We start from the raw sequence: 57,671 nt of genomic DNA, 5'->3' as shown, positions 1-57,671 counted from the left end.
TCGTCCTTCATGTATGCGATCACGATCGATCAGCCGGGTGGTCCGGAAGTCATGCGATGGGCGGAGCAGCCCGATCCTGAACTGCTACCCGGCCACGTTCTCATCGATGTGGCGGCTACCGCCGTCAACCGCGCAGATCTCACCCAACGCCAGGGCTTCTACCCGCCGCCGCCCGGTGCCAGCGACATTCTCGGCCTCGAATGTTCCGGCATCGTCGCCGAGGTCGGCGACGGCGTCTCGGAGTGGTCCGTCGGCGACCACGTGTGCGCTCTGCTCGCCGGTGGCGGTTACGCAGAACGTGTGGCCGTCCCCGCGACCCAGCTACTCCCGGTGCCGAAGGGCGTCGATCTGCTCGTCGCCGCTTCCCTGCCCGAGGTTGCCTGCACGGTGTGGTCGAACGTGGTGATGCGGGCAGGGTTGTCGCGCGGTGACGTTCTGCTGGTGCACGGCGGTGGCGGCGGCATCGGCACACATGCCATCCAGGTGGGTGTCGCGTTGGGCGCGCGGGTGGCAGTCACGGCGGGATCCGAGGCAAAACTGGAACGCTGCCGGGAGCTGGGTGCCGACATCCTCGTCAACTACCGCGAAGCCGACTTCGCCGAAGAAGTAAAGAAGGCGACGGACGGACACGGCGCCGATGTGATTCTCGACAACATGGGCGGCTCGTACCTCGGCCGCAACATCGACGCGCTGGCGTCGGACGGACGGCTCGTCATCATCGGCTTCCAGGGCGGACGCAAAGGCGAGCTCGATCTCACCCGACTGTTCGCGAAGCGCGGCAACATCACTGCCACCGGTCTACGCGGCCGTCCGGAGAACGGGCGCGAGAGCAAGGCGGAGATTGTCGCCGACGTCCGGAACCGCCTGTGGCCACTGATCACCGAGGGCGCGATACAACCCGTGGTGTCGGCCGAACTGCCGATCACCGAGGCGCCGCGCGGCCACGAGCTGCTCGACTCCCCGGAGACCGTCGGCAAAGTGATTCTCACCATTCCGCGACACTGACGCCCTCGCGCCGCCTCCCGCTGACCGAGTACCCCATCGGGTCAGCGGCGGGGCGGACCGGGACGGTGCAAGGGCAGGGCGTACGTCAGCCCAGCGAAGCGAGTTCGCCGACGAGCTGATCGATCTCGTACCGCGTGGTGTACGGGGCGAGGCCGATGGTGACCGCGCCGCCTTCGTCGTTGACGCCGAGGGCGTCGAGGAGACGGGAGCCACCGTGGACGCCGCTGACTGTGGCGATGCGTTTGTCGGCCAGGTGGGACGCCACCTTGTCGGCGGAGACTCCGGCGACGGTGAAGCTGAGGGTGGGCACCCGGCTGGGTGACCGGCCGATGACCATGATCTGCGGGAGTCTCTTGAGCGACGACATGAGGTGGTCGAAGAGGGTGTCCTGGTAGTTCTGCAACGAGCTGATGGACGTCTCGAGCTTTTCCCGGCGTGATCCGGTGGCGGATTCGTCGAGTCCGGCGAGAAAGTCGATCGAGGTGGTGAGCCCGGCGAGCAGGGCGAACTGGTGCCCCCCGACCTCGAGTCGTTCGACGCCGCGCGCATAGGGGTTGAGCGAGACCGCGGGGATGCGGTCGAGGAGGGTGGGGTCGCGGAAGACGAGTGCGCCGACCTGCGGTCCACCCCAGGAGGTGGCTCCGACAGCGACGACGTCGGCTCCGAGTTCGTTGATGTCGACGTGGGCGTAGGGCGCGGCGCCGATGGCATCGACGACCATCAGGCCGCCCACCTCGTGGACGCGATCTGCGGCGACTCGGACGTCGGGCGCGGAGCCGACGATCGGGGATGCCGCGGTGAGGGCGACGAGGCGGGTGGTGGTGGTGATGAGGTCCTGGAACTGCCAGCTCGGGAGTTCGCAGGTCTCGATCTCGACCTCGGCCCAGCGGACCTGGGCGCCGTAGCGGCCGGCCACGCGGAGCCAGGGCGCCACGTTCGCTTCTTCGTCGAGACGGGAGAGAACCAGCCCGGTTCCGAGTCCGAGTCGTGTACTCAACGACTCGGCCAGCCAGGCGAGCAGGACGGCGCGGTCGGGTCCGAGGACCACCCCGGCAGGATCACCACCGACCAGGTCGGCGACGGCGGCGCGGGCGGCGTCGAGCACTGCAGCGCTCCGCCGGCTGGACACGTGACGGCCGGTCGACGAGGAGGCGGACGCCCGGAACGCCGTCGAAACGGTGCGCGACACCGCGTCGGGGATCTGCATGCCGGCCTGAGGATCGAGATGGATCCAACCGTCGCCGAGTGACGGGATCAGTCCCCGTACGCGGGCAACGTCGTAAGCCATGCCCGACACTCTAAGACCCTGAGTCAATACGGTCGAAGCCAGCCGCCTCTTGTTGTGGTGTGCAACAAGCCCTGAATGTGGAGAAATCGAACGCACGCGCGCATGCCCGAGCGCGAACAGACAAGATGGAGTCATGACGAACTCGGAGAATGAACACGTCCTCGTGATCGGCCCCGACGGTCAGCCTGTGGCCGTACCCGTCGAAGAGGCCGCGAAGCGATCCGCCGACGCCGAAGCCGGCGCCGAGGACAATGCGAAACCGGAGTCGGTGGCCGACATGGTCGAGCAGCCCGCCAAGGTCATGCGGATCGGGACGATGATCAAGCAGCTCCTCGAGGAGGTGCGGGCGGCACCTCTCGACGACGCCAGCCGCACCCGGCTCAAAGACATCCACAAGTCGTCGATCAGCGAGCTCGAGCAGGGGCTCGCCCCCGAGTTGCGGGACGAGCTCGAGCGCCTCACGTTGCCCTTCACCGACGACACCGTCCCGTCGGACGCGGAGCTCCGCATCGCGCAGGCCCAGCTGGTCGGCTGGCTGGAAGGCTTGTTCCACGGAATCCAGACCGCGCTCTTCGCCCAGCAGATGGCGGCACGCTCGCAGCTGGAGATGATGCGTCAGGGCGCCCTCCCGCCGGGCATCAGCATCGGCAACCCGCACCAGCCGCAGAACCACGGCGAGGGGCACCAATCGAGCGGTACCGGCCAGTACCTGTAGCAACGGGCGGCGCAGCGTGGAAGTCGACTCCCGGTAGGCTCGGTGCCCGTGTCAGCATCCGCTATCGAATCCGAGGCCGCAGGCGTTCCGCACCCGGTGTCCGACTCGCAGACCTTCCGTCGTGCGTTCAAGGACCTCCGGGACGGCTTCGCTCAGCGAGAGCTGTGGCTGAGCCTCGGCTGGCAGGACATCAAGCAGCGGTACCGCCGGTCGGTGATCGGCCCGTTCTGGATCACGATCGCCACCGGCGTGCAGGCTGCGGCCATCGGAATCCTGTACGCCGCGCTCCTGGACATCCCGCTGCCGGAGTTCCTTCCGTACGTCACGGTGGGACTGATCGTCTGGAACCTGATCAGTGCCAGCATCCTCGAGGGCTCCGAGGTCTTCATCGCCAACGAGGGCCTGATCAAGCAGTTGCCGTCGGCACTGAGCGTGCACGTGTATCGGCTGGTGTGGCGACAGTTGCTGCTGTTCGCCCACAACCTGTTGATCTACGTGATCATGCTCGTGGCATTCGGCGTGTGGCGCGACTTGACGTGGACTTCGCTGGCCGCGATCCCTGCCCTGGGGCTGATCGTTCTCAACGCGGCGTGGGTGTCGATCATGTTCGGCATCTTCTCCACCCGTTACCGGGACATCGCGCCGATTCTCTCCAGCCTGACGCTGCTGCTGTTCGTGCTGACCCCGATCATGTGGACCACCCAGAGCCTCGAGGCGCAGGGTGGTCAGGCCGCCGAGCGGGTCAAGCTCGCCGAACTGAACCCGTTGTTCCACTATCTCGACATCGTCCGGGCGCCGATGATCGGACAGGACCAGCAGGCGTACCACTGGTACATCGTGCTGGCCATCACCGTTGTCGGGTGGGCTGCCGCCATCCTCGCGCTTCGCAAGTACCGGGCCCGCGTGCCCTACTGGGTTTAGGGGTCTCGAGCAATGACAACGGTTGAGCGAAGCGAGGGGCAATGACAACGGTTGAGCGAAGCGAGCGGCAATGACGGAGCACGTGAGTATCGAGACGCGGGATGCCTGTGTCGACTTCCCCATTTTCGACGCCAAGTCGCGGTCGCTGAAGAAGGCCTTCCTCGGCAAGGCCGGCGGCTCCATCGGCCGGAACAGTTCCGACGTGGTGGTGGTCGAGGCCCTGCGCGACATCACGTTGTCGCTGAAGGAGGGTGACCGGATCGGGCTGGTCGGCCACAACGGCGCCGGAAAGTCGACGCTGTTGCGACTGCTGTCGGGCATCTACGAGCCCACCAGGGGCAGCGCGAGCATCCGCGGCCGCGTGGCGCCGGTCTTCGACCTCGGTGTCGGCATGGACCCCGAGATCTCCGGCTACGAGAACATCATCATCCGCGGACTGTTCCTCGGTCAGACCCGTAAGCAGATGCTCGCGAAGATGGATGAGATCGCCGAGTTCACGGAGCTGGGCGAGTACCTGTCGATGCCGCTGCGCACCTACTCCACCGGGATGCGCGTGCGTGTCGCGATGGGCGTGGTGACCAGCATCGACCCCGAGATCCTTCTCCTCGACGAGGGCATCGGCGCCGTCGACGCGGAGTTCATGAAGAAGGCCCGGGTCCGGTTGCAGGCGCTCGTCGAACGGTCCGGGATTCTGGTGTTCGCCAGCCATTCCAACGAGTTCCTCGCCCAGCTCTGCGACACCGCGATGTGGATCGATCACGGCCGGATTCGCCAGCAGGGTGGCATCGAGGACGTCGTCCGGGCGTACGAGGGGTATGACGCAGCCGACCACGTCCGGCACGTGATCTACGAGCTCGAACGGGAGAAGGCCGGCTTGACTGCTCCCTCGCGTTCGTACGCACGGGACGCTGGTAGCGCTGGACCGAACGAAGGTCCCGTTCGTACAGGGACAGGTGCGGGCACGAGCACAGGCACGGGCACAGGCACAGGCACGGAGGCGGAGTCCGCGTGAGCGCTCCCGTCGAGCGGATCATCGGCGTCGTCGTCACGCACAAGCGCCGGGAACTGCTCGCGCAGTCGCTGAAGGTGCTGGCGTCGCAGACGCGGCCGCTCGATCATCTGGTGGTCGTCGACAATGCCGCCGAGGACGAGGTGCGGACCCTCGTCGAGTCTGCGGGTATTCCGACCAGCTACCTGGGGTCGCGGCACAACCTCGGTGGTGCGGGAGGCTTCGCACTCGGCATTCTCTATGCGTTGTCGCTGGGCGCCGACTGGGTATGGCTGGCCGACGACGACGGCCGCCCCGAGGGCGACGAGGTGCTCGAGACCCTGCTCGACTGCGCGAACCGGCACGGGCTGGCCGAAGTGTCGCCCGTCGTCTGCGACATCGACGACCCCGACCGCCTGGCGTTTCCGCTGCGCCGTGGGGTGGAATGGCGGCGGCTTCGTTCGGAACTACACAAGGACGGTGACGACTCCGCCGATCTGCTGCCGGGCATCGCCTCCCTGTTCAACGGCGCACTGTTCCGTGCGTCCACGATCGACGCGGTCGGGGTTCCGGATCTGCGCCTGTTCGTACGCGGCGACGAGGTGGAGGTCCATCGCCGGCTGGTGCGGTCCGGGCTGCCCTTCGGAACGTGCCTGCAGACGGCGTACGTACACCCGAACGGCGCTGAGGAGTTCAAACCGATCCTCGGCGGCCGGATGCATACGCAGTACCCGGACAACGAGGTCAAGCGCTACTTCACCTACCGCAACCGGGGATACCTGCTGTCGCAGCCGGGAATGCGGAAGCTGCTTCCCCAGGAATGGGTGCGGTTCGGGTGGTACTTCCTCGTCACGCGGCGCGACGTGCAGGGACTGCGTGAATGGATGCGACTGCGGAAGCTGGGACGCCGGGAGCGCTTCGAGCGGCCGTAAAATCGGTTGCCCGACGTTCTGTCGGGTGCGATCCTGATTCCCGAACGGTCCGGAAAGTGTCGCGAAGGAGTGAGTGTCCGATGATTGTCTCGTCGGTCGACGCCGCGTGCGTCCACACTCCCCCTTCCTTCGCCTGACCGAACCCTGATCGTGGTCCGGTCGGCACTTCACCGACCCGAGGATTCCACCCATCATGTTCAACCCTGGACAACTCCTGGCTTACGGCTGGAACGACACCCTTCCCTTCGACGACCACACGACCGAGGGTTCCGAGCCCGGGCGCGTGATCCGCGTCGACCGCGGACGTTGCGACGTCGCAACGTCTTCGGACATCATTCGTGCCGAGAACGGCGAGCATGCGCTCTGCACCGGCGACTGGGTCACTGTCCGTGCGAGCGGTGATACGACCGTTGTCGCCGACCTGCTCCCGCGGCGCAGCGCCATAGTCCGGTCCGCCGCCTCCGGCAGATCCGACGGCCACGTGCTCGCCGCGAACGTCGACACGGTGGTCATCGCCTCCGCTCTCGACACCGACCTCGATCTCGGCCGCATCGAACGACTGCTGGCACTGGCTTGGGAGAGCGGCGCGAGGCCGGTGGTCGCTCTCACCAAAGCCGATGCTGCCGAGAATGTTTCCACCGCAGTCACCGCCGTGACTGCAGTCTCGCCCGGTTCGGTGGTGATGGCAGTGAGCGCCGAGACCGGCGACGGCGTCGCTGCTCTCACCGCATTGATCGACGGCACCATCGCTCTGATCGGACCGTCCGGTGCGGGCAAGTCGACGCTCGCCAACGCGTTGCTCGGCGCGGATCTGCTCGCCACGGGCCGTGTTCGCGAGGGCGATCACAAAGGTAGGCACACCACCTCGCACCGAGAACTGCTGCCGCTTCCCCAGGGTGGCGCCCTGATCGATACGCCGGGCCTGCGCGGTGTCGGCATGTGGGACGCGGCGGACGGCATCGACAAGGCGTTCCCCGAGATCGACGACTGGGCCGCGCAGTGCCGGTTCCGGGATTGCTCCCACGATACGGAGCCGGGTTGTGCCGTGCTGGCCGCGGTCGAGCGCGGTGATCTTCCCGAACGACGACTTGCAAGCTACCGCAAGTTGATTCGCGAGAACGGCTGGATCGCGTCACGGGCCGATGCCCGGCTACGCGCCGAGCGGGAACGGGAGTGGAAGATCATCGCCCGCGGGCATCGCCGGATGTATCGAACCCGCGGTCACTGACACCTGCCCAACGCGCATCCCGGTTCGGCCCTGAGCCGGGATGCGACCTGGCAGCATGGATACATGTTCGAGGGATTTCGGCGAAAGGCCAGACTCAAGCTTCAGCGCGCCGTGTATGAGGTGGTGGCCGAATCGGATCGGCGTTCTCGCGAGTTGCACGAGAACCAGCACGATCAGACGCTGGCCGAGCTGTCCGCCACCAATCAGGAACTCTCGCGCGTCCTGTCGGAACTGTCGGATGCTCGAATGGAGGTATCCGACGTTCAGCAAAGACTCGGCGAACTCGAACAGCAGGCCCGTCGCGACATCACGCAGGCCCTCGATGTCGGAGCCACCAACCAATCGGCGGCGTTCGTGCTCGAGCACATGCCGAAAGCTCCCGTGTTCTGGAATCCCCACGACACGCTGCGGTACGGACTGTCCCAGGTGCAGATTCCCGGAATGGCGCTCGAGTTCGGTGTCGCGTCGGGAACCACCCTGCGGATCATCGCCGAACAGCTCAAGGATGCACAGCACGAGGTTTTCGGCTTCGACGTGTTCTCGGGGCTACCGCAGACCTGGCGAACCGGTTTCCCGGCGGGCGAGTTCGCCCAGGAGAAGATGCCCCAGGTACGCGGCGCCCAGCTGGTCCCGGGACTCTTCGAGGACACGCTCGCCGACTTCCTCGACACACATCCGGACCCTGTATCTTTCGTGCACCTCGACGCCGACCTGTATTCGTCGACCAAGACGGTGCTGGACCGGATCGGCCTCCGGCTTGTCGCCGGAACGGTGATCGTCTTCGATGAATTCTTCAACTATCCGGGTTGGCAGGAACACGAATACCGGGCGTGGAAGGAATTCGTCGACCGCACGGAAATCGGTTTCGAGTACCTCGGTTACACGGCCAACCACGAGCAGGTGGTCGTGCGCATCACCGAACCGATATCACGATGACGCTTGGTTCATCTCGTAGAGCCGGGTCCAGTTTTCACGGCTGGTGAGGGTGGGCATCTCGGCACGGAACGCCTCCGCGACGGTCGGCGCCTCCGCCCGGAATCGTTTCATCACTCCGGCGAGGCGGCCACCCATCTCGGCAGCGAGCTCCCTGTCGTATTTGCGTTCGCGCACACCGGCTTGCGACGCGTCCGTGACATACACGTGGTCGAACCGTCCGACATGCCACCACCGCGCGTCCTCGTAGGAGATCGCGACGGGCCCGCGCTCGAGGCGTCCGCGAAGGTGGGCGGCGGCTCGTTTCGCGAGCACCAGATCGTCCCAGCCCGCCTTCGGAGGCGGATCGGCGCGACGGAACCGGACGCCCGCCGGGAGCTCGGACACCGGCCTGGTGATGGTCTCCGGGAACCGGGTGCGCTCCTTGTTGATCATGGCGAGAGCTGCCTGCCCACCATCTGCGAGGGCATTCGGGCCTTCGAGGAAGCCCTCGATCGCCCGCAGCTGCGTGTGCGCGAGACCGTATTGCAAGCTCACGATCGAATGACTGATTTCCCGGCTGAGCTGCTTGGCCAGGGATGTCGGCGCGAAACCGGGGTCGAGGGCAGCGGTGATCAGCCCATTGCGGGTACTGAAGTAGTGCGCGAAGCCGTCGACATCCTTCCAATAGAAATCGGCGTGCCAGACCCCGGTCGACGGCAGGGTGATCGTCGGGATGCCCGCCCGGCCGGCCCGCAAGCTGTATTCGACGTCGTCCCACTGGAAGAAGACGGGCAGCGGCATCCCGATTTGCCGGACCACTTCGGCCGGGATGAGGCACGACCACCAGCCGTTGTACTCGGCATCGATGCGTCGCTCGGGCAGTTTCTTCAGAACGTTGCTGTTGCGGACTCCATATTTGTCGGTCGGTAGCCCGCGCCGCAGCGTCGTGAGATCGGCGCGTTCCCCGGACGCCAACAGGTAGTTCGGGTTGTACAAGAACAGCATCTGGGCGCCGATCAGCGCCGGGTCGGTGGTCATGTTCGCGAAGGCGCTCAGTCGCAGCACGCTCTCCGGCTCACACAGAACGTCGTCGTCCATCAGAAGGACATCGGCATGCGGACCCGCGGCGGACGCCTCGTAGAGTCCCCGACTGAACCCGCCCGCGCCGCCGAGATTGGCCTGGCGAAGGTAGTGCAGCCGGTCGCCGAACTTCGGGGCGACCTGCTGGAACAGTTCGCGGGTCTCCACCGGATCGGTGCCCTGGTCGACGACGTACACCGCGTCGAGGGAAGAGAGCACCCGCTCGTCGGACGCGAGAGCGGCGACGGTGTTGGCGCAGTCGTCGGCCCGGTTGAAGGTACAGATCGCGATGGCCACCGGCCGGACGGTCTCGGGCGAGGCCACCGTCCATTCGATGTCGGCAACGGTGACGCCGCCCTCGAGCGCATCGAACTGCAGCCACAAGGCGCCGCCGTCGGCGAACTTGTCGAGTTTCGCGGTGAGGGTGACCGTGCCGGAGCCGGTAATCACCTCGGCGGCAATGATGCGTCGGTGCCCGCCGATGTCGGAGGCCAGGAGCTGCGCCCGGCAGTGGTCTGCGGCGTCGATCCGCGCTGTGGCCGTGACCTCGGCCGCAGTGGTCCATCGCTGCCAGTAGCTCGCCGGGAACCGGCCGAAGAAGGTGTTGGTATGGACTGTGGCGCCGGCGTGCAGATGCAGTGCAAATCGGGTGCGGGTAGACCCGCCGCGCTTGACCACTGCGTACAGATCGTCGTTGACGATCGGTGAGGTGCCCGTGAACGGTCCTCGCTGCGCGACGAGTCGATCGGACACCGCCCGGTGCTCGGTCAGCTCGACGTCGGAAACGGAGGCGTTCGCTGTATCCACCCGGGCAGGGTATCGCGATCGAGACCTTCGCCGCGGCTCAGCCCACCTTTCCGGCTGGGGTGGTGCGCGCGGTCGTGCCGGTCAGAGCGCCGCATCACCTGCGGGCCGGGCTCGGACGTGGGCCCGCTCCCCCTGCGGCCCGAAAAGGCTCAGGATTTCGACCGGCTCGGGGCCAGGGTTGCCGAACCAGTGCGGTACATGCGTGTCGAACTCGGCCACCTCACCCGCGGTGAGGATCACATCGTGTTCCCCGAGCAGTAGGCGAAGCCGCCCCGAGAGGACGTAGAGCCATTCGTATCCCTCGTGGACTTGCAACTGCGGTTCGCTCGGCGACGGCTCCCGCGCCGGGATGACATGCTTGAACGCCTGGATTCCGCCCGGTCTGCGGGTGAGGGGAATGATCTTCGTGCCGAAACGCTCGATCGGCCGCAGGTGGACCCGCGGGTCACCGGTGGCGGGCGCGTCGACGAGTTCGTCGAGTGGAAGCTGGTGCGCTCGGGCGAGGAGCAGCATCAGCTCGAGCGTGGGTTTGCGCTGACCGGACTCGAGGCGGGACAGGGTGCTCACCGAGATGCCGGTGGCGTCGGACAGCTGCGCCAGCGTTGCGCCGCGTTGCTGACGGAGTGCCTTCAGTCGGGGACCCACGGCGTCGAGGACACCGCCGAGGTCGGGAATGTCGTCGCTCATACCCTCATCTTGCCATCCCGGCAAAAGAGTTTGTCAATGCTGCACGGAGTACTGGACAGTTCGATTACGAAGGCCGAACAAAGGAGGACGCAGTGAAGGACAAATACGACGTGGTGATCGTCGGTGGTGGCGCAGCAGGACTGAGTGGGGCGCTGGCCCTGTCCCGGGCGCGGCGGTCGGTGCTGGTGATCGATGCCGGCGCCCCCCGCAACGCCCCGGCGGGGCACATCCACAATTACCTGGGCCGCGAGAGCACTCCCCCGGCCGAATTGCTCGACATCGGCCGCGGCGAGGTCGCTTCCTACGGAGGCGAGGTGGTGACCGGCACCGTCACCTCCGCCCAGACCGTCGAGGACGACAGCTTCCGGGTCACCCTTGCCGACGGACGTTCGGTCTCGGCCCGGCGACTGCTGGTGACCACGGGGTTGGTGGACGAGCTGCCCGACATTCCCGGCGTGTCCGAACGATGGGGCCGCGATGTGCTCCACTGCCCGTACTGCCACGGGTGGGAGGTGCGGGACCAGCCGATCGGCGTCCTGGCGAGCAGTCCCTTCTCGGTTCACCAGGCATTGATGTGGCGGCAATGGACCGACAAGGTGACGCTGTTCCTCAACGACGCGATCGAGCCGACGGGTGAGGAGTACGAGCAACTCGCCGCCCGGGACATCTCCGTGGTCGACGGAAAGCTGTCGGGCCTCACGGTGGCCGAGGATCGCCTCACCGGTGTCCGGTTGCACTCCGGTGAGGAATTCGCCTGCGCCGCAGTGGTAGTCGCGCCGGTGTTCACCGCGCGTGCCGACGTACTGACCACACTCGGACTGGAGCCCGTGGAGCAGCAGATGGGCGGACACGTGGTGGGCACCTATATCGCCTCGGATGCCACGGGCGCCACGGCCATTCCGGGCGTGTGGGTCGCGGGAAACGTGGCGGACCTCAAGGGACAGGTAATCGCCTCCGCTGCAGCGGGACTCAATGCTGCGGCGGCGGTCAATACCGATCTGATCGCGGAGGACACCCGCCTCGCCGTCGCAGCGAGAGCCGGGCGGTAGCCGGACGGGCGTACCCGTCACTCGTGGGACAGGGCTTCCACCCGGCGGATGTCGGGAGCGAAGGATCAGCCGATCACGGACTCCGTAGCCGCGTACGCCTTCTCGGCAGATTCCTTCTGCGCCCGCCACCACGGTTCGTTGTCGCGGTACCAGCGCACGGTGGCTTCGAGTCCGCCGCGGAAATCCGCGTATTGCGGTGTCCACCCCAGCTCGGTGCGGAGCCGCGTCGAGTCGATGGCGTAGCGGAGGTCGTGCCCGGGGCGGTCGGTGACGAAGTCCAGGTCGTCGATATCGCGGCCGAACAGTTCGAGCAGTGTTTCGACGACGGTCCGGTTGTCTACTTCACCGTCCGCACCGATCAGGTACGTCTGGCCGATGCTGCCCTTCTCGAGGATCGTCCACACTGCCGAGTTGTGGTCGTCGACGTGAATCCAGTCGCGCACGTTGCGGCCGCTGCCGTACAGACGCGGCCGGACCCCGTCGATGAGGTTGGTGATCTGCCGCGGAATGAACTTCTCGACGTGCTGGTACGGGCCGTAATTGTTCGAGCAGTTCGAGAGCGTGGCCCGCACGCCGAACGACCGTGTCCAGGCCCGCACCAGCATGTCGCTCGACGCCTTGGTGGCGGAGTACGGGCTGGACGGGTTGTAGGCCGTCGATTCGGTGAACCGCTCCGGGTCATCGAGTTCGAGGTCGCCGTACACCTCGTCGGTGGATATGTGGTGATAGCGGACGTCGTGGGCACGCACCGCCTCGAGCAGGGTGAACGTCCCCATCACGTTGGTGTGCAGGAACGGCGTGGGGTCGGCCAGCGAGTTGTCGTTGTGTGATTCGGCCGCGAAATGGACCACCGCGTCCGAGGCCGCGACCAAGCCGTTCACCAGCGCACCGTCGGCGATGTCACCGTGGACGAAGTCGATCCGATCGGCGACCGGGTCGAGTGAGCGTCGGTTGCCGGCGTACGTCAGGGCGTCGAGCACGGTCACCTGCACGTCGGGCCGCTCGGCCACCGTCCGATGTACGAAATTGGCGCCGATGAACCCGGCGCCGCCGGTCACGAGAAGCCTCATGGGCACCAAGGGTAGCGGCGGCGCCGAGTTTTCATCCGCGGCGAACACTGGAACACTGCGCACATGCGCGGAATCATTCTGGCCGGTGGCACGGGGTCGCGGCTGCATCCCATCACTCTCGGGGTGAGTAAGCAGCTGGTACCTGTCTACGACAAGCCGATGATCTACTACCCGCTCTCCACGCTGATGCTGGCCAACATCCGGGACATCCTCATCATCACCACCCCTCACGACGAGGAGCAGTTCCGTCGGCTTCTGGGCGACGGCTCCCAGTTCGGTGTCAACCTCTCGTACCTTGTTCAGAAGGAGCCGAACGGCCTCGCCCAAGCCTTCGTCCTCGGTGCCGATCACATCGGTGACCAGCCCGTCTCCCTGATTCTCGGGGACAATATCTTCTATGGACCCGGTCTCGGTTCCCGTTTGAACCGGTTCGAGAACATCGACGGCGGGGCCGTGTTCGCCTATTGGGTCTCCGACCCCAGTTCGTACGGTGTGGTGGAGTTCGACGAGAGCGGCAGTGCCACCTCGATCGAGGAGAAACCGGCCACACCGAAGTCGAACTACTCGATTCCCGGGCTGTACTTCTACGACAACGACGTCGTCGCCATCGCGCGGGGCCTCACCCCGTCGGATCGCGGCGAGTACGAGATCACCGACGTCAACCAGGCGTACCTGCAGGCCGGGCGGCTACAGGTGGAGGTACTGCCCCGCGGAACCGCCTGGCTCGACACCGGCACCGTCGACTCCCTCCTCGAGGCTTCGAACTTCGTCCGCACGCTCGAGCACCGGCAAGGACTGAAAATCGGCGTTCCCGAGGAGGTCGCCTGGCGGCGCGGATTCATAACCGACACCGAATTGGCCGAGCGCGCAGCTACTCTCGGCAAGTCGGGCTACGGCGACTATCTCCTCGAAATCCTCGAACGCGGCAAGGACTGGTGACGTGGAATATCGGGAGCTGACGATCCCCGGGGCGTGGGAGATCACGCCACGACAGTTCGGTGACGACCGCGGCGTGTTCCTGGAGTGGTTCAAGGGCTCCGAGTTCGAGGCGGCTGTCGGACACAGACTCGACCTCGCGCAGGCCAACTGCTCGGTGTCCGCCGCCGGCGTGCTGCGGGGCATCCACTTCACCGACACCCCACCGGGTCAGGCAAAGTACGTCACCTGCGTCAAAGGTGCGTTCCTCGACGTCATCGTCGACGTGCGCGTGGGCTCTCCCACCTTCGGGCAGTGGGATTCCGTGATGATCGACGATGTGGACCGTCGCGCCGTGTATCTCCCCGCGGGTCTGGGCCACGCAATTCTGTCGCTCGAGGACGCGTCCACGGTGATGTACTTGTGCTCCCTCGAGTACACCCCCGAACTCGACCACGACGTCCATCCCTTCGACCCCGAACTCGCCATCGACTGGCCCGCCGTCGGACGTGACGGCTCGCCGCTGAACTTCCAGCTGTCCGGAAAGGATTCGGCCGCGCCGACGCTGACGCAGGCAGCCGAGGCCGGGGTCCTGCCGGTCTATGCGAGCTCCTGAGGTCGGGTTTGCCGCCGGATCGGCACTAGTCCACCCTCACGCGGGTAGGGGCCGGAACGGCAACCGGTTGTCAGCGCGGCACCGTCCAGGGGTGAGAAGATGCCTGGATGACGAGCGACACGAACGAAACCGTTCCGGTACGCGAACGACTGGAAGTTCAGCGGGCGATCGCGGCAAAACCGGCGGACATCTTCAGCGTGCTGTGTGACCCGAACGGGCACGTAGCCATCGACAGTTCCGGCATGTTGATGTCCGCCGAGGGCGAACCCGTGACCGCGGCAGGTGACAGCGTCGTCGTCCACATGGACCGTGACGCGCTGAACGACGTGGATCTGGGGCTATACGACGTGACCGTGACGATCGAGACCTTCGTTCCCGACCGCGAGATCTCCTGGAAGGTCCTCGGCCGGATTCGCCCGCAGATCGGCCACGTGTACGGCTACCGTCTCGAGCCGATCGAGGAGGGCACGATGGTCACCTCGTTCTACGACTGGTCCTCCATCGACCCCGTTTGGCGGGACGCCGGAATCTTCCCGGTGATCTCCGACACTGCCCTGCGCGCCACTCTGGGGATCCTCGCCCGCACCGTCGCACCCGGGTTGCCCCGGCCGCTGTAGCCGGAGTCCCGGTGAGCGGCGAAGTTACTCCTGCGGACGCCGCCGGTTCTCTCGGCGCTGCTCCTCGGCACGTTCACGACATCGGCGGACGAACTCCGCCTCCTCCGGGTCTTCGGGCAGGCGCTCACCGGGGTACTTCTCCGGCCGCCCCGCTACCAGCCAGAGGATCGAGCCGACGATCGGCAGGAGCAACACCACCACCAGCCAGCCGTCTTTCGACAGATTCCGGACCTCGTTTTCCTCGGTGGTGATCGCATCGGCGAAACAGAGGACCCACAGGATGAATCCGAACAGCGCGACGTACAGCATCAGCGTTCTCCTCGCCGGCACGCCCGAACACATGGTGCGCCTCCCTCCATCGAACAACTGCCGCGTTGTCGCCGCAAGGGTCGGTTCACCCCGTCCACTCGATCCGGTCGGCGAGGGCGAGCAGCGCACGCTTGCGGTTGGGGTTCGACTCGCCGATCCAGGCGATGCGCCCGTAGACGTACTCACGAAAGTGCGACCGCCCGTCCCGGTTCTGCAGATCCGGGCCGGTGCGCAGCGAGTTGAAGAGCAGCGCACGCAGTTGGTCGTACTCCGTGCGGACGACCTGCGCGTGCGAGTTGATCACGAGTCCCGCCAGGTGCTGCCGTCGGTGCGCTCGCATGATCCGCGTCTTTCGCGGATGTACCGAGAACCCTTCGTCCGCCGCGATCCGGCCGACGGCGGAGATCAGGCGGTCCGCCGCGAGGTCGACGCCGGAGAACGCGAGATCGTCGGCGTACCGCGTGTATTCGGCTCGGGATGACCGCGCCAATCCGGTCAGCCGTCGATCGAGCCGATACGTGACGAGATTCGCGAGGGCCGGCGACGTCGGCGCCCCCTGCGGCAGGTGTGACCCCCGTAATCGGCTCGCCGTGTCGAATGGAAGCCTCGCGAGAACGTCCGGTGGAGTGGAGGTGGTGCAGAGTCCCGTCAGCACACGCGACACACGCGGCGGATATCCGAGCGAGTCGAAAACCGCCCGCACCCGAGCCTGGGAAATCGACGGAAAGAACGCGCGCAGATCGATCCGCACCACCATATCTCGACCCGCATGCGGTGCAGCGAACGTGTGAACGCTGCGCCCGCGCACGAAGCCGTGCGCGGCGGCATGCGGAGGTACTCGATCGAGGAGAGCCGTCAGGATTCGGCGCTGCACCTCGCGGAGCCGTTCCTTGGGTGCTTCCAGCAATCGGTGGTCCGACCGGATTCGGTAGCGGTAGTGCTGCAGGGTAGGCGCCTTGTTCCGCAGCCACTCACCCGGATCGGCGAACCAGTCCAATTCCGCCGGGGTGAGACCGACCGCCTGCGCCACCGCGACCGTGTGGGTCCACTTCGGAACGTCGAACCTCCACTCGTGGTCAGGTTGCTCTACCACCGGAGCCGGCTCGTCGATGTGCGGCAGTTCCGACAGCAACCGGTACACGCTGTCGACCCCCTCCACCGGAGGAGTGGGCAGAAGGTCGAACAATCGTGTTGCGATCCGGTCGGCGTCCGGGGTGCCGATCTCCTCGAACCGCTGGGCGATCGCGGCTCGCGTCCAGGAACCCGACGTCGCCACCGCGGCCAGGCGACGCGCCACAGCCGAGGACAGGGCGCGACGCCGTGTCATGCGTGCGACGGTGAGAGGCGACCGATACCTGTCGTCTGCGGCGCGCCGAAGCACGCGGAGCGTGCGGCCGTGCGTCGGACGGTGCCTCCGGTGAACAATGCCGAGCCAGGGGTTACCCCTGACGTGGTCGCAGCCGGCGTACCGGCCACCCCACTCTCACCCCTGCACCGTCGCACCTCGTGAGAATGCCATAAAGTCAGCCGCTTTCGGAGGGTTCCGGGCCGACGGCGTCGCGTGAACTACGCGCCGGATGCGCATCGATCCTGGCCGGGCTTGCCGCGCACGGGTATGTCGCACCGAAGCGCGACATCGATGCCGAGGCGATGCGACTGCACGCACTCGTCGACGGGGCCGCGATGCACGCCCTGCTCAGCGAAACCGATACCGCGGAAACGGCGCAGCGCATGATCGCCGAACACCTCCATGGTCTGGCGTGAGCCGCGATCAGGCCTGAGGTGCGCCGCGCCCGCGAGGGAGCCTCGCGGAAGGTCGCTATCTCACAAAGCGGCCGGCGAATCCGCGCAGTGGCATGTCGGCACTTGTTCTGATCCCTGGCGCCGCCGCGACGATACTCCGGAGGGAGTTCAATGCCGGCAGTCCGGTAACGGTCATACCGATGGATGCAAAGTCTTCCGGGTTATCGAGGCGTACACCGGGTTTGGGAAATATCATGTGTTTGCTGTAGATATTCGGGTCGCCGGTGATCTGGGTGATGTAGCAGCCCTTGATGTTCCAGCTCGGATCTGTGTGTGGTGTCATCTGCCACTCGAGGTGGGACTCGATGCGGGGTACACCGTCGACCATGCCCTGGTACTTGACGTAGTTGGCACCCAGAGACCCTTTGGGCATCCGATACCAGCCCAGGTCGACGTCCTTCGTGCAGGCGCCGAGCTCGTAGGTGAACGTCACCTCGTCGAGCTCGAGGTCGAAACAGTCAGCCATCATGTACACGCTGTCGGAGAACACGCGGGTGTACTTCTCCAGGGATCCCGCGATGCTGGGGTCGTCGATCGGTTTGCCGTAACCGACTTCCTTCCACGTTTCGACCGAGTGGTGACAGGACACATCTACCGACTCGATCACGGTGACGTTCTCGATCTCGGCCACATCCGCGGAGTGGACAACTCCGAGGATCTGACAGAGTCCCGGGTTCATTCCAGTGCCGTAAAAGGTGGACCCGCCACGCTGACAGGCTGCCTCGAGAACCTCGGTGACCTTCCTCCCTGACGGGTGTGGATGGTTTCTGTCGCGATGATGACCGGTGATGAAATCTGCGGTGGTGACGATATTGATGCCCGCCTCCAGGACGCGTTCGTAGAGCGCCTCGTCGGGAAACACTCCATGGAAGGTCAGCACATCGGGTTGTGCGGCGATGATCTCCTCGATCGTTCCGGTCGCCGTCACCCCGATCGGCTCGAGTCCGGCGATCTCGCCGGCGTCCCGGCCGATCTTATCGGGCGAATAGCAGTGCAAGCCTACGAGTTCCAGGTCTCGGTGGGCGCTGATTCGTTTGATCATCTCCGAACCTACGTTGCCGCTCGCGACCTGGAAGACGCGGATCGGTGCGTGTGTCGTGCTCATTGGCGGGAAAGTGCCTTTCTGGGAATCTCACGAACGGAACTGGTGCCACTGGCGGACATGATCGGAGTGACTCACGTCACCGAACTGCAGTGGCGGCCTTCGATTCGACATCGGCGGGATAGAACTGGTTGGCCCACTTGCGAAGCGCGGTAAAGCCCTCGAATTCCGAACGCGACAAGGCAGGAGGATCGGAGTAGCGCTGGTGTTTCCAGATATGGATGTCGTTTTGAAACTGCTCGATGACTCCCTGTGCGTGCTTGCGGGCCCGGGAGGGGGTTCGGCGCATCCGTCACCGGGGCGACGACCGATCCACACGGTGAATCGGACATCGGAGGTCGATTCGTCGATCGGGGTAACCGCGGTCAACGTCCGGTTGTCGATCATCCCCCAACTCTTCGTGGCGGCAACTCCGACTCCGCTGTTGATCGCTTGCACACCGCTGTTGACCTCGTCGGCCGGTACGTCGTCGAACGCGATGGTGAAGTCGACGTAGGACACCGGCTGGTCGAAGTCGTGGCGGGTGAACTCGGGAATGAGCGGCGTGTTGTGCACGTACTTGAAATGCGCAAAGTCCACGCCGTTCTCCATCACGTACTGCGGATGGATCTCCAGGCCGGTCTCGAACAGGGTGCTGTAGCCGTACGCAGGGTAGTAGTCGGCGCCACTGTGCCCGTCGTCGAACCCGGAGAGGGCGTCGGCGACGTCGAAGTACGGCGCGCGCCGATCCACGTCGTGCCAGATGAAGACCGATTCACTATGTTCGGTGACGGGGTACGTGCGGATTCGCCGGCCCTTGTTCGGCTGCTTCTCGTAAGGGATACATACGTTGCGCCCCTGCATGTTCCATTCCCAACCATGGAAGGGGCACCGCAGAATTTCGCCATCGACGGTGCCGCCGTAGCCCAGGTGCGCACCCAGGTGTTCGCAGTAGGCGTCCATGACGGTGACCTGCCCCGACGTGGACCGCCACGCAATCATCTCGGTGCCGAAGTACTTCATCCGAACGACTTCCCCGGCGCCGATCTCGGCGGACCACGCGACCTGGAACCATCCAGTCGGCTTCATCGGCAGAGGTGTCTTCGCCATTCGGAACCCCTCTTCTACGATTCGACCCTCGACGAAATCATAGAGGGTTCTACGACTATTTGATAGAGGGTTCTGTGAATTCACGCAAGTGGAGTCGTTCGGCGCATCGCGCGTGCTACTACCATGGGCGAGGTGACAGAAACGGGCGTGGCAGGCAGGCGCAGCAACAAGCGTGGCTTGGCAACCCGCGAGAGCATGCTCGATGCCGCCGTACGGTCGCTGGCGTCCGGTGATCCGGGCGCGGTCTCGGGCAACCGCATCGCCAAGGACATCGGCGCAACCTGGGGGACAATCAAGTACCAGTTCGGCGACATCGACGGGTTGTGGGCCGCAGTGCTGCGCCACACCGCCGAGCGTCGGGGTGACATGCCCGCGAGTGCGCCGGCCACTGCCCCACTGCGAGAACGGGTACGGGCCATCATCGACAACATGTACGACGGGCTCACCGGCAGCGATTCACGGGCGATCGAAACCCTCCGCGCAGCCTTGCCGCACGATCGCGAAGAGTTCGAACGGTTGTATCCGTCGACCGCAGCCGAGTTCGCGTCCTGGAGACAGGCCTGGCTCGACACCTGTCATCGCGCTTTCGCCGGTCTCCACGTGAATCCGGACCGCGTGACCGAGGTGGCTGCATTCATTCCCGGCGCGATGCGCGGCATCACCTCGGAGAAACAACTCGGGACGTACACCGATCTGGACCTTGCCAGGCGCGGGCTCACCAACGCGATAGTCGCCTACCTCGAGCCCTGATGCTGCTCGAACTACGGTGACCGTTCACCGGCTTCGAGCGGAGTGCTGTCGACATTGATCTGAGCCTCGATCACGAGCGAGACGTGCTCGACTATGCGCCGCTTGGAGATTCGCGAGCTTCCGGCGAGCCAGTGCTGGTACAGGAACGCCAGCGCACCGAAGATCGCGATCGAGTTGAGCGCAATGGTGAGGGAATCAGGTTCGGCGCTGTCGCTCAATATTTCCAGCGACGCGGCGATCGGGGCGGTGAACTCCTTGACCAGCTGCTCGCCGCGCTGAGCGAGTTCGGGGACGCTCTGGGACTCGACGAACATGATTCTTCCGCGGCGCCGATCAGTTGCGACGTAGTCGGTGAAGGACCGCACGACGTGCCTGATCAGCTCCCGTGGCTCCCCCGGAGCTGTCCCCAGCGCGGCGATCAAGGTGTCGCGGGCGCCGAGGACGACCCGATCCAGAACGGCGATCAGCAGTTCGTCCCTGTTCTTGAAGCTCTCGTAGAAGTACCTCTCGGTGAGACCCGCGCGGCGGCAGGTGGCGCGCATCGTCGTCGCGGCCGCACCCTCCGTGCCCATGATGTCCAGACCGGCCTCGATCAGCTGCTCATGACGTGCCGCACGGCGATCCTCGGGCTCCCGGCCCCGCCACTTCCGGGGCGCGCCGCGGGAGGTCTCGGTCTCGGTCATACCTACATCGTCTCATTGTCGTGCCTGCGCGACCCTCCGACAGAACACTGCAGGGCCTAATGTTGACATCATACGCTGTTGACATTGACTGATGTCACTTCTAATGTCAGGCCATACGGCGGCATCGACGAGGAGGACGCCCCACATGGTCAGCGCTACACAACCGGTTGAATGCCCGGTCCACGACAGTCGCGAGAAGGTGCATGTACTCGTCATCGGCGCCGGGTTCGGCGGGCTCGGAACGGCGATGCAGCTGAAACAAGCCGGCATCGACGATTTCGTCGTGCTCGATCGAGCGAGTGAGGTTGGTGGAACGTGGCAGGTCAACACCTACCCAGGGGCCCAGTGCGATATCCCGTCGATCCTGTACTCGTTTTCGTTCGCGCCGAATCCGAACTGGACGAGGTTGTACCCGCTGCAGCCTGAAATCCACGACTATCTGCGCGCCTGCGCCGAGGACTTCGGGATAGTGCCGCATCTGCGTCTGAATTGCGAGGTGCGGGACGCGACCTGGGACGACGCCGCGCAGGTCTGGCACGTGACGACCGATCAGGGGAGCTGGGAAGCCAGAATTCTCGTGGGGGCCATGGGTCCCTTCAGTGAACCGGCAGTCCCGGACCTACCCGGACTCGACAGCTTCGAGGGCACGGTCTTCCACTCCGCGGCGTGGAATCACGAGCACGATCTGTCCGGTGACAGAGTTGCCGTCGTCGGAACCGGCGCGTCGGCAGTGCAGATCATTCCGCGAATCCAGCCGATCGCCGGATCGTTGACGGTGTTCCAGCGGACTCCGACGTGGATACTCCCCCATCCCGACCAGCCGATGACCGGATGGCCCCGGACACTGTTCGAGCGGATACCCCTCGTCCAACGGCTCGCACGGACCGGACTCGATCTGGTGCAGGAGGCGATGGTCCCGGGGTTCGTGTATCGACCCGCACTGCTGAAAGGTCTCGCGAGCCTCGGCCGCGCGCACCTCAAACGCCAGATCCGAGACCCGGAACTGCGACGCAAGCTCACTCCCACGTATGCCTTCGGGTGTAAGCGTCCGACGTTCTCCAACGCCTACTATCCGGCACTGGCACAACCGAACGCCGCGGTGGTCACCGAGGGAATACGGGAAGTGCGACCGAACGGGATCGTGACCGTCGACGGCACGCTGCACGAACTCGACACGATCGTGATGGGCACCGGCTTCAGGCTGACCGACAATCCGGCGTTCGACGTGGTGCGCGGGCGGGACGGCCGCACGTTGGCCGAGGCCTGGGACGGCAATGCCCGGGCCTATCTCGGCACGACGATCAGCGGCTTTCCCAACTTCTTCATGCTGCTCGGCCCCAATTCCGTCACCTACACCTCCCAGGTGGTGACGATCGAGGCCCAGGTGAAATACATCCTGAGCGCTCTGCAGCAGATGGAAGCGCAGGGAATGGCAAGCATCGACGTCCGCCCGGAGGTGCAGCAGGCGTTCGTGGACGACGTGGACGAGCGTTTGCAGAAATCGGTGTGGAACGCCGGCGGCTGTGCCAGTTACTACCTGAGCGGTGAAGGCCGCAACTTCACCTTCTACCCGGGTTTCAACCGGAGTTTCCGTGCACGCACCCGGCGGGCGGACCTCGCCAAATACGTCACCCGACGAGCGGGAATCTCGTCGCAACCGACAGTGAGGACAGCAGGATGATGACCTTCCCCCGCATCGGACGGAAACCGGTGGTCGACCCCGCAGGCGCGCGCCGGTACACGGACGAATCCCACGCAATCACGGCTCGTGACGTCGAGTTCAGCTGGGAAGGAGTGCCTTTGCACTACATTCCCGGAGAGCCGATGGCAACGCACGTCATCAACTTCATGCACCTGGTCCTTCCCGAAGGGGAGCGTGCAATGTCCGCGACCCTGGCCGAGGCACTGCCCCTGATCGAGGACGAACGACTCCACGAGGAAGTAGTGGGCTTCGTGGGCCAGGAGGCGACCCACGCCGCCTCGCACAAGGGGGCACGCGAGCATCTCGCGGAGCTCGGCATGGACATTACGCCGATGTCGCGCAAGATGGACTGGCTCGTCGACCGGATCCTGGGTGATCGCGGGTTGTCGGGCCGCGCCAAACGGGCCTGGCTGTGCGAACGGTTGGGCCTGTTCGCCGCCATGGAGCACTACACCGCTGTCGTCGGCGAGTGGTTGCTGACCGACCCGGCCCTCGAGAAGGCGGGCATGCACCCGGTCATGCTCGACATGGTCCGGTGGCACGGCGCCGAAGAGGTCGAGCACCGCAATGTCGCTTTCGACGCCTTCATGTACGTGGACGGCAGCTATGCGCGGCGGGTGCGCACGGCTCTGATCGCCAGTTTTACCCTCATCGTCCTGTTCCTGTCGTCGATGAACTACTTGTTCCGAGCGGACCCGTCCACCGAGAAGGGGCGCTTCTGGCCGCTGCAGTTGATCAGCGCGATCCGGCGCGGATTGGTGCCGAACCTCAAATTCTTGGTGACGGAGATTCCGCCATACCTGCGCCCCAGCTTCCACCCGTCGCAGATCGGCGACATGGATATCGCGATGCGCTACCTCGCACAGTCCCCCGCAGTCAACCGCTCCTAGCGAGAGAGACCACTCATGATGACGACCCACTCGGACGGGATCGACGACCCCGCCTCCGACCGAACCGAGTTCGAGCCCACTCGAGCGCTCCGGTTGGCGGCGCAGGCAACGGTCGCGTACCGGCACGTCTTCGCGGCGAGCCGTGCCGCATCGTGGCTGTCACGACCGAATCCAGTACGCAACAATGGATTCGGCATGACCCTCACCATCGACGAGGTGAGGCAGGAGGCGGAGGACGTGGTCAGCCTCACCTTGACGTCGCCCGACGGAGGCACGTTGCCGTCCTGGATTCCGGGTGCTCACCTCGACGTCTTCCTGCCGTCGGGCCGGCAGCGTCAGTACTCGTTGTGCGGTGACCCCGACGATCTGTCGTCGTACCGCATCGCCGTCCGCCGCATCAACGGCGGCCTGGGCGGTTCGAAGGAAATCCACGAGACGCTCGAAGCCGGGGACCGCGTGCGCATACGCGGTCCGCGCAATGCCTTTCCGTTGGTGACTGCCGACTCGTATCTGTTCATCGCCGGCGGTATCGGAATCACACCGATCCTGCCGATGGTGAGAAAGTGTCACGAGCGGGGACAATCCTGGCGACTCGTGTATCTCGGCCGGTCGCGCACCACCATGCCGTTCCTCGACGAACTCGCGCGATACACCGGCCGGGTCGAAGTGAGACCGGACGACGAATCCGGCCCACCCGACATCACCGAGATTCTCACCACCGCGGAACCGGGTGCAGCCGTGTACCTGTGTGGACCGACACCGCTGATGACCCCTGCACGCGGTGTCATGCACACGCTCAACCCGACCGGCTCCCTGCACACCGAACGGTTTTCGGCATTGCCTGTGGTCGATGGGCACCGGTTCGACGTACGCCTCGCGAAACAGGGAACGACCGTATCGGTGGCCGAGGACGAAACCGCGCTGACCGCGATACGCCGTGAAATCCCAGGGGTCGCCTACTCGTGTCAGCAGGGCTTCTGTGGCACCTGTCGAGTGCGGGTCCTCGCCGGAGACGTCGAACACCGCGACCGCATCCTGACGGACGCCGAGCGACAGGACTCGATGTTGATCTGCCTTTCTCGCTCTGCCGGCGGACCTCTGGTGATCGACCTATGACGCGCTGGTACCCGCTCGCCGCCGCAGACGACGAGTTCCTGAAGACCGCCAGATTCCGAATCGTGCACGTCGTCTACTTGTCGACGGACCCTGCACACGTGTGGAGTGTTCTCACCGCCCACGACGCATTGGTGTCCTGGTCGTCGCTCATCACCGCAAGCGACTGGACTTCACCTCGACCCTTCGGCATCGGCACCACAAGGACGGTGACACTCGGTCACGGTGCAGCGGCCCTGCGGGAACGCTTCTACCGCTGGGAAGAGGGCAGGCAGATCACCTTCACCGCCGAAAGCGCGTCCAGGCCCGGCTTCCGTCGGTTCGCCGAAGACATCACGCTCGACCCGCACCCGGACGGCACTCGGCTCACCTGGACTTTCGCTATGGAGACCACGCCCATGCTCACCCCGTTGATCGCGTGGTCCCAGCCGGTCCTCCGCCGCGTGACGCGTGGATGGGCGCGCGGCCTCGCCCACAAGGCACTCGACCATCCGAAGGGTGCATCTCGATGACCACCACCACGGCTGCAGATTCCACCTTCGATGTGATCAGTCCGGCAACGGGACGGGTTGTCGGCGTTCACCCCCTCGGTTCGACACGCGACGTCGATGACGCCGTAGCCCGTGCGCGTGACGCCGCCGACTGGTGGGCCTCACTGGGATTCGACGAACGAGCCCACAGGCTCGATGCCTGGCGTGGCATCATCGCACGGCGGGCAACGGAACTCGCGGACCTCGTCCACATGGAAATGGGGAAGCCACGCGCAGACGCGATGCTCGAGATCGCGATGGCCTTGGAACACCTCGCGTGGGCGGCGAAGAACGCCGGCAAGGTACTTCGCCGGCGCACTGTCCGCTCGAGCGCGCTCACCCTCAACCAATCGGCCAGTGTCGAATACCTCCCCCTCGGGGTGGTCGGTGTGATCGGACCGTGGAACTACCCGATCTTCACTCCGCTCGGGTCGCTGTCGTTCGCCCTTGCAGCCGGGAACACAGTGGTCTACAAGCCGAGCGAGTACACCCCAGGCGTGGGGGTGTGGCTGGTCGAGGCCTTTACCCAAGCGGTGCCGGAACATCCCGTGTTGCAGGTCGTCACCGGCGACGGTTCCACGGGAGCTGCGCTGTGCCGATCCGGCGTGAACAAGATCGGATTTACCGGGTCCACCTCGACCGGCAAGAAAGTCATGGCTGTGTGCGCGGAAACGCTCACCCCCGTCCTTATGGAATGCGGCGGCAAGGACGCACTGATCGTCAACTCCGACGCGGACCTCGATTCTGCGGCTGATGCCGCTGTGTGGGGTGGGCTGTCCAATGCCGGACAGACCTGCCTCGGGGTCGAGCGGGTGTACGTGCACGAGAGCATTTTCGACCAATTTCTCGACAGAATCGTGGCCCACGCGTCCCGCATTCGTGCGGGCTCGGACATCGATGCGCACATCGGCCCGATCACCATGCCCTCGCAGGTCGACGTCGTCCGTCGCCACATCAACGATGCGATCGACAAGGGCGGGCGGGTGGTGCTCGGCGGGCCTGACGCGGTCGAGGGCCAGTTCGTGCAACCCACCATTCTCGTGGACGTGCCGGAGAACAGCGTCGCGGTAACCGAGGAAACCTTCGGCCCCACCCTGATCGTGTCGCGAGTTCGGAATATGGACGAGGCCGTGGAACGGGCCAACTCGAGCCGATATGGTTTGGGTCTCAGCGTCTTCTCACGCCGGCACGGCGAGGACATCGCGCGGAGGATTCGCACCGGTGCAGTCTCCGTCAATTCTTACGTTCTCTACGCGGCCGTTCCAGGTCTGCCCCTGGGCGGGGTCGACGATTCCGGATTCGGTCGCGTCCACGGCCCGGACGGCTTGAAGGAATTCACTTTTCCACGGGCCATGACCCGACAGCGCTTCCCTTCTGTTCTGCCGCTCACGACATTCCGGCGCACACGATGGGTCGACTCGCTCGTCCGCTTCCTCATCACACTGCTCCACGGAAGGAACTGACGATGGCGACCTTCAGGAAGCGATCGGCAGTCACCCGCACACTGCGTGACCTGGGACTGCCACTACCCGGCAAGGGGGCTGAATACGACGTCGCAGGCAAAGTCGTCCTGATCACCGGCGGCGGCGACGGCATCGGATTGGCCACAGCCCGCACACTGCACGCCCGCGGAGCAACAGTCGCATTGATCGACATCAACCGATCCGCCCTTACCGCAGCGGAATTCGTACTCGGAAGGCAACGCGTCTCGACTCTGGTCGCCGACGTCCGCGACCGGGACGGCATGAGTGCAGCCGTGCAGGAGGTGATCGAACGGACAGGACGGCTCGACGTGGTCATCGCGAACGCCGGAGTGACACCGCCCCCGGCCACTCTTCGCCGAATCGACCCCGCCGCCTTCGATCGGGTCATAGACATCAACCTCACCGGAGTATTCAATACCGTCCGTCCGGCCGTCGACGAAGTGATCGAACGGCGTGGCCACATCGTCGTGGTGTCGTCCGCGGCTGCGTTCGCTCCCGGACTCGCCGGTGCGTCGTACATGATCAGCAAGGCGGCCGTCGAGCAACTCGGCCGGGCTCTGCGCCTCGAACTCGCAGGCTATGGCGCCTCCGCCGGTGTCGCCTACTTCGGCATGGTGGACACCCAACTGGCTCGCGCAACGCTGGACGACGACGAGCTCGGTCGGAAACTCGATGCCCGCCTGCCGCGGCCGTTGCGGCGCCGTATCAGCGCCGAGGACGCCGCGACCGTCATTGCCGACGCCATCGCCCGACGCGCCGGACGCACCCTGGCGCCCGCGGCCTGGCAGCCCTGGGCGCTCGGGCGCGGACTCGTGAATGTCTTCGCAGACGGCTACCTCGCTGCCGACCACGACTGCCACGAGCTCATCCGTGAACTCGAGGCTCGACCTGCCACCTCAACCGCTGCCGGATCACCCCCCTCCACCAGGAAGATGCCATGACCCCGACTCGAGCTCCTATCACCTTGTGCGAGGCGTTTCAACGCGTCGCAGCCATCGAACCCGAATCGATCGCGCTCCGCACCGTGGGCGGCACCGAAGTACTCACCTGGCGGGACTACGCGGAACAGGTACGGGACGTGGCAGCCGGGTTCGCCGGGCTCGGCGTCGGGCGCGGGGACACCGTGGCACTCATGATGGGAAACCGCCTCGACTTCTACCCGGTGGACGTGGGTGCCCAACACGTCGGTGCCACCTCGTTCTCGATCTACAACACCTCACCGCCGGACGCCATCGCCCATGTCCTCCGCAATGCGGGAGCGAAGGTGGTCGTGTGCGAGGCGCAGTACGTCGAACGAATCAGAGAATCCGGCGTGCAGCCCTCGCGGATCGTCGTCGTCGATGGCGACTCGGCGACCGCACCCGCCGGAACCCTCTCGTTGGACGAGATGAAAACGCTGCGTCCCGCAGACTTCGACTTCGACTCGGCCTGGCGAGCCGTGCAACCGGACGACGTTGCCACGCTCATCTACACCTCGGGGACGACCGGAAATCCCAAGGGCGTCGAATCGACACACGCCGCGTTACTGTTCGAGGCCAGCGCAGTGCGCGAGATCCTGCCGATCGAATTCGGCGACCGGATCACCTCGTTCATGCCATCCGCGCACATCGCCGACCGGATGACCTGTCTCTACTTCCAGATGGTCTTCGGCACCGAAATCACCGTTGTCGAGGAGATCTCACAGATCGCCGCCGCCCTCCCCGATTGCCGGCCGACCATCTGGGGTGCAGTCCCACGCGTCTGGGAAAAGCTCCAGGTCGCAGTGGAGCGGGCGGTAGCCGACGAGCCGGAGGAAACCCGGCGCCAGGGATTGCAATGGGGCCTCGCGGTGGGCGCCCGCCGGTTTGCGATGCTGCGGGCCGGCCAACCCGTACCCGCGGAACTCGAAGCCGAATTCGTTTCTGCAGAAACGCGAGTGCTGGCGCCGCTGCGGGCGCAACTCGGATTCGACGCCCTGAAGTGGGCCGTATCCGGCGCGGCCCCCATCCCCGCCGACACCCTGGCATTCTTCGGCGCGCTCGGTCTGAACATCTCGGAAATCTGGGGCATGTCGGAATTGACGTGCATCGCGAGCGCCGCTCCTGCGGACCCCACCAAACTGGGAACGGTCGGCAAAATCGTTCCCGGCATGGACATGCGGATCGCCGACGACGGCGAGCTGCTCGTCCGCGGCCCGCTGGTCATGAAGGGGTACCGCGGCGAGCCGGAGAAAACGGCGGAGGCAGTCGACGCTGACGGATGGCTGTCCACGGGAGACATCGTGACCGTCGACGACGACGGATTCCTCACCATCATCGATCGAAAGAAAGAGTTGATCATCAACTCTTCGGGCAAGAATATGTCACCAGCCGGGATCGAGAACGCGATCAAGGCCCAGTCCTCGCTCGTCGGTAACGTTTCCACCATCGGTGATGCCCGACCGTACAACACCGCACTGATCGCGTTGGACCCCGACGCGGCAGCACGATATGCGGCTCAGCTGGATGTACAGGCGGATGCCGCGACTCTGGCAGCACACCCCGCTGTTGTCGCCGTGGTCGCCGAAGCTGTCGCCGCAGGAAATGCCCGCCTCTCGCGGGTCGAGCAGATCAAGAAGTTCACTATCCTTCCCTCTTTCTGGGAGCCCGGCAGCGACGAATTGACCCTCACCATGAAGCTGCGCCGCAAACCCATCGCCGCGAAATACGCTGCCGAGATCGAGAATCTCTACGCCCAGCCGGCACCCGAGGGTGTCCACGAAGCCGCGCTCCGTCGCGCCGACACGGCGCCCGCAGTCGCAGGCTGACAGCACCTTTTGCGAACCCGACCCTGCTGACGAAAGAACACGATGACCACCACACACTCGGCGTCGACACTGGCGGACTCCGCCTGGATCGACGAGGATCTCGCCGCCGTAGCCGAACTCGCGCGCAACTTCTTCGCCAAGGAGGTGACTCCCCACCAACAGCGCTTTGCCAAGCAGGGATTCCCCGACAGGGACACCTACCGAACGCTCGGCGAACTCGGCCTGTCGGGCATGTCCATTCCCACCGAATACGGCGGGGGTGGTGGCACGTTCGCACACGATGCGGTCCTCTTCCACGAACAGGTGATGGCCGGGGACCACTCGCTTCAGCTGGGCGTCCACTCAGGGATCGTTCCGCACTACCTGAACGCGTACGGAACCGACGAACAGAAATCACGGTGGCTTCCCCGGCTCACCAGCGGTGAGTGGGTGGGTGCGATAGCCATGACCGAACCCGGCACCGGATCGGACCTGCAGAGCATCACTACCAGAGCTGTGCGGGACGGCGACGACTACCTCGTAACCGGCGCAAAAACCTTTATCTCCAACGGGTACAACTGCGACCTCGTCATCATCGCCGCCAAGACCGATACCGCCCTCGGCGCGAAGGGTGTGTCGCTGATCGTCGCCGAAGTCGACAACAACACTCCGGGTTTTACGCGGGGGCGAATCTTCGACAAGGTGGGACAGAAAGGGCAGGACACCACCGAACTGTTCTTCGACGGCGTCCGAGTGCCCGCCGAGAATCTCCTCGGTCCGACCGAGGGTGCCGGCTTCGTCCAACTGATGCAGCAGCTTCCCCAGGAGCGATTGATCTGCGGTGTTGCCGCAGTCGCTGCGATCGAACGCGCGGTCGCCCTCACCGCGGAGTACGCGAAGTCTCGGACGATGTTCGGCAAGACCCTGTTCGACCTGCAGAACACCCGCTTCGAACTGGCCGAGTGCGCCACAATCGCCCGGGTGTCGCGGACCTTCCTCGACGACTGCATCGTCAAGCATCTCCGCGGTGAGCTCGACGTCGCCACGGCCGCAATGGCCAAATACTGGCTCACCGACCAGCAGTGCTCAGTGATCGACCGCTGCGTGCAGCTTTTCGGAGGATACGGCTACATCCTCGAATACCCCATCGCCCAGATGTACGCCGACGCCCGGATCCAGCGCATATACGCCGGATCCAACGAGGTCATGAAGGAACTCATCTCTCGCACGCTCTAGGCGCTCCGCGCCCGTGCGCCTTTCTGGTAGTCCCAGCTACCAGAAAGGCGCACGGGCCGAAGGCCTAGAATGCACTCATGGATCGAGAGGCTCCGCGCGGACTGACACTTGGTGAGTTGATCAGGCGCCAGCGGGAGATGGCCGAGCTCCCGATGCGTCAGTTGGCTGCGATGGTGGGAATCTCGAATCCGTACCTGTCACAGATCGAGCGGAACCTCCGGGAGCCGAGCGACCGCGTCCTGCAGGCCATCGCCGATCAGCTTCATCTTTCCGCTGACATGCTGGTGTCGGAGGCGTCGCGAGCGCAGAAGGACTCCGCTTCCGCAGTGATAACGGCGCTCCGGGAGGACCCGGACCTCACCAATGCGCAGCGGAAGGCAATCGAGGAAATGTACGAGGCCTTCCGGCAGCTCACCGTCGCCAAACGGAAGCGTCCGAGCACCGGACCACAAGACTGACGGCGTCGTGCAGATCACCGACCGCCCACGCTGTGTTGCATGTCACATACCCTGGTAAACATAAGTGTGACGACGAGTCCCCGCAGATAGAGAGGCCGTATGGACCGGCTCGTGCAGCAGTGAAAGTACGCCGACGCAAGTGACCGTGCAGTGTACCCCTCGGTAATATGCAGTTCAAACATTCCTGTGTCAACGTGTGATCGGGCGCTACCGGCGCCATCCCACTCTTCGCCTCTGCGAGATCCGCAGCAAGATCACCTCACAGGAATACCGTGCAGACAGAACACACCACCGCGCGCGCCGTCGCACTCGAAGACCTCCCCACCCTCGTCGGTACCGAACTCGGCACGTCGAGTGCCGTACAGATCACTCAGCAACAGATCAACTTGTTCGCCGATGCGACGAATGATCACCAATGGATCCACACCGATCCCGAGCGCGCGAAGGAAGGTCCGCTCGGGACGACAATTGCACACGGATTCCTCACATTGTCATTGGCACCCAGTTTATTCTGGCAACTGATCGATGTCGTCGACAGCGAGCAGGTGATCAATTGCGGTATTGGCAATGCACGGTTCACGGCGCCCGTTCCCGTCGGTTCTCACCTGCGTTTGACCGCTGAGGTCACCACCGTCAAAGCATGTAGAGGTGGCTACCAGGTGACGTCGGCCCTGACCATGTCCGTCGACGGCTCCGAACGTCCCGCGTGCGTGGCGGACATGACGATTCGATTCTTGGGGAGCAACGTGTGATCGACAACCTGCACAAGAAGATCGCCTCGCGGATCGACCCCATCGGCTGGGGCCCCGCGGTGGCGTCCGTCGCCGGCCGCGCAGCAAAGAATCCTCAGGCCGTCGTCGCCGCGTCGACGAACTACGCCACCCACCTCGCCCACATTCCGGCGGCTGCTGTTCGAGTGTTCAACGACGTCGACCCCCAACCTCCCATCCCGGTCGACCCGAGCGACAAGAGATTCGCCGACGCGGCGTGGCGCGAAAATCCCGCATTCTTCTCTCTGCACCAAAGCTATCTCGCGACTCGTGCACTCGCGGAAGACCTCACAGAGGCGGGCGCGGGAGACGAATTACAGGACGCCAAGGCACGGCAAATCGTGAACCTGATGCTCGACGCCCTGTCGCCCACCAATTTCCCGCTCACCAATCCGGGTGTACTGACCCGCGCGTTCGACACCGGCGGGGCGAGCCTCGTTCGCGGTGCCCTTTTCGCTGCCGAGGACATCATCAAGCGGAAGGGGCAGCCGGTGAAAGTCGATCGGGCCGCCTTCACTCTCGGTGACAACCTTGCAGCCACGCCGGGCAAAGTCGTTTTTCGCAACGACTTGATCGAAGTGATCCAGTACCAACCGCAGACCCCCTCCGTGCATGCGGTCCCGATCCTTGTCTCCCCACCGTGGATCAACAAGTACTACATACTCGATCTCGCGCCGAAACGCAGCCTCATCGAGTGGGCGGTCGCGCACGGGCGCACAGTCTTTGCGATCTCCTACCGCAATCCCGACCGGTCCATGATGGACATCACGATGGACGACTACTACCTTCGCGGGTTCGCTGCCGCCATGGACGTCGTCGAAGAGGTCACCGGTTCGGGGAAGATCGACATCCTCTCCATCTGCCTCGGTGGCGCTATGGCCGCGATGGGAGCGGCCCGTCTCGCTGCAACCGGAGACGACCGCATCAACTCACTGACGATGCTGAACACGCTGCTCGATTACAGCGAGGTCGGCGAGCTGAAACTTCTGGTCGATCCAGACACCCTCGACCGTGTCGAGATGCGTATGCGGCGGCAGGGCTTTCTGTCCGGCGACGAGATGAGTGGCACCTTCGACCTGATCAAGGCCAAAGAGTTGATCTTCAGCTACTGGGTCTCGCGCTGGATGAAGGGCGAAAAGCCGGCCGCGTTCGACATCCTCGCGTGGAACGAGGACAAGACCAGGATGCCCGCCACGATGCACTCCCAGTACCTGCGATCCCTCTACGGCCGAAACGAATTATCCTCTGGGGTATACGTATTGGACGGTCAGCAGCTGGATCTGACGAAGGTCACGTGCGATGCCTACATCGTCGGCGCCGTCAACGACCACATCGTGCCGTGGACCTCGTCGTATAAGAGTGTGCATCTACTCGGCGGAGACGTGCGTTTCGTCCTCACCAACGGGGGCCACATCGCCGGTGCGGTCAATCCACCGAACAACCGGTGCTTCTTCCATGCCGTCGGCGCACCCGATTCGGGCGAACGCCGGACCATGCCCGCGAATCCGGCGGACTGGCAGATTTTGTCCGAGAAGCATTCCGGCTCGTGGTGGGAGGACTGGACACAGTGGTCAGCTTCTCGCGCCGGCGACATGGTGGCACCGCCGGCAGTGGGCAGTGCCAAGCATCCCGTCCTGGCCGAGGCCCCGGGGACGTACGTCTCCCAGTAATCAGGCGACAGGTACGTTAGCAATCAGATTGCTAACCTGCTAATGTGCTCACTGACGTTACCCCCACCCAAGGAGTAAGAACGTGACCACAGCCAAGACAGTCACCGACGCCACCACCGCAGCGGCTGCCGGCCTCAGCAAGGCACTCGACGAATCGACCGAGCGGATCTCATCCCTCAACGAAAAAGTGGTCGACGCCGCGAAGCAGAGCGGAAACCTCTCGCTCGACACCTACGAGAAGGCCCTCGGCAGTGTCCTCGAATTCCAGGAGAAGATCGGCACCAGCAGCAACGTCGAGTGGATCAGTAGCCTCACGAAGGCACAGGTGTCCCTCGTCAACGGGATCAGCACAGCGTTCACCGACGCTGCACGCTCAGTGCTGAAATAACGTGACAGCAGCGATGGCCGGGATGACACATCCCGGCCATCGCCGTCTGCCAGTGAGAGCACGCACATGCACCCGACAGGAGCCAGCTGCATGACGACAGCAGGGAATAGGCACTGGAGAGACCTCGCTCTTTTCCCGCTCGAGGTGGGGGCGGCGGCAGTCGAGGGATGGTCGGGGTACTTGGCAGGACTCTGTCGCCGAAGGGCAAACCCGTTCGACATAGCCGACGACGTGCTCTCGTTCTGGGTAGCGGTGAGCTCGCGCGAATGCCCGAAGTGGGCGCATCACAGTGACGTTGCTCGTCGGGGTCGACTGGCCGATTGCCGCAACTACTCCACCGACGGACGCACCGACCAGATCCCGACCTTGGTGATCCCACCCCACTCGGGTCGCGCCTCCTCGATCGTGGACTATGCGGACGGACGGAGTCTGATGTACACGCTCCGCGAGGCCGGAATCGACAATCTCTACTGCCTCGACTGGCACGGCCGCACTCCCGACAACACCAACGCGTCGATCGACGACTACCTCGACTTGCTCACCGAGACAACCGAGTTCCTGGGCGGCAGGATCAATTTGGTCGGCTTCAGCCAGGGTGGATGGCTTGCCACGATTTTCGCGGCTCTTCATCCCGCCGCGGCCCACTCACTCGTCATCGCAGGTGCGCCGATCGATTTCCACGCCGGACGACCGCACGTCGTCGAGGTGATGGGCAGCTGGTTGCGTGATCCGAGCGCCGCATGGTTACGGGCGTGCGCCGTGGCAATCGCCGGATTGCAGTATCGACTGGGTGAAGCGGCCGGCGTCCCCCTGGGGAGACCTACTGCGGAGTTCGAACACGCCATGACGCTGCTTGCGCACATCGATGAACCGGAGGCCGTGGAACGCTATCTCGAGCGTAGACGGTGGTTCGCATGGTCGCAGCAGTTACCGGACCGATTCCGCGACTGGATGATCGAGGAGCTGTTGACGAATCGGCTGATCTCGAACGAGCTCCGCGTGAAAGCGGGAAACATTACGCTCGAGTCGATTTCGTGTCCCGTCTTCTTGATAGCGGGCTCCGATGACGAGTTCACACCACCCGAGCAGGTGTGGGCGCTGGAACGCCACATCTCCACCCCACCGGGGCACATCACGCGGCGTCTCGTGAAGGGTGGGCACCTGAGCTTGATCATCGACCCCGCCGTTCTCGAGGAAGTGTGGCGGCCGGTGATGCGCTCGGTTGCGGCGCTGTCAGCGACATCGGAGGTCGACCACTCGCCGTCACCATGAACGCGTATCGGGAAAAGTCGCAGCGGAGCCCCAATAACTGAAACGTGTTCTAGTATGGAAGGCGACCGGACACGGGTATCGCCCGCCTAGGAGACGCTGTGAGCTTCGTTCTCGTCGACCATCCACGGCCGGGCGTCGCCCTGGTGACGCTCAATCGCCCGGAACGCATGAATGCGATGGCGTTCGACGTCATGGTGCCGTTTCGGGAAACACTCGAACGGATCAGCCACGACAACGCGATACGAGCCGTCGTGGTCACCGGCGCCGGAAAGGGGTTCTCTTCCGGCGCGGACCAGACGTCCGCGGGCAGCCCGCCGCACATCGACGGCCTGACCCGGCCGACCGTCGCCCTGCGTGCGATGGAGATGCTGGACAACGTCGTACTTGCGCTTCGCCGCATGCACCAGCCAGTGATCAGCGCAGTCAACGGTGCCGCCATCGGCGGTGGGCTGTGCCTCGCGCTCGCATCCGACGTCCGGATCGCCTCGGACGCCGCCTATTTCCGCGCCGCCGGGATCAACAACGGGCTCACCGCGAGCGAGTTGGGACTCAGCTACCTACTTCCCCGCGCGATCGGCTCGTCCCGTGCCTTCGAGATCATGCTGTCGGGCCGGGACGTCCACGCCGAGGAAGCCGAGCGGATCGGCTTGGTGTCGCGGTGCGTGCCTGCCGACGACCTACTGGGCGCGTGCTTCGACCTGGCCGAGCGGATGGCGACGTTCTCCCGTCCGGGCCTGGAGCTGACCAAGCGCACCCTGTGGTCGGGACTCGACGCGGCATCGCTGGAGTCCCATATCCACCAGGAAGGTCTCGGGCAACTCCTCGTGCGACTGCTCACCGACAACTTCGAGGAAGCCACCGCCGCCCGCAAGGAGGACCGCACTCCCCGGTTCCGCGACACCCGATAGGCACGGGATATGCGGGGCGCTGCGCTGGTTTGGTGAACTTCAGTTCCCGGTCCGCGGGTGAGCGCGGGGTAGTCGGGGTATCTTTCGCACTGGAACGTGAGCGCACCACCCGACGAGAGGTCACCATGCCGAAGCCTCCCCTCCCGCAGGAGGCCGCCGAGATGTTCGCGCGGCCCAATTACGCCACCATCACCGCCGTCCGGCCGGACGGGCAGCCCGTGTCAGTGGCCACCTGGTACCTCTACGAGGACGGGAAAGTGCTGGTCAACATGGATTCGGGGCGAAAGCGGCTCGACTATCTGCGCCACGATCCGCGGGTGAGCCTCACTGCGATGGACCCACAGGACTGGATCACCCACGTCAGCATCCAGGGGCGGGTAGTCAAGCTGCTCGACGACGAGAATCTCGACGACATCGACCGCATCGCCAGGCACTACACCGGCAACCCGTATCCGGTCCGGGACCGGGCCCGGGTGAGCGCATGGATCGACATCGACACCTGGCACGGTTGGGGATCTCTGAAACAGTCGTGAGCCGCACCCCTCGACGGAGGTAGCCGGGCATGCCGAGCTCCCGCACCACATCGGTCGTCGCCGTGGCGGTGGCGGTGGTCGGCGGTGTCCTCCTGAACCCGCTGCCGGTTCGGGAGGCGGGCGTGCCCACGGTGAGCGTGGCTCAGCCCGCCGCCCCCGCCCCACCTCCGCCGGTCGTCCTCACCCCCGAGGAGATCGAGGCACGCGTCGTACCGGTCATCGTCACGCTCGTCGCGGATTCGGGACTCGTCGACACCGCAGGTACGGGCATCGTGCTGACACCCGACGGCGTCGTTCTCACCAATCATCACGTGATCGACGGCGCACTCGACATCAGCGCGGTCACCCTCGCCGACGGTGCGGATTACGTGGTGGACGTCCTGGGCTACGACAGCTCGCGCGACATCGCGGTGCTCCAACTTCAAGGCGCGGATTCGCTGCCCACGGCAACGCTGGCGACCTCGCCCGCCACCCGGATCGGTGACCCCGTGACAGCCGTGGGCAACGCCGAGGGCAACGGATATCCGGTGGCGGCGAGAGGATTCGTGACCGACGTTGGCCAGTCGATCACCGCGAGAAGCTCGACCGACGGTTCCCGGAACCGGTTGAGCGGCTTGATCGAAGTGGACGCCGCAGTGCGCCCGGGCGACTCGGGCGGTCCCCTCGTCGACGCCACCGCCACCGTGATCGGGGTCAACACCGCGGGCAACGCGGACTCCGATCCGTCGACCCCTCCACCCGCGCAACCACGTTCGTATGCCGTCCCCATCACCACCGCGATGGCCGTCGTCGATCAGGTCCGAGCCGGCAGGACGTCATCCACCGTACACCTCGGTGACACAGCACTTCTCGGCATCAACGTTACGAACAACGAGCGGGGCGCCGAAGTGCTGTGGGTCGGCATCGGGACCCCGGCAGACGACGCGGGACTCGAGATCGGCAGCATCATTACCGATTTCGATGGAGCACCCGTCCGCTCGTCGACCGAACTCAGCGAACGCATGAACACGAAACACCCCGGCGACACGGTGTCGGTGGTCTGGCTCGACGACCGCGGGCAGTCGCAGGCAGCCACCATCGTCCTCGACGAGGGTCCGCCGCGCTGACCGTCACGCCGTGGCGCCCTGCACCATCCCGTCGTCACGCCGGACACGGACAGCCACGAATCTGGCGATCCGCCGCAGCACCGCACGACTTTCCGGCAGCCCCGGCCACAGCGCCGGAAAAGCATGCACCTGCCCGTCCCAGATCTGCAACGTGGTCGCCACTCCCGCGGCGCTGAGCCGGTGCGCCATCAACTCCGAATCCGACCGCAGCACTTCACCTTCCGCGGCGATCAGCAACGACGGCGGCATTCCCACCAGATTGCCGTTCACCGGCGACAACGCGGGGTCGAGCACGCCGTCGACCTCGGCTCCGAGCTTCCCGATGGTGACCAGCGCCTCGATCGGTGCGAACACGTCCTTCGCCGCGTTGACGTGCACCGACTTCTCCGCGCAGTCCAGATCGAGCAACGGGGACAACCCGATGAGTCCGGCAGGCAGATCGACGCCCTCCTCACGGGCTTTCAGCGCCGTCGCGAACACCAGGAACCCGCCTGCGGAATCGCCGGCAAAGACCGTCCCGCCCGCCCGGGCACCGTTCTCGAGCAGCCACTTGTACGCCGTCAGGCAGTCGTCGACCGATCCGCTGATGTTCGTGTCGGGCAACTGCCGGTAGCCCACGTGCATCACCGGCAGTCCGGTGAGTTTCGCGATGGTTGCCACCACCGGCCTGTGCGTGTTCAGGCCACAACAGAGGAATCCACCCCCGTGAAGGTAGAGAACGACGCCCTCGCTCAGGTCCGGGGAGACTCCGGGAGCGCGCACGACCTCGGCGTCGAAGCCGGGCAGTCGAACTTTCTGTCGGCGAATACCGGCCGCGGGCCGCATTCCCGCGGCCAGGTCGAGCAGTGCCGCACGGCGGATGGCGGACTCGTTGATCGGGGCCATTCGGACGACAGGGCGGAGAAACCAGCGACAGGCCTGGTAGAGGAGCTGGGATTCGATACTCGGCCCGGCGAGTCGGGCACCGGGCCGGTACTGCACCGTCGGTTTCCCGATCCGCTGTTCCGCAGGTGTGTGGCGGTCGTTCGGCACAGATCCCATGCCCGCTCCCTCGTCGCCGACGCCCGTCTTCGTTGACGCGCGTCTCTCCACGGTAGAAGTATCCGGCGCCGCGTTTGTCCCGCATCGGCGCATCGGCATCGAGTCGTGACCAGCCGGGTAGCGAGCCGGATCAGCCGAAATCGACGTCGTCGAGCTCCTCGACGACGCTCACGCGCCGGGTGCGCCCCCCGATCATCTTCCCGAGGCCGCGGCGCCCACCGTTGTCTGCCTTCCCGGACGGCGGAATGCGCTGAGGTGCGGCGCGGGGGCGCGGCACGGTGACCGGCGGCGGGCTCGGTATCAGCGGCCGCTCCCGTTCCACGGGCGACGCAGGAGGAGGCACCGAACTGTCGAGGATGACCGGTTCGGGCTCCGGGCCGGGTAGGTCCTCGGTGTGGAGGTCCACCTCGGCCAGGCTGGTCGCCCACCACACACGCCCGTCCAATCGGCGTTCCCGCAGTTCGGCTGCGATCTCGTCGTGCCATACCGAGGGCTCACCGCCCCCGAAAGATCGGGTGTTGGCACTGACCCACACGACACCGTCCGGGTGACGATCGGCCAGATCGAGGACAGTCAGCCAGTTCACCGTCGCCGCGTAGCCGTCGTACCTCTTCTTCTCCCGGTAGGGGCGGCGGCGCTGGACGGCGCGCTGGGCAATCTCCACGTGCGAGCACCCCACCGGCTCGATCACCTCGACGCCGATCTTCTCCAATTCGCGGGCGAGGGCGACCACGTAGCCGCCGGCCTTCGCACGGGCCACATCGACGAACAGGGACAGGTCGTCCCGCAGTCCGAGCCGGTCGTACATCCTGGCCTGGACGGTGAGCGCTTCGATCATCGCCGCCGACTCCCGCTGGTACCGGTCGGCGATCTCGAGGAGAACGAGCCGGGGAACCGCGACCCGGACACCCCGGTCCACGGCCGTGCGCACGAAAGTCTCGAAACGCGAATCTCGCGTGACCGCCGATGTATCGAGAACTATGAGCATTGCCCGATTGTGCAGGAGAATCCCACCCGCGCAGCCGCTGTCGCCGGGTCGTTATGCAATCTCGATCACGACGAAAGCACCGCAGGAACTGTCTCGAGGCCGGGCGGTCAGCGGATTTTGAAGATCACCGCGCGCTGGACGACGAAGTTGATGACCGTTGCCGTCCCCTGCGCAATGACGAACGCCAACGGCAAGCGCCACCACTCGTCGGGGAATGCCTGGTACATGACCCAGTTGAGACCCACCTGCACCGCGAAGGTCACCGCATAGAGGATCACGACCGCGACGAAACGGGCCCGGCTCGGTTCCGCTTTGAACGTCCACCGGCGGTTGATCAAATAGGCGGTGGTGGTGCCGGCGATGAAGCTGATCGACTTGGCCACGTTGATGGGCAGTCCCACCAGTTCGAGGAGCAACCAGTACAGGCCGAAGTCGACGATCGCCGACAACCCGCCGGTCAGGACGAACCGCACGATCTGCGTCTTCAGGTCTAGTGAGTCGTCCGCGATGTTCTCGGTGACGGGAATCTCGACCGGGAGGGGAACGTGATGTTCGTGCTCGTGACTCCGCTTGGTTTCTGACACGACGACGAGAGTAACCACCCGTGCGTACTTGTTAACCCCCCACTGTTGATAAGTACGCACAGGGCCGGTGGGTCCTACCGCCAGGTAGCCTCTATCTCGATGTCCACGACAGCAGAAGAGACGCCCACCCAGGCGCTCCCCACACAGACCCGCACCCTCACCGGCTGGGGACGCACCGCGCCCACCACGGCGCAGGTGCTGTCCACTCCCGATGTCGACGTGATCGCTCGAGCGGTCGCCCAGGTCGCGGAGAAGAACGAGTCGAAGCCCTCTCACCTGCAGCGCGGGGTGATCGCCCGCGGTCTCGGCCGCTCGTACGGCGACCCCGCACAGAATGCCGGCGGCCTGGTCATCGACATGAATGCGCTGAACCGCATTCACCGCATCGACCGCGAGACCCATCTGGTGGACGTCGATGCCGGCGTCAACCTGGACCAGCTGATGAAAGCCGCCCTGCCGTTCGGCCTGTGGGTCCCGGTGCTGCCCGGCACCCGCCAGGTCACCATCGGCGGCGCCATCGGCTCCGATATCCACGGGAAGAACCATCACAGCGCGGGCAGCTTCGGCAACCACGTCGTGTCGCTGGATCTGCTCACCGCCGACGGCCAGGTGCGCAAGCTCACGCCGAAGGGCGGCCGCAACGACCCCAAGGGCGCGCTGTTCTGGGCGACGATCGGCGGCATGGGCCTGACGGGCATCATCCTCCGGGCGACCATCAAGATGACGCCCACCGAGACGGCGTACTTCATCGCCGACGGCGACGTCACGGGCAGCCTCGACGAGACGATCGCCCTGCACAGCGACGGCAGCGAGGCGAACTACGAGTACTCGAGCGCGTGGTTCGACGCCATCGCGGCGCCGCCGAAGCTCGGCCGCGCCGCGATCTCACGCGGCTCCCTGGCCAAGCTCGACCAGTTGCCGGAGAAGCTGCAGAAGAATCCGCTGGCGTTCGACGCACCGCAGTTGATGACCTTCCCCGACATCTTCCCGAACGGGCTGGCCAACAAGTTCAACTTCTCGCTGATCGGCGAGCTGTGGTTCCGTAAGTCCGGGACCTACCGCGGCAAGGTTCAGAACTTGACGCAGTTCTATCACCCGCTCGACATGTTCGGGGAGTGGAACCGTGCGTACGGTTCCAACGGCTTCCTGCAGTACCAGTTCGTGGTGCCGCCGGAGGCAGTCGACGAGTTCAAGGCGATCATCCGCGACATCCAGAAGTCGGGACATCACTCGTTCCTCAACGTGTTCAAGCTGTTCGGTGAGGGCAACCAGGCGCCGCTGAGTTTCCCGATCCCCGGTTGGAACATCTGCGTCGACTTCCGGATCAAGCCGGGCTTGAACGAGTTCGTCACCGAGCTCGACAAGCGCGTGCTGAAGTTCGGCGGACGCCTCTACACCGCCAAGGATTCGCGGACCACCGCCGAGACCTTCCATTCCATGTACCCGCGGATCGACGAGTGGATCGCCACCCGCCGCAAGTACGACCCCACCAATGTCTTCGCCTCCGATATGTCCAGAAGGTTGGAACTGTGATCAACGCCGTCGGGAACCCGCAAACCCTCCTGCTCCTCGGTGGCACCTCCGAGATCGGTCTCGCCATCTGCGAGGAGTACCTGAAGAAGGCTCCGATGCGGGTGATCCTCGCCGCTCTGCCCGGCGACCCCGGCCGGGGCGCCGCAGTGGCGCAGCTGACGGCTGCCGGAGCGAACTCCGTCGACGTCATCGACTTCGACGCCGTCGACACCGAAAGCCACCCGAAAGTCATCGACGAAGCCTGGGCGAAGGGGGACGTCGACGTCGCCATTGTCGCGTTCGGCCTGCTCGGTGACGCCGAGGAACTGTGGCAGAACCAGCGCAAGGCCGTCCAGATCGCCGAGGTCAACTACACGGCAGCGGTGTCGGTGGGCGTGCTGGTCGGCGAGAAGATGAAGGCGCAGGGCTACGGCCAGATCATCGCCATGTCGTCCGCCGCAGGCGAGCGTGTACGCCGGTCGAACTTCGTATACGGCTCGACCAAGGCCGGACTCGACGGTTTCTACCTGGGCCTCGGTGAGGCACTGCGCGAGTTCGGGCCCCGCGTCCTCGTGATCCGTCCCGGTCAGGTCCGCACCCGGATGTCCGCGGATGTGAAGGAAGCCCCGCTCACCGTGAACAAGGAAGACGTGGCCAAGCTGGCCGTCGCGTCGGCGGAGAAGGGCAAGGAGCTGGTCTGGGCGCCGGGCGCCTTCCGGTACGTGATGATGATCCTGCGGCACATCCCGCGACCGATCTTCAAGAAGCTGCCCATCTAAGCTTCGCCCTCGTGACGGAAGCACGCGTAGCCCCCGCCCGTCGGGCACTGTCGACCGCCGCCGAGATGTTTTCGGCGGCGGTCGTCGCCGCAGTGGTCGCGGCGGTCGGACTCGTCGCGTTCGCGCGAGTGCAGTGGCCGGCCTTCAGTTCGTCCAACGTGACGCAGGCTGTCACCACCGTCGGCCAGGTGCTGGCCGTCACCGGTATCGCTGTGTCGGTGCTGCTCGTGCGGCGCCACCGGGCAGTGCGGTTCGCGAGGCTGCTGTCGTGGGCGAGCCTGTCCGGGTTCGTGACGGTGACGCTCGGCCTCCCGCTCGCCGCAACCCGGCTGTACCTCCACGGCGTCTCCGTCGATCAGGAATTTCGCACCGAGTACCTGACACGGCTCACCGACTCCCCCGCGTTGCGCGACATGACGTACGCGGACCTGCCGCCGTACTACCCGGCGGGGTGGTTCTGGGTCGGCGGACGGGTCGCCGACCTACTCGGTATGGACGGCTGGGAAGCGTTCAAGCCCTATGCCATCGGGTCGCTGGCCGTGGCTGCCGTGGTGGCACTCGTGTTGTGGAGCAACCTGATCCGGCACGACCTGGCGATCGTCGTCTCACTCGCGACCGCAGCGCTGGTCGTGGCATACGGTTCTCCCGAGCCCTACGGGGCGATCATCGCACTCCTGATCGGGCCCGCCCTCGTTCTGGCTTGGGGTGGGCTGCACCGGGAGTCCGGGCGCGGCGGCTGGGGCGCGGTGATCGGCACCGGACTCTTCCTCGGTCTCGCCGCAACCTTCTACACGCTCTACCTCGGCCTGGCCGCCTTCGCGGTGACCCTGCTCGCGGTGCTCGCCGCCGCACTCCGGGTGCGAACGCAGAGAACGTGGCGGGGGGCGATCGACCCGCTTCTCCGGTTGGCCGTGGTGGCGGTGGTGTCCGGACTCATTGCCCTCCTGGTCTGGGGTCCGTATCTCCTCGAAGTGATCCACGGCTCGCCTGCCGCTTCGGGAACTGCGCTGCACTACCTGCCCGAAGCGGGTGCGCGTCTCCCCCTGCCGATGATCCACTTCTCGCTGACGGGCGCCCTGTGCCTACTCGGGACCATCTGGCTGGTCGGCCGGGCAACCACGTCGCGTCGCGCGCAGGCGCTCGGGGTCGGGGTGGTGGCCATCTACATGTGGTCGATGATGTCGATGGCTCTCGCCGCTCTCGGCAACACCCTCCTGTCCTTCCGGCTCGAGCCGGTGTTGATCGTCCTGCTCGGTGCGGCAGGTGTGTTCGGATTCGTCGAGTTCGCCGGCTGGCTCCTGCTGGCCACCAGTGACAATCCCCGAGTTCGTGGCGCGATTCTGGTGATCGGCGTGCTGGGCGGGCTCTCCTTCGTCCAGAACATTCCCCGGCACCTCGATTCCGACATCGCCGTCGCCTACACCGACACCGACGGCAACGGTGAGCGCGCCGACAAACGTCCGCCCGGGGCGGCCGCGCATTTCGCCGAGGTGGACGAACTCGTGCAGGAGCAGATCCCGCGCGAACGTGACGACACGGTGGTCCTGACCGCCGACACCACCTTCCTCAGCTTTTACCCGTATCTCGGGTTCCAGGCACTGACGTCCCACTATTCGAACCCGTTGGCCGACTTCGCCGGTCGCGCACAGACCATCGCGGACTGGAGTGAACTCGACACGCCCGACCAATTGGTATCGGCCCTCGACGCATCGCCGTGGCGCGCCCCCGACGCCTTCGTTTTCCGCCAGGGCCCCGACGGGTACACCTTGCGCCTCGCGGAGGACGTCTACCCCAACGATCCGAACGTTCGCCGCTACACGGTGACGTTCCCGAAGGAACTGTTCGACGACCCCCGATTCACGGTGTCCGAAACCGGACCCTTCGTGGTGGTCACACGAAACTGATCGGTCGGTCCGCGTTTATTCCGGCTCGAGCGAGGGAATTCCGCACCCAGTCCAGGAGCGGAACCATCCGCCTCTCGAGGGGAATGCAGGTTGCGGCGAGGAGCGGTCATGCCCGATGCAGGAAGGCCGCCGCGCGACCTCTCCGGTCCCGAAGATCATGTGCTCGGCACCGGGGGTGGTGAAGTAGCGGTGCACGCCGGACTTGCGTTGACGATCGGGGCGATCGTGGGTGTCTACGTGGGGCACTGGGCGCTGTTCGTCATCGCACTGATCGGGGTGTCGTTGTGGATTACCAGTGGTGTCGTCGTCCAGACCACACGGCAGAGGCCGCCGGACGTCGGTCCGGCGGCCTCCCACGGTCACTCGATCGAGCGTGCTGCCTAGTTGAGCTTTTGGGGCACACCGTAGGTCATGACCGAGTCACCGTTCGCGGTGACGGCCATCGCGTACGGCCGGATGGTGACCGGACCGATCGCACCGGAGATGAACCCGTGCATACCCTGCATCCGCACGAGGGCGGAAGGTCCGTCGAACTCCTGGCCTTCGAGGAACGGGACGGTGGTGATGCCGCCCGGCTCGAGGTCGATGTCGAGTTCCTGCGACGGGATGATGGAGCCACCGATACCGGCGGCCGTACCGGCATTCAGTCCGAGTTCCAGTTCGGGAACCAGCCCGAGATCGATTCCGTTGTTCGATTCGATGAACCAGTCGAGATTGGGCGTGTTGAGGACGATCGTCGCACCGGCGAGCGCCACCGGGTAGCCGATCTGATAGCCGAGGGTGAGCTGCGTGTCTTCGAACTCCGCGGCGTTCGGCCCGGTGATGTTCACCGCGGCGTAGCCGTCGTGGAAGAACTCGACCGACGTCGGCACGCCGTCGAGCGGGGGAACCGTGTGATACGAGGTATCTCCCTGGAGGACTTCGATGCGATTGCCACCGGCGTCGACGACGGAGCTGGAATTGTCGACCCCTGCCGAGGCAGTCCCATTGCCCATGACCATGCCGAGCACTGCAATTCCTGCAACAGCCACTGCGCGCGTGAACCGTTTGTATCCATACCGAGATGTGGTGATGTCCGTCATGCCGACCCCATTCAGAGTGCACTGCAACCGATACGAAAAAGCAAGCTGAGCGTAACCACAGTAAGCGAACAATATCCCCGTATTGATCAGAAGTTCACAAATGAACTTCCTGTGACATGGGCAACACTTCTGCCGTCACGCCACGAGTACCCCATCAGACCCTCCGGTACCCTCGGTCGATCGACATCGACCCGGATATTCGGAGGCGCGCCTGCGTGACTGACATACTCACCGACGTCGGAAGGCCGCAGCGGTCCCTGCGCACCCCCACCGAGATTCCCGGCCCCGAACGCTCCCGAACCCGCCCCCACCCCGCCGATGTCGCTGCGGTGGCATTCTTCGTCGGCCTGGCGGTGTTCGTACTGGTTCGACAGTGGAAACATCTCGGGACCGGCTACCTCGTCCGCAGTGGCCAGGACCAGACCATGTGGGAATGGTTCTTCGCCGTCGCGGCGCACTCGGTGGTGCACCTGGAGAATCCACTGTCGAGCGACCTCCAGAACTATCCCCTCGGCGTGAACCTCATGGGCAACACGGCGATGTTCGGCATCAGCATCCCCCTGGCGCCCGTCACCCTGTTGTTCGGCCCCGGTGTCACGTTCACCCTCGCGCTCACGCTGGGGCTGTCCGGCACGGCCATCGCCTGGTACTGGCTGTTCTCCCGCCACGTCGTCGCCTCCCGGTTCGCTGCGGCCGTCGGCGGCGTCGTCTGCGGATTCGCCCCGCCCTCATCTCGCACAGCAACGGGCACCCCAACTTCGTCGCCCTGTTCCTCCTTCCTTTCATCGCACTCGGCGTGATCCGGCTCGGCAGTGGACGACGTCCGGTGCGGGACGGTGTCGTGCTCGGCCTGCTGATCGCGTACCAGATCTTCCTGGGTGAAGAACCACTTCTGATCTATGCACTGGCCTTCACTGTGTTCGGGCTCGCGTTCGCAGCGAACCGTCCCCGCGCCGCTGTGACGTCGGTACGCAAGGGCAGCAAGGGCTTCGCCATCGCAGGCGGCGTCGCCCTGTCCATCGCCGCCCTGCCCCTGTGGTGGCAGTTCTTCGGGCCGGACAGTTACCGCGCGCTCGAGCACGGTCCGGTGGGCAACGACACGGAGGCGTTCACCGGATTCCCCACATCCTCACTGGCAGGAGCCCCGGGAACAGCCGAGTTCAGCATGAACTCCACCGAGGAGAACGCCTACTTCGGCTGGCCGCTCCTGATTCTTCTCACGCTGTCGGGACTGTGGTTGTGGCGGATGCCGCTCGCGCGCGCAGCCACCGTGACCGTTGCGGCGATGGGCGTCCTGTCGCTCGGATCCACCCTCACCATCGGTGGAACCGATACGGGAATTCCACTCCCCTGGAAGTACGTATCGCATCTTCCCCTCCTCGAATCCGTTCTGGAGTCACGCTTCGCCATGGGTTGTCTCCCCGCGGCGGCGCTCCTCCTCGCGCTCGGCACCGACCGCGCCCTCGCGTCCGCGCGGGCCGGGGAGCGGACCATAACTCTGCTGTGGATCGGCTGGCTCGCCGTCGCCCTGCTTCCGCTGGCGCCCACACCCCTTGCCGTCGTGCAACGGGACACCGCCCCCGACTTCTTCGCCGAAGGAACGTGGAAGCAGTACGTCACCGACGGATCGGTGGTGACCGTGCCGCTCCCGTCACCGGAGAATGCGCGAATGCTGCGCTGGCAGACCGAGCAGGACCTCGCCTTCCCCATCGCCGGGGGGTACTTCGTCGGCCCCGCCGGCAGTGAGGCGAAGGGTAAGTACGGGCCGGACGACCGCCCGACCGCACTGCTGCTGGCGGCGGCGCAGAAGTCCGGCCAGGTGCCCGACATCGACGAGCAGACGCGGACCCAGGCGCTGGCGGATCTGCGCTTCTGGAACGCCGACGTCCTGGTGCTCCCACACACCCGCAACGATCGCGTCCTGCGTGAGACGGTCCGCCTCCTCATCGGCGACCCGGCGACGCCCGTGGACGGCGTCTGGGTGTGGGACGTCCGCGCCCTGACACGGGAAAGCGGTTAGCGCGTCAGGACTTCCGGTCCGTCCTCGCCGATCGCCACCGTGTGTTCGCTGTGCGCGGCACGGGCTCCCGTCGCAGTGCGCAGCGTCCATCCGTCGGCATCGCAGCGGTAGTCGTCACTGCCGTCCGCGATGAGCATCGGTTCGATCGCGAGAACCATTCCCGGCTGCAGCAGCAGACCCTTGCCCGCGCGACCCTCGTTGGGCACGTGTGGATCCTCGTGCATACGCCTGCCGATGCCGTGCCCACCGTGATCGGCGAGCATTCCGTACCCGGCGCCGCGCGCATACAGTCCGATGGCCGCACCGATGTCACCCAACCGGTTTCCGGGCCGCGCAGCCGCAATCCCATGAGCCAGTGCCGCTTCAGTGGCCGCAACGAGTGCGATGTCCGCCAGGTCTGCCGTGCCCACGACGAAACTGATCGCGGCGTCGCCACACCACCCGTCCAGCCGCGCCCCGCAGTCGACACTGATGAGATCACCGCCGCGGAGTTGATACGGACCCGGGATGCCATGCACAACAGCATCATTGACACTCGTGCACAGAGATCCAGGGAAGGGAGAGGCCGCCCAGCTCGGGTGGTAATTCCGAAACAGCGGCACCGCTCCCGCCCCGACGATCAGGTCGGTGGCCAGGGCGTCGAGGTCGAGTAGGCTCACCCCCACCGCGGCCGATTTCCGTACCGCGGCCAGTGCCGCAGCAACCAGCTGCCCCGCCGCGCGCATCGCCTGCACCTCGGCTGACGTCTTCAGCTCGACCACGACCCACCCTTACCTGTGTGCAATTTTTATACCGGTATTACTATATGGCACATGGTGCGTGTGCCGTTGACAGCCGAAGAACTCGAACGCGGGCAAAGACTGGGCGAGCTGCTGCGCGCCACCCGGGGAGACAGAAGCATGGTCACCGTCGCGCTCGACGCGGGCATCTCCGTCGAGACGCTGCGCAAGATCGAGACCGGACGTATCGCCACTCCCGCATTCTTCACCATCGCAGCAGTGGCCCGGGTCCTCGGCCTGTCGCTCGACGAGGTGGCCGATTCCCTCACCCCTTCCGTGACCGGAGGCATGGCCGCATCCTGACGCCGGTCGGCCGCCCCGGACTCGGGCCTCCGGTGCACCGCACGACGTGAGGCCGGTACGCCGTGGTGACGGAGCACCCACGGGGAGTCACCGCCTACCATCGTCGTGTGCCGTCCGAAGTAGCAGAGAAGCCCACACGTTCGCCGTCGGAGCGGCGGCCGCTGCCCGACATTCGAAGCATCCGCACTTCCCGGCTCATCGCGATCGTCACCGGCCTGCTCGGTTTCGTGCTGGCACTCGCCATCCCGTTACTGCCGGTCGAGCAGGACGCCGCCTCGATCGACTGGCCGCAGGACGGTGTTCTCGAGAGCGTCGACGCCCCTCTGGTGTCCTACGCGCCGCTGAACATGCAGGTCTCCGTGCCGTGTTCGGCTGTGGCACAGCTCGGCGAGGGTGGCGGCACCCTGGTCTCGACGCTGCCGAACGGCGCGCCCGACTTCGAGTCGGCCGGCCTGGTGGTGCGGGCGGCCGCCGACGGCACGGTGGAGGTCATCACCCGGGGCAACACGCTGATCTCCGCGACCGGCGCCGAGGTGCAGGGCTGCGACATGATCGAAGTCACCTCCGACCACCAGCGCACGTCCGCCGAGGTGACGGGTACCGCGGATCCCGTTGCAGGGTCCGTCGAGGGCGACGCCCGACCGCAGATGGTCGGTATCTTCACCGACCTGCGCGGCAGCATCCCGGACGGGTTGAACGTGCACGCCGACCTCGACTCCCGGTTCTCGTCGAGCCCGACTCTGCTGAAACTTCTCGCGATGATCGTGTGCGTCCTCGCGACCTTGTCGTCGTTATACGCGCTGCACCGGGTGGACGGCATCGACGGCAGGCGCGCCCGCCGCTTCCTGCCTGCCCACTGGTGGAAATTCACCGGCGTCGATGCCGTGGTGATCGGGACATTGCTGCTGTGGCACGTGATCGGAGCCAATACGTCCGACGACGGTTACCTGCTGGGGATGGCCCGGGTGTCCGAGCAGTCGGGCTACATGGCCAACTACTTCCGCTGGTTCGGGGTGCCGGAAGCACCGTTCGGCTGGTCGTACGAGCTTCTCGCGGCCCTCGTCAAGGTGAGCACGGCGAGCATGTGGATGCGACTCCCCACTCTCCTCGCGGCGCTGCTCTGCTGGATGGTGATCAGCCGGGAAGTCATTCCCCGCCTCGGTGTCGCGGTGCGGCGCAACAGGACTGCCCTCTGGACGGGCGGGCTGGTCTTCCTCGCGTTCTGGCTGCCCTACGACAACGGCCTGCGCCCCGAACCGGTGATCGCGCTCGGCGCCCTGCTCACCTGGTGTTCCATCGAACGCGCCATCGCGACCGGACGACTGCTTCCCGGCGCGGTGGCCGTGCTGATCGCAGCCTTCTCCCTCGCTGCGGGTCCGTCGGGTCTGATCTGCATCGCCGCACTGATCGCGGGTGCGAGGCCCATCCTGCGCATCGTCATCGCGCGGGGTCACCGCGTGGGGTTCGCGTCGCAGATCTTGCCCGTCCTCGCTGCGGGCACCGTTGTACTCGTGGCGGTCTTCGCCGATCAGACGCTGGCGACTGTGCTCGAGTCGACCCGGGTGCGGACAGCCGTGGGGCCCAACGTCGCCTGGTTCGACGAACGGGTGCGCTGGGACGCGCTGCTCGGCATCTCCCCCGACGGCTCGCTCGCACGCCGGTTCGGTGTGTTCGTCATGCTGCTCTGCGTCGTCCTCTGCGTGATGCTCATCCTGCGTAAGGGCAAGGTGCCGGGCACAGCGATCGGCCCGTCACGCCGCATTCTCGGCATCGTCTTCGCATCGCTCCTGCTCATGATGTTCACACCGACCAAGTGGACCCACCACTTCGGCGTGTACGCGGGGCTGGCCGGATCGGTGGCCGTGCTCGCCGCGGTCGGTGTCGGGGCCCGAAGCATCCGCTCCAAACGCAACCGCACCCTGTTCGCGGCGGGCATCCTCTTCATCCTCGCCGTCGCCTTCACCGGATCCAACGGCTGGTGGTACGTCTCGAGCTACGGAGTCCCGTGGTGGGACAAGCCGCCGATGCTGGCCGGTAAGGGTTTCTCCACCCTGTTCCTCGGTCTCACCGTGCTCGCGTTGCTCCTCGCCGCCTGGTACCACGTCCGCGAGCCCTACAGGAAAGACACCGAGCCCGATGGGAAACGTGCGCGCGTACTGGCTCCGTCACCGCTGACCATCGCCGCAGGCGCCGTTGTCCTGTTCGAGGTGTTGTCGCTGCTGAAGGGAGTGGTTGCCCAGTACCCCGGCTACTCCATCGGGAAGGCGAACATCGAGTCGATGACCGGCGGCACCTGCGCCCTCGCCGACGAGGTACTCGTGGAGACCGACCCCAACGCGGCACTGCTGCGTCCGCTGGCCCCGATCACCGACCCGGACGGAGCCGGCGCCTTCGCTGCCACCGCCGCCGACGGCTTCACGGCCAACGGCATCGCCCGCGACCTCACCGCCGACTCCGAAAAGATCAGCAAGGGCGGGGCCAACACCGTCGACTCCGACACCGATGAGACGACCACCGGCACGAGTTCCGGTACCGGCGGCGGCACCGAGGCCACCGCCGGCGTCAACGGGAGCACCGTCACGCTGCCGTTCGGTCTCGACCCCGCCCGCACGCCCGTCCTCGGTAGCTTCCAGACCGGCGAGCAGCAGCCCGCCGCCCTGACGACAGGGTGGTACGGCCTTCCCGAGCGCACCGACGACGCCCCAATCGTGACCCTGTCCGCTGCCGGTCGCATCCGGTCGGTCGATGCCGACGGTGTCGTCACGCCCGGACAGATCCTGAAGGTGGAGTACGGCTCCACCGGCCCCGACGGGTCCGTCACCACGCTGGGCAGCATCGATCCGATCGACATCGGACCGTCGCCGTCCTGGCGAAACCTGCGTGTGCCGCTCGAGTCGCTGCCCGCCGAAGCGAATGCCGTCCGGCTCGTCGCCGAGGACCCGGATACCGACCCCGGCCAGTGGCTCGCCGTCACTCCACCGCGGGTGCCGAAGATGCAGACACTGCAGACGGTGGTCGGATCGACCGATCCGGTGCTGCTGGACTGGGCGGTCGGGCTCGCATTCCCCTGCCAGCGCCCCTTCGACCACCGGTACGGCGTCGCTGAGGTGCCGCAGTGGCGGGTTCTGCCCGACCGCATCGGCGCCGAGTCCACGAACGCGTGGCAGGACAGAATCGGCGGTGGCCCGCTGGGGTGGACCGACCAGCTGCTGTCGGCGAGCACCCTCGCGACCTACCTGTCGAACGACTGGGACCGCGACTGGGGCTCCCTCGAGCGGTTCACTCCGCGCGATGCCGCCACGACCCCGGCGCAGGTGGACACGGAAGAGGTCACCAGGTCCGGCACCTGGTCGGCAGGACCCGTTCGCTACTAGTTTGCACACTCGTTACCGACGGGTAAGTTCTTGCTTGGCGTAGGGAACCGCCGATATGACTCCTCAGGTTCCTGACATACCATCGACAACCGTGCCCGACGCCGTGACAATCCCTGTGTCCGAACCCGCAGCTCCCCCGCCGCCTGCCCGGCAGGACCGACGGGGCGAGTACCGGACCGCTCGTCTGGTCGCCGTAGTAACCGGCCTCATCGGGTTGGTGCTGGCGTTGGCCACCCCGTTCATGCCCGTGGAGCAGAGCACCGCAACGGTCAATTGGCCGGAGAACGGCCAGGTCAGCGACCTCGAGGCACCGCTGATGTCGCAGGTACCGGTCGCCCTGTCGGCCACGATCCCGTGCTCCGCGGTCGCGGAGCTGCCCGAGCGGGGCGGCATCCTGCTCTCGACCGCACCCGCGCAGGGTGACGGCGCCGCGTTGAACGCGATGTTCGTGCGCGTGTCGGACAAGTCCGTCGACGTCCTCGACCGCAACGTCACCATCGCGACGGCACCGCGCGAACAGGTGCAGTCGGGCGCCTGCTCGGAGATCCGCATCACGTCCGACATCGACACCACCTCGGCGGAGTTCGTCGGCCTCCGCGCCCCCACCGGGGTTCCCATCGCCGGTCAGCTGACCGGCGACCTGCGGCCGCAGGTGGCCGGGGTCTTCAGTGATCTCCCGAACGGCGCAGCCCCTGCCGGCCTCTCGTTCACGATGGACGTCGATTCACGGTTCTCGTCGAGCCCCACGCTGATCAAGCTCGTCGCCATGATCGTGGCCCTCCTCACCACGGCCATCGCCATGGTCGCCCTCGGCAGACTCGACGGCACGGACGGACGGGGGCACCGCAACTTCTTCCCGTCGCATTGGTGGAAGTTCACCGGCCTCGACACCCTCGTCGTCGGCACCCTCGTCGTCTGGCACTTCATCGGTGCCAACACGTCGGACGACGGATATCTGCTCACCATGGCGCGGGTGTCCGACCACGCCGGATACATGGCCAACTATTTCCGCTGGTTCGGTGTTCCCGAGGCGCCGTTCGGCTGGTACTACGACGTCCTGGCCGCGATGGCGAAGATCTCGACGGCCAGCCCCTTCATTCGCCTGCCCGCCCTGATCGCCGGAATTCTCTGCTGGCTGGTGATCAGCCGCGAGGTTGCTCCCCGCCTCGGCCGCTCCGTGCGCCGCAACAAGGTGGCACTGTGGACCGGGGGTCTCGTCTTCCTCGCGTTCTGGCTGCCCTACAACAACGGCCTGCGTCCCGAGCCCATCGTCGCCCTCGGTGCGCTGCTCACCTGGTGCTCCATCGAGCGCGCGATCGCGACCGGGCGGCTCCTGCCCGCAGCAGTTGCCGTGCTCATCGGTGCCTTCACACTCGCGGCCGCCCCAACCGGCCTGATGTGTGTGGCCGCTCTCCTCGCCGGTACTCGGCCGCTGGTCCGCATCATCGTCAAACGTCACCGACAGGTGGGGACGCTGCCGTTGCTGGCGCCGATCGCCGCCGCCGGCACCATCGTCCTGGTCGTGGTGTTCGCCGATCAGACCCTGGCGGCCGTCCTCGAAGCCACCCGGGTCCGCACTCTGATCGGCCCCAACCTCGAGTGGTACAAGGACTTCCTGCGCTACTACTACCTGTTCGTGCCGACCGTCGACGGATCCGTCGCTCGCCGGTTCGCGTTCCTCACCATGATCCTGTGTCTGCTCACCACACTGTTCATTCTGTTGCGGCGCAGGCGAATTCCCGGTGCCGCCACCGGACCGTCGTGGCGCCTGCTCGGAGTGGTGTTCGGAACGATCTTCTTCATGATGTTCAACCCCACCAAGTGGACCCACCACTTCGGGGCGTACGCGGGCATCGCCGGTTCCCTCGCGGCGCTCACCGCCGTCGCGGTGTCGGCGTCCGCGCTGCGGTCGCGTCGCAACCGCACCATCTTCCTCGCCGGACTGCTGTTGATGCTCGCGCTGACCTTCGCCGGCATCAACGGGTACTGGTACGTGTCGAGCTTTGGGGTGCCGTGGTTCGACAAGACGGTGTCGCTGGGTGGCCGCGAGTCGAACACCCTCTTCCTCGTCCTCTTCGGACTCGCGGTGGCACTCGCGGCCTGGCAATACCTGCGTGAAGGTTTCGCCGCGCCGCCCGTCCGGCCCAACACCGAAAAGGGCAGGCGCATCAGGAAGTTCGCCGCCGCACCGCTCACCGTCGTCGCCGGCGTCATGGTGCTGTTCGAGGTGGTCTCCCTACTCAAGGGTGCGGTGTCCCAGTACCCGGCGTACTCGCTGGCACGGTCCAACTTCGACTCCGTTTCCGGTCAGACGTGCGGCCTCGCCGAGGACGTACTCGTCGAAGGCGACACCAACGGCGGCAATCTCGCACCCATCCCCGACCCCACGACGCCGCTGGCCGACCCCGCCGATCCACTCGGTGGCGCCGCGCCCACCGGCTTCTCCCCCAACGGTGTGCCCTCCGACCTCACCGCCGATTACGTCGAGGTCAAACAGGGCATGGGCAACACCGACAACCAGAGCGTCGGCCCCAGCTTCGAGACCGGCGGCAGCGCCGGCACCAGCGGCGGCACCGGCCGCACCGGCGTCAACGGCAGCACCGCAAAGCTTCCGTTCGGACTCGACCCCAGCACCACCCCGGTCATGGGCAGCTACCAGGAAGGCGTCCAGGAACCGGCGACATTGTCCTCCAGCTGGTACGCGCTTCCCGAGCGCAGCGAGAAGTCCCCGCTCGTCGTCATGTCGGCCGCGGGACGTATCTGGTCGGTCGACCCGACCGGCGCCACCACCTACGGGCAGTCCCTCCTCGTCGAGTACGGCAAGCGTCAGCCCGACGGCACCGTGCAAATCCAGGGCACCTACCTGCCCAAGGACATCGGGCCCGCGCCGTCGTGGCGGAACCTGCGGGTCCCCATCGACGAGCTCGCTCCGGACACCGACGCGGTCCGGATCATCGCGAACGATCCCAACCTCACCGGCGACCAGTGGCTCGCGTTCACCCCGCCGCGGGTTCCGACGCTCGACACGCTCAACTCGACGATCGGCAGCACGCAGCCGGTTCTCCTCGACTGGGCCGTGGGGCTTCAATTCCCGTGCCAGCGACCGTTCGACCATCAGAACGGGGTCGCGGAGATGCCGAACTATCGGATCCTCCCCGACCGGCCACTCGCCGTCAGCTCCACCGACACCTGGCAGTCCGCCGAGAACGGTGGCCCGCTCGGGTTCACCGGACTGCTGGCAGGCGCCACCGCCATCCCCACCTACATGCGGGACGACTGGGGTCGGGACTGGGGCTCGCTCGAGCGTTTCGACCGGTACTACCCGGACGCCACCGCGGCCACCGTCGACACCGCCACCAGCACCAGGTCCGGACTGTGGTCGCCCGGCACCCTGCGGGTGTACGACAGCCCGTAGCGCGAGTTATCCACAACTTCCGGTTCATCCACAGGGCAAAAGTGCCACCTGCACTTTCCCGGAGGTGGCCCGGGCACGCCCGGCATGCTCTGATCCATGCGACGTGGAACGTGGGCCGACGACCTTTCTGCCATCACCGCGATCAGCCGGGACGCGGTGGTGCGGACGGCCGAGCTGGAACGGCTGGGCATCGCGAAGGGAACCATCTCCGCCCGTTGCGGTGAGCGTGGTCCGTGGCAGCGCATCCTGCCCGGCGTGGTCCTGCTGCACAACGGGCCGCCGACGACGCTGCAACGGAACCTGGCGGCGCTCGAGTACGGTGGGCCCGACTCGTTGCTGTCCGGGCACGCGGCGCTGACCGCTCTCGGGTACAACCGGTCGGCGTCGAGAAACGAGGTGCTGCTGCTTGTTCCGTCTGTCTGCCATCGACGTGACTGGGCGTACGTGAAGGTCGAGCGGACGTGGCGGATGCCCACCCTGGTCCAGCGCGGACTGCTCCGGCTCGCACCTCCCGAACGTAGCCTCCTGGATGCGGCGCGGCGGACCCTGCTACCCGACAGGTGTCGTGCGCTGCTCGCCGACGGGATTCAGCGCGGCGACGTCACCGTCGACGACCTGGCGCGCGAACTGGCGTCGGGCAGCCACCGCGGAAGCCATGTGCCGCGCGCGGTACTGCGGGAGCTCAGCGAAGACGCGCACTCCGTCGCCGAGGTTCACGCCCGAATGTTGTACGGCTCGAGTGACCTTCCGCCACTGCAGCAGGGCGTCGACGTGCTCTCCGCGACGGGGCAGTGGCTCGCCCGCCCGGAGGGGTGGCTCGACGACGTGGCCCTGGCATGGGAGCTCGACTCGCCGAGGTATCACTTCTCCCCGGAACTGCACGAGGCCACCGTCGTTCGTCGGGCGCGCATGCAGCGGGAGGGCATCGTCGTGGTCAGTCACTCGCCCGAGCAGATTTCGACGGCACCGGCGACGGTGCTGGCTGACCTTCGCGCCGCCCGGTCGCTCGCAGCTTCTCGTCCGCGTCCCTCGGTGTTCACCGTCACCGGGCACACTCGGCGGTCGGCGGGACTTCCCGCGGGGTACGGCGGTGGCGACGGCGCCGAACCGAGGTCACAGCAATCGAATCGGACTGTGTGACATCGGCCTTGATCGGCACGGATCAGCTATAGGGGCATCAAGTCGTGCTTGCGCGGATTGCGCTGCACTGTCTTGTCGCGCAGCATCGTCAGCGCCTTACGGATCTCGAGCCTGGTCGTGGAGGGCTCGATCACCGCGTCGATGTAGCCGCGCTCGGCGGCGATGTACGGCGTTGCGATGTTCTCGTTGTAGAAGTTGATCAGCTGACGCCGGACCGCGGGTGCGTTCTCGCCGGCGGCCTCGATCTGACGGCGGCCGATGAGATCGACGGCACCCTCGGCGCCCATGACGGCGATGCGGGCGGTGGGCCACGCAAAGTTGATGTCTGCACCGAGCTGCTTGGAGCCCATGACGGCGTACGCGCCGCCGTACGCTTTGCGGATCACGACGGTCACCTTCGGCACCGTCGCCGTCACGAACGCGAAGATGAACCGGCCGCCCCGCTTGATGACGCCGATCCGCTCCTGCTCGAGACCTGGAAGGAACCCAGGCGTGTCGACGGCAAACACCAGCGGGATGTCGAAGGCGTCGCAGATGCGGATGAAATGCGCGGCCTTGTCCGAGGCCTGGGCGTCCAGAGCACCCGCCGCGACCAGCGGCTGGTTCGCGATCACGCCGACCGTGCGTCCGTCCACGCGGGCGAAGCCGGTGATGATGTTGAGCGCGACCTGCCCGCCGATCTCGTGGAACTCGCCGTCGTCAAAAATCCGCAGCAGGATGTCGTGCATGTCGTAGCCGGCGTTGTCGGCGTCGGGAATGAACGTGTCCAGATCCCGGTCCGAGTCCGTGATCTCCGGTTCGAGACCCGGATTGACCACCGGCGGCTGCTCCATGCAGCTCGACGGCAGGAAGCTGAGGTACTTGCGCACCCACTCGAACGCCGCCTTCTCGTCGGCCGCGACATGGTGCAGGTTGCCGTACTGCGCCTGGTTCCGGGCGCCACCGAGCTCCTCGAGGCTGACGTCCTCGCCCGTGATCTTCCGCACCACGTCGGGTCCGGTCACGAACATGTACGACTCCTCGGTGGCCACCAGAATGTCGGTGTTGATGGGCGCGTACACGGCCCCACCGGCACACTTGCCGAGGATCATCGAGATCTGCGGGCACATCCCGGACAGCGGCTCCTGCCGGCGGCCGAGCTCGGCGTACCACGCCAGCGAGGTGACCGCGTCCTGCACTCGGGCGCCGCCGGAGTCGTTGATGCCCACGCAGGGGCAGCCGATCTTGGCCGCGAATTCCATGATCGCCGCGACCTTCCGGCCGAACATCTCACCGACGGAACCACCGAACACGGTCTGGTCGTGCGAAAACACTGCGACCGGGCGTCCGTCGACGGTGCCGTGGCCGGTGACGACGC

The 57,671-nt window shown here is 65.8% G+C and carries 50 protein-coding genes and 3 pseudogenes (1 of these 53 cut by a window edge); 38 read left to right on the top strand and 15 right to left on the bottom strand.

What is annotated here, in order from left to right; genetic code table 11:
- Positions 1-9: 9 nt before the first annotated feature.
- Positions 10-1,005 (top strand): NAD(P)H-quinone oxidoreductase, encoded by a 996-nt coding sequence (locus CBI38_RS02530; RefSeq protein ID WP_109326122.1) that lies wholly within the window; start codon positions 10-12, stop codon positions 1,003-1,005.
- 85 nt (positions 1,006-1,090) lie between these two features.
- Here the strand turns inward: CBI38_RS02530 and CBI38_RS02525 are convergent, their stop codons facing one another.
- Positions 1,091-2,293, bottom strand: coding sequence for a cysteine desulfurase-like protein (locus tag CBI38_RS02525; protein ID WP_109326121.1), 1,203 nt, complete (start codon positions 2,291-2,293; stop codon positions 1,091-1,093).
- 133 nt (positions 2,294-2,426) lie between these two features.
- On the opposite strand from CBI38_RS02525, the gene CBI38_RS02520 reads away from it, so the two are divergent.
- The 6 genes from CBI38_RS02520 (at position 2,427) to CBI38_RS02495 (ending at position 8,013) form a co-directional block, all read left to right on the top strand.
- Complete coding sequence (locus tag CBI38_RS02520) at positions 2,427-3,008, top strand: bacterial proteasome activator family protein (RefSeq protein ID WP_109326119.1); 582 nt, start codon at positions 2,427-2,429, stop codon at positions 3,006-3,008.
- 48 nt (positions 3,009-3,056) lie between these two features.
- Positions 3,057-3,929, top strand: a complete 873-nt coding sequence (wzm, locus tag CBI38_RS02515; RefSeq protein ID WP_109334810.1) for a galactan export ABC transporter permease subunit Wzm/RfbD — start codon at positions 3,057-3,059, stop codon at positions 3,927-3,929.
- Between the two features lie 70 nt (positions 3,930-3,999).
- Positions 4,000-4,941, top strand: coding sequence for a galactan export ABC transporter ATP-binding subunit Wzt/RfbE (wzt, locus tag CBI38_RS02510; protein WP_204164865.1), 942 nt, complete (start codon positions 4,000-4,002; stop codon positions 4,939-4,941).
- Complete coding sequence (glfT1, locus tag CBI38_RS02505) at positions 4,938-5,849, top strand: galactofuranosyltransferase GlfT1 (RefSeq protein WP_109326118.1); 912 nt, start codon at positions 4,938-4,940, stop codon at positions 5,847-5,849. Before wzt ends, glfT1 begins: the two co-directional genes overlap by 4 nt.
- Before the next feature lie 193 nt (positions 5,850-6,042).
- Entirely contained in the window at positions 6,043-7,077 is a 1,035-nt protein-coding gene (gene rsgA, locus CBI38_RS02500; RefSeq protein WP_109326117.1) for a ribosome small subunit-dependent GTPase A, read from the top strand.
- Between the two features lie 63 nt (positions 7,078-7,140).
- Complete coding sequence (locus CBI38_RS02495) at positions 7,141-8,013, top strand: TylF/MycF/NovP-related O-methyltransferase (protein ID WP_109326116.1); 873 nt, start codon at positions 7,141-7,143, stop codon at positions 8,011-8,013.
- On the opposite strand, the gene CBI38_RS02490 is transcribed toward CBI38_RS02495, so the two are convergent.
- A complete protein-coding gene (locus CBI38_RS02490) occupies positions 8,005-9,879 on the bottom strand; it encodes a glycosyltransferase (RefSeq protein WP_109326112.1) in 1,875 nt (624 codons plus the stop codon). The two genes, CBI38_RS02495 and CBI38_RS02490, sit on opposite strands and share 9 nt — an antisense overlap.
- Before the next feature lie 81 nt (positions 9,880-9,960).
- Positions 9,961-10,566, bottom strand: a complete 606-nt coding sequence (locus CBI38_RS02485; RefSeq protein WP_109326108.1) for a helix-turn-helix domain-containing protein — start codon at positions 10,564-10,566, stop codon at positions 9,961-9,963.
- Positions 10,567-10,658: 92 nt separating this feature from the next.
- Here CBI38_RS02485 and CBI38_RS02480 point away from each other — a divergent pair, with 92 nt between their 5' ends.
- Positions 10,659-11,615 (top strand): NAD(P)/FAD-dependent oxidoreductase, encoded by a 957-nt coding sequence (locus CBI38_RS02480; protein WP_109326105.1) that lies wholly within the window; start codon positions 10,659-10,661, stop codon positions 11,613-11,615.
- A gap of 65 nt (positions 11,616-11,680) precedes the next feature.
- Here the strand turns inward: CBI38_RS02480 and rfbB are convergent, their stop codons facing one another.
- Entirely contained in the window at positions 11,681-12,685 is a 1,005-nt protein-coding gene (gene rfbB, locus CBI38_RS02475) for a dTDP-glucose 4,6-dehydratase (protein WP_109334809.1), read from the bottom strand.
- A 63-nt stretch (positions 12,686-12,748) separates the two neighbouring features.
- Here rfbB and rfbA point away from each other — a divergent pair, with 63 nt between their 5' ends.
- From rfbA to CBI38_RS02460, 3 genes are all read left to right on the top strand, one after another.
- On the top strand, positions 12,749-13,624 hold the full coding sequence (gene rfbA, locus CBI38_RS02470; protein WP_109326104.1) for a glucose-1-phosphate thymidylyltransferase RfbA: 876 nt from the start codon (positions 12,749-12,751) through the stop codon (positions 13,622-13,624).
- Position 13,625: 1 nt separating this feature from the next.
- The gene (locus CBI38_RS02465; RefSeq protein ID WP_109326102.1) at positions 13,626-14,216 is read left to right on the top strand and encodes a dTDP-4-dehydrorhamnose 3,5-epimerase family protein; all 591 of its coding nucleotides are present in this window, start codon (positions 13,626-13,628) and stop codon (positions 14,214-14,216) included.
- Between the two features lie 107 nt (positions 14,217-14,323).
- Complete coding sequence (locus tag CBI38_RS02460) at positions 14,324-14,833, top strand: SRPBCC family protein (RefSeq protein WP_109326101.1); 510 nt, start codon at positions 14,324-14,326, stop codon at positions 14,831-14,833.
- A 24-nt stretch (positions 14,834-14,857) separates the two neighbouring features.
- Here the strand turns inward: CBI38_RS02460 and CBI38_RS02455 are convergent, their stop codons facing one another.
- Together CBI38_RS02455 and CBI38_RS02450 are read right to left on the bottom strand one after the other, a co-directional pair.
- Positions 14,858-15,142 (bottom strand): PLDc N-terminal domain-containing protein, encoded by a 285-nt coding sequence (locus tag CBI38_RS02455; RefSeq protein WP_109326100.1) that lies wholly within the window; start codon positions 15,140-15,142, stop codon positions 14,858-14,860.
- 85 nt (positions 15,143-15,227) lie between these two features.
- Entirely contained in the window at positions 15,228-16,469 is a 1,242-nt protein-coding gene (locus CBI38_RS02450; RefSeq protein WP_109334808.1) for a reverse transcriptase family protein, read from the bottom strand.
- Between the two features lie 242 nt (positions 16,470-16,711).
- Between CBI38_RS02450 and CBI38_RS02445 the strand changes: the two are divergent.
- Positions 16,712-16,906, top strand: a pseudogene (locus CBI38_RS02445) (TetR family transcriptional regulator C-terminal domain-containing protein); the annotation flags it as partial.
- Between the two features lie 55 nt (positions 16,907-16,961).
- Here the strand turns inward: CBI38_RS02445 and CBI38_RS02440 are convergent.
- Positions 16,962-18,050: an NAD(P)H-dependent amine dehydrogenase family protein gene (locus CBI38_RS02440; RefSeq protein ID WP_109326098.1), complete on the bottom strand. Its 1,089-nt coding sequence runs from the start codon at positions 18,048-18,050 to the stop codon at positions 16,962-16,964.
- Between the two features lie 76 nt (positions 18,051-18,126).
- Positions 18,127-19,136, bottom strand: a pseudogene (locus tag CBI38_RS02435) (Rieske 2Fe-2S domain-containing protein).
- A 195-nt stretch (positions 19,137-19,331) separates the two neighbouring features.
- Between CBI38_RS02435 and CBI38_RS02430 the strand changes: the two are divergent.
- On the top strand, positions 19,332-19,886 hold the full coding sequence (locus CBI38_RS02430) for a TetR/AcrR family transcriptional regulator (protein ID WP_418328357.1): 555 nt from the start codon (positions 19,332-19,334) through the stop codon (positions 19,884-19,886).
- Between the two features lie 11 nt (positions 19,887-19,897).
- Here the strand turns inward: CBI38_RS02430 and CBI38_RS02425 are convergent, their stop codons facing one another.
- A complete protein-coding gene (locus CBI38_RS02425; RefSeq protein WP_109326094.1) occupies positions 19,898-20,569 on the bottom strand; it encodes a TetR/AcrR family transcriptional regulator in 672 nt (223 codons plus the stop codon).
- Between the two features lie 145 nt (positions 20,570-20,714).
- Here CBI38_RS02425 and CBI38_RS02420 point away from each other — a divergent pair, with 145 nt between their 5' ends.
- From CBI38_RS02420 to CBI38_RS02345, 16 genes are all read left to right on the top strand, one after another.
- Positions 20,715-22,250: a flavin-containing monooxygenase gene (locus CBI38_RS02420; RefSeq protein WP_109326093.1), complete on the top strand. Its 1,536-nt coding sequence runs from the start codon at positions 20,715-20,717 to the stop codon at positions 22,248-22,250.
- Positions 22,247-23,161 carry a metal-dependent hydrolase gene (locus tag CBI38_RS02415; protein WP_109326089.1) on the top strand — a complete coding sequence of 305 codons (915 nt, stop codon included), beginning with the start codon at positions 22,247-22,249 and terminating at the stop codon, positions 23,159-23,161. Before CBI38_RS02420 ends, CBI38_RS02415 begins: the two co-directional genes overlap by 4 nt.
- Positions 23,162-23,176: 15 nt before the next feature.
- Positions 23,177-24,277 (top strand): PDR/VanB family oxidoreductase, encoded by a 1,101-nt coding sequence (locus CBI38_RS02410; RefSeq protein ID WP_109326088.1) that lies wholly within the window; start codon positions 23,177-23,179, stop codon positions 24,275-24,277.
- Positions 24,274-24,786 (top strand): SRPBCC family protein, encoded by a 513-nt coding sequence (locus tag CBI38_RS02405; protein ID WP_109326083.1) that lies wholly within the window; start codon positions 24,274-24,276, stop codon positions 24,784-24,786. Before CBI38_RS02410 ends, CBI38_RS02405 begins: the two co-directional genes overlap by 4 nt.
- Positions 24,783-26,267 (top strand): aldehyde dehydrogenase family protein, encoded by a 1,485-nt coding sequence (locus tag CBI38_RS02400; RefSeq protein ID WP_109326082.1) that lies wholly within the window; start codon positions 24,783-24,785, stop codon positions 26,265-26,267. Before CBI38_RS02405 ends, CBI38_RS02400 begins: the two co-directional genes overlap by 4 nt.
- Positions 26,268-26,269: 2 nt before the next feature.
- Positions 26,270-27,229, top strand: a complete 960-nt coding sequence (locus CBI38_RS02395; protein ID WP_109326081.1) for an SDR family oxidoreductase — start codon at positions 26,270-26,272, stop codon at positions 27,227-27,229.
- Positions 27,226-29,073, top strand: coding sequence for a fatty acid--CoA ligase FadD11 (fadD11, locus tag CBI38_RS02390; RefSeq protein WP_109326080.1), 1,848 nt, complete (start codon positions 27,226-27,228; stop codon positions 29,071-29,073). Before CBI38_RS02395 ends, fadD11 begins: the two co-directional genes overlap by 4 nt.
- A gap of 42 nt (positions 29,074-29,115) precedes the next feature.
- The gene (locus tag CBI38_RS02385; RefSeq protein ID WP_109326079.1) at positions 29,116-30,288 is read left to right on the top strand and encodes an acyl-CoA dehydrogenase family protein; all 1,173 of its coding nucleotides are present in this window, start codon (positions 29,116-29,118) and stop codon (positions 30,286-30,288) included.
- A 77-nt stretch (positions 30,289-30,365) separates the two neighbouring features.
- On the top strand, positions 30,366-30,746 hold the full coding sequence (locus CBI38_RS02380) for a helix-turn-helix domain-containing protein (RefSeq protein WP_109326078.1): 381 nt from the start codon (positions 30,366-30,368) through the stop codon (positions 30,744-30,746).
- 272 nt (positions 30,747-31,018) lie between these two features.
- Positions 31,019-31,498 (top strand): MaoC family dehydratase, encoded by a 480-nt coding sequence (locus CBI38_RS02375; protein WP_109326077.1) that lies wholly within the window; start codon positions 31,019-31,021, stop codon positions 31,496-31,498.
- On the top strand, positions 31,495-33,186 hold the full coding sequence (locus CBI38_RS02370) for a PHA/PHB synthase family protein (RefSeq protein WP_109326076.1): 1,692 nt from the start codon (positions 31,495-31,497) through the stop codon (positions 33,184-33,186). Before CBI38_RS02375 ends, CBI38_RS02370 begins: the two co-directional genes overlap by 4 nt.
- Positions 33,187-33,268: 82 nt before the next feature.
- Positions 33,269-33,574: a hypothetical protein gene (locus tag CBI38_RS02365; RefSeq protein ID WP_109326075.1), complete on the top strand. Its 306-nt coding sequence runs from the start codon at positions 33,269-33,271 to the stop codon at positions 33,572-33,574.
- A 90-nt stretch (positions 33,575-33,664) separates the two neighbouring features.
- Positions 33,665-34,846 (top strand): alpha/beta fold hydrolase, encoded by a 1,182-nt coding sequence (locus tag CBI38_RS02360; protein WP_162603174.1) that lies wholly within the window; start codon positions 33,665-33,667, stop codon positions 34,844-34,846.
- A 98-nt stretch (positions 34,847-34,944) separates the two neighbouring features.
- Entirely contained in the window at positions 34,945-35,754 is an 810-nt protein-coding gene (locus tag CBI38_RS02355) for an enoyl-CoA hydratase (RefSeq protein WP_109326073.1), read from the top strand.
- 125 nt (positions 35,755-35,879) lie between these two features.
- Complete coding sequence (locus tag CBI38_RS02350; protein WP_109326072.1) at positions 35,880-36,287, top strand: PPOX class F420-dependent oxidoreductase; 408 nt, start codon at positions 35,880-35,882, stop codon at positions 36,285-36,287.
- Positions 36,288-36,316: 29 nt separating this feature from the next.
- The gene (locus CBI38_RS02345; RefSeq protein WP_109326064.1) at positions 36,317-37,393 is read left to right on the top strand and encodes a S1C family serine protease; all 1,077 of its coding nucleotides are present in this window, start codon (positions 36,317-36,319) and stop codon (positions 37,391-37,393) included.
- A 3-nt stretch (positions 37,394-37,396) separates the two neighbouring features.
- On the opposite strand, the gene CBI38_RS02340 is transcribed toward CBI38_RS02345, so the two are convergent.
- From CBI38_RS02340 to CBI38_RS02330, 3 genes are all read right to left on the bottom strand, one after another.
- Positions 37,397-38,434: an alpha/beta hydrolase gene (locus CBI38_RS02340; protein WP_109326063.1), complete on the bottom strand. Its 1,038-nt coding sequence runs from the start codon at positions 38,432-38,434 to the stop codon at positions 37,397-37,399.
- A 130-nt stretch (positions 38,435-38,564) separates the two neighbouring features.
- On the bottom strand, positions 38,565-39,422 hold the full coding sequence (locus CBI38_RS02335) for a PIN domain-containing protein (protein WP_109326062.1): 858 nt from the start codon (positions 39,420-39,422) through the stop codon (positions 38,565-38,567).
- Between the two features lie 107 nt (positions 39,423-39,529).
- On the bottom strand, positions 39,530-40,006 hold the full coding sequence (locus CBI38_RS02330; protein ID WP_109334807.1) for a GtrA family protein: 477 nt from the start codon (positions 40,004-40,006) through the stop codon (positions 39,530-39,532).
- Between the two features lie 99 nt (positions 40,007-40,105).
- Here CBI38_RS02330 and CBI38_RS02325 point away from each other — a divergent pair, with 99 nt between their 5' ends.
- The 4 genes from CBI38_RS02325 to CBI38_RS02310 all read left to right on the top strand — a co-directional run bounded on the left by CBI38_RS02325 (position 40,106) and on the right by CBI38_RS02310 (position 44,585).
- Positions 40,106-41,539: an FAD-binding oxidoreductase gene (locus CBI38_RS02325; RefSeq protein ID WP_109326061.1), complete on the top strand. Its 1,434-nt coding sequence runs from the start codon at positions 40,106-40,108 to the stop codon at positions 41,537-41,539.
- Positions 41,536-42,297, top strand: coding sequence for a decaprenylphospho-beta-D-erythro-pentofuranosid-2-ulose 2-reductase (locus tag CBI38_RS02320; protein ID WP_109326060.1), 762 nt, complete (start codon positions 41,536-41,538; stop codon positions 42,295-42,297). The genes CBI38_RS02325 and CBI38_RS02320 overlap by 4 nt, the downstream gene beginning before the upstream one ends.
- Positions 42,298-42,362: 65 nt before the next feature.
- Complete coding sequence (locus CBI38_RS02315; protein ID WP_109334806.1) at positions 42,363-44,201, top strand: galactan 5-O-arabinofuranosyltransferase; 1,839 nt, start codon at positions 42,363-42,365, stop codon at positions 44,199-44,201.
- Positions 44,202-44,309: 108 nt separating this feature from the next.
- Positions 44,310-44,585 carry a hypothetical protein gene (locus tag CBI38_RS02310; protein WP_109326059.1) on the top strand — a complete coding sequence of 92 codons (276 nt, stop codon included), beginning with the start codon at positions 44,310-44,312 and terminating at the stop codon, positions 44,583-44,585.
- On the opposite strand, the gene CBI38_RS02305 is transcribed toward CBI38_RS02310, so the two are convergent.
- A complete protein-coding gene (locus CBI38_RS02305) occupies positions 44,582-45,283 on the bottom strand; it encodes an MspA family porin (RefSeq protein ID WP_109326058.1) in 702 nt (233 codons plus the stop codon). The genes CBI38_RS02310 and CBI38_RS02305 overlap by 4 nt on opposite strands.
- 215 nt (positions 45,284-45,498) lie before the next feature.
- Here CBI38_RS02305 and CBI38_RS02300 point away from each other — a divergent pair.
- A pseudogene (locus tag CBI38_RS02300) lies at positions 45,499-47,303 on the top strand (glycosyl transferase).
- Here the strand turns inward: CBI38_RS02300 and map are convergent.
- Positions 47,300-48,064: a type I methionyl aminopeptidase gene (map, locus tag CBI38_RS02295; protein WP_109326057.1), complete on the bottom strand. Its 765-nt coding sequence runs from the start codon at positions 48,062-48,064 to the stop codon at positions 47,300-47,302. The pseudogene CBI38_RS02300 and the gene map sit on opposite strands and share 4 nt — an antisense overlap.
- A gap of 51 nt (positions 48,065-48,115) precedes the next feature.
- Between map and CBI38_RS02290 the strand changes: the two genes are divergently transcribed.
- The 4 genes from CBI38_RS02290 (at position 48,116) to CBI38_RS02275 (ending at position 56,314) form a co-directional block, all read left to right on the top strand.
- Positions 48,116-48,385, top strand: a complete 270-nt coding sequence (locus CBI38_RS02290) for a helix-turn-helix domain-containing protein (RefSeq protein ID WP_109326056.1) — start codon at positions 48,116-48,118, stop codon at positions 48,383-48,385.
- A 107-nt stretch (positions 48,386-48,492) separates the two neighbouring features.
- Positions 48,493-51,759, top strand: coding sequence for an arabinosyltransferase domain-containing protein (locus CBI38_RS02285; RefSeq protein ID WP_418328307.1), 3,267 nt, complete (start codon positions 48,493-48,495; stop codon positions 51,757-51,759).
- 91 nt (positions 51,760-51,850) lie between these two features.
- On the top strand, positions 51,851-55,174 hold the full coding sequence (locus tag CBI38_RS02280) for an arabinosyltransferase domain-containing protein (RefSeq protein ID WP_109326053.1): 3,324 nt from the start codon (positions 51,851-51,853) through the stop codon (positions 55,172-55,174).
- A 96-nt stretch (positions 55,175-55,270) separates the two neighbouring features.
- Complete coding sequence (locus tag CBI38_RS02275; protein WP_230990060.1) at positions 55,271-56,314, top strand: hypothetical protein; 1,044 nt, start codon at positions 55,271-55,273, stop codon at positions 56,312-56,314.
- A 26-nt stretch (positions 56,315-56,340) separates the two neighbouring features.
- On the opposite strand, the gene CBI38_RS02270 is transcribed toward CBI38_RS02275, so the two are convergent.
- A protein-coding gene (locus CBI38_RS02270; protein WP_109326052.1) for an acyl-CoA carboxylase subunit beta crosses the window boundary here: on the bottom strand, positions 56,341-57,671 show its 3' portion. Its footprint extends 214 nt past the window's final position; the window shows 1,331 of its 1,545 coding nt (coding positions 215-1,545); its start codon lies off the right edge, out of view; the stop codon is at positions 56,341-56,343.

This window comes from Rhodococcus oxybenzonivorans (assembly GCF_003130705.1).
In the GTDB taxonomy this organism is placed as follows: domain Bacteria; phylum Actinomycetota; class Actinomycetes; order Mycobacteriales; family Mycobacteriaceae; genus Rhodococcus_F; species Rhodococcus_F oxybenzonivorans.
This window is presented reverse-complemented; position numbering and strand designations above follow the sequence as displayed.

Coding starts and splice junctions, on each gene's coding strand:
- CBI38_RS02530 (WP_109326122.1), top strand. CDS start 10: ATGTATGCGATCACGATCGATCAGCCGGGTGGTCCGGAAGTCATGCGA.
- CBI38_RS02525 (WP_109326121.1), bottom strand. CDS start 2,293: ATGGCTTACGACGTTGCCCGCGTACGGGGACTGATCCCGTCACTCGGC.
- CBI38_RS02520 (WP_109326119.1), top strand. CDS start 2,427: ATGACGAACTCGGAGAATGAACACGTCCTCGTGATCGGCCCCGACGGT.
- wzt (WP_204164865.1), top strand. CDS start 4,000: ATGACGGAGCACGTGAGTATCGAGACGCGGGATGCCTGTGTCGACTTC.
- rsgA (WP_109326117.1), top strand. CDS start 6,043: ATGTTCAACCCTGGACAACTCCTGGCTTACGGCTGGAACGACACCCTT.
- CBI38_RS02495 (WP_109326116.1), top strand. CDS start 7,141: ATGTTCGAGGGATTTCGGCGAAAGGCCAGACTCAAGCTTCAGCGCGCC.
- CBI38_RS02485 (WP_109326108.1), bottom strand. CDS start 10,566: ATGAGCGACGACATTCCCGACCTCGGCGGTGTCCTCGACGCCGTGGGT.
- rfbB (WP_109334809.1), bottom strand. CDS start 12,685: ATGAGGCTTCTCGTGACCGGCGGCGCCGGGTTCATCGGCGCCAATTTC.
- rfbA (WP_109326104.1), top strand. CDS start 12,749: ATGCGCGGAATCATTCTGGCCGGTGGCACGGGGTCGCGGCTGCATCCC.
- CBI38_RS02460 (WP_109326101.1), top strand. CDS start 14,324: ATGACGAGCGACACGAACGAAACCGTTCCGGTACGCGAACGACTGGAA.
- CBI38_RS02455 (WP_109326100.1), bottom strand. CDS start 15,142: ATGCTGTACGTCGCGCTGTTCGGATTCATCCTGTGGGTCCTCTGTTTC.
- CBI38_RS02450 (WP_109334808.1), bottom strand. CDS start 16,469: ATGACACGGCGTCGCGCCCTGTCCTCGGCTGTGGCGCGTCGCCTGGCC.
- CBI38_RS02440 (WP_109326098.1), bottom strand. CDS start 18,050: ATGAGCACGACACACGCACCGATCCGCGTCTTCCAGGTCGCGAGCGGC.
- CBI38_RS02430 (WP_418328357.1), top strand. CDS start 19,332: ATGCTCGATGCCGCCGTACGGTCGCTGGCGTCCGGTGATCCGGGCGCG.
- CBI38_RS02425 (WP_109326094.1), bottom strand. CDS start 20,569: ATGACCGAGACCGAGACCTCCCGCGGCGCGCCCCGGAAGTGGCGGGGC.
- CBI38_RS02420 (WP_109326093.1), top strand. CDS start 20,715: ATGGTCAGCGCTACACAACCGGTTGAATGCCCGGTCCACGACAGTCGC.
- CBI38_RS02415 (WP_109326089.1), top strand. CDS start 22,247: ATGATGACCTTCCCCCGCATCGGACGGAAACCGGTGGTCGACCCCGCA.
- CBI38_RS02410 (WP_109326088.1), top strand. CDS start 23,177: ATGATGACGACCCACTCGGACGGGATCGACGACCCCGCCTCCGACCGA.
- CBI38_RS02405 (WP_109326083.1), top strand. CDS start 24,274: ATGACGCGCTGGTACCCGCTCGCCGCCGCAGACGACGAGTTCCTGAAG.
- CBI38_RS02400 (WP_109326082.1), top strand. CDS start 24,783: ATGACCACCACCACGGCTGCAGATTCCACCTTCGATGTGATCAGTCCG.
- CBI38_RS02395 (WP_109326081.1), top strand. CDS start 26,270: ATGGCGACCTTCAGGAAGCGATCGGCAGTCACCCGCACACTGCGTGAC.
- fadD11 (WP_109326080.1), top strand. CDS start 27,226: ATGACCCCGACTCGAGCTCCTATCACCTTGTGCGAGGCGTTTCAACGC.
- CBI38_RS02385 (WP_109326079.1), top strand. CDS start 29,116: ATGACCACCACACACTCGGCGTCGACACTGGCGGACTCCGCCTGGATC.
- CBI38_RS02380 (WP_109326078.1), top strand. CDS start 30,366: ATGGATCGAGAGGCTCCGCGCGGACTGACACTTGGTGAGTTGATCAGG.
- CBI38_RS02360 (WP_162603174.1), top strand. CDS start 33,665: ATGACGACAGCAGGGAATAGGCACTGGAGAGACCTCGCTCTTTTCCCG.
- CBI38_RS02350 (WP_109326072.1), top strand. CDS start 35,880: ATGCCGAAGCCTCCCCTCCCGCAGGAGGCCGCCGAGATGTTCGCGCGG.
- CBI38_RS02345 (WP_109326064.1), top strand. CDS start 36,317: ATGCCGAGCTCCCGCACCACATCGGTCGTCGCCGTGGCGGTGGCGGTG.
- CBI38_RS02340 (WP_109326063.1), bottom strand. CDS start 38,434: ATGGGATCTGTGCCGAACGACCGCCACACACCTGCGGAACAGCGGATC.
- CBI38_RS02335 (WP_109326062.1), bottom strand. CDS start 39,422: ATGCTCATAGTTCTCGATACATCGGCGGTCACGCGAGATTCGCGTTTC.
- CBI38_RS02325 (WP_109326061.1), top strand. CDS start 40,106: ATGTCCACGACAGCAGAAGAGACGCCCACCCAGGCGCTCCCCACACAG.
- CBI38_RS02315 (WP_109334806.1), top strand. CDS start 42,363: ATGTTTTCGGCGGCGGTCGTCGCCGCAGTGGTCGCGGCGGTCGGACTC.
- CBI38_RS02310 (WP_109326059.1), top strand. CDS start 44,310: ATGCCCGATGCAGGAAGGCCGCCGCGCGACCTCTCCGGTCCCGAAGAT.
- CBI38_RS02305 (WP_109326058.1), bottom strand. CDS start 45,283: ATGACGGACATCACCACATCTCGGTATGGATACAAACGGTTCACGCGC.
- CBI38_RS02290 (WP_109326056.1), top strand. CDS start 48,116: ATGGTGCGTGTGCCGTTGACAGCCGAAGAACTCGAACGCGGGCAAAGA.
- CBI38_RS02275 (WP_230990060.1), top strand. CDS start 55,271: ATGCGACGTGGAACGTGGGCCGACGACCTTTCTGCCATCACCGCGATC.